The organism is Corallococcus sp. CA054B (genome assembly GCF_003611625.1).
GTDB lineage: Bacteria > Myxococcota > Myxococcia > Myxococcales > Myxococcaceae > Corallococcus > Corallococcus coralloides.
The window spans coordinates 1-52,384 of the sequence record NZ_RAVY01000042.1; the positions used below are offsets into that span (position 1 = coordinate 1).

A 52,384-nucleotide genomic window follows, 5' to 3' on the forward strand; every position below is an offset into this window, starting at 1 on the left:
GCCGGCGGGGCTCGGTGGGCGGAGGCGAGGCCTCCGGGGGCACGGCCTTCGCGGGCGCGGGGACCTCGTCGGATGGCGGGGACTGCTGCGCGGACGCGGGCACGCCAGCCGCCAGCGCGAACAGCAGCAGCCACCAGGGCGCGGGCCTCACGGGTTGCGCCGCCTTTCGCGCAGCCGCTCGCGTGCCTCCTGTCGCTCCTCCGGAGACATCCGCCGCCAGCGGCGCATGTTCTCCAGCATCTGCTCGCGGCGCTCCGGGTGTTCCTTGAGGTAGGCGCGCACCCGTTCGCGCAGCTCCGCGCGGCGCTCCGGGGGGAGGCCGCGCAACTCGCGCACCTGCTCACGCACCGCCTGCCGCTCCTGGGGCGACAGCTTCCGGAAGTCGCGCAGGTTGTTCCTCAGCCGCTCGCGCTCCTCTGGAGGCAGCTGCCGCCAGCGCTGGAGGTTCGCGCGCACGCGGGCCTGCTCCTCGGGGGACATGGCCTTGAACTCGCGCAGCCTCGCGCGCAGGGCCTCCTTCTGCTCCGGCGGGAGCTTCTCGAAGCGCTCCGCGGCGGTGGGCGCGGGGGCGTTGGCCGCGGAGGCGGACATGCCGATGAGCAGCGCCGCCGCCAGCACGCCGACGGTCATCCTTCCCAGCATCACGGCACCCCCAGCTCGTGGAGGTTCTCGACGACCTCCAGGTCTTCGGAGCTGTCCAGCCCCAGCACTTCGTAGTCCTCGACGAACTCCAGGTTCGCCGCCACCTCCAGCGCGCCCGGGTCCCACTCCTCCAGCGCGGGCGCCTCCACGCGCGTGCGCCCGGCCACGAGCAGCGTCAGCACCACCGCGGCGGCCAGGCCCGCGGAGGGTACGAGCACGCCGGGCCTCAAGAGGTGCGCGAACCGTTCGCGCCAGGTGGGCGGCAGCGCGTCCACCCTCGCCAGCAATTCGCGCCGGGCGGAAGGGGAGGGCGTGAAGGCGGGCAGCTCCGCCATCCGCGCCACCGTGAGGCGCAGGAGCCTTTCCGTCGCCTGGCACTCCGCGCAGGTGCCCAGGTGGGCCTCCACTCTCGCGCGGTGCGGGGGCGGCAGCTGCCCGTCCACCCAGGCCGTCAGGTCCTCTTCGAACGCACAGCTCATGCCCGACTCCTCGCGGGCACGGTGCCCGCCTGCAACGCTTCAATCCTGCGCGCCACCGCCAGGGTGGCCCGGTGGATGAGGCTCTTCACGGCGGCCTCGCTCGCCTCCAGCGCCTCGGCGATGTCCCGGTACGCCATGCCCTCGAAGCGGCACATGGTGAACGCGGCCCGCTCGCGGTCGCTCAAGTCCTTCAGGGCCAGGCCCACCGCCGCCTCCAGCTCCCGGCCGCTCAGCGCCTGGTCGGGCCGGTCTCCGTCGGGCCCTGGCATCCGCATCGCGCCCACGTCTTCCTCCGCCGGGGCCTCCGCCGTGAGGCGCGCCACGCGGTACTCGCCGCGCCGCAGCTCGTTGAGGCAGTGGTTCGTCGCCACCCGGAAGAGGAACGTCTTGAACTTCGCCGTGGGCTTGTAGGCGCGCGCGTGGCGGTAGAGCTTCACGAAGATGTCCTGCGTGAGCTCCTCCGCCCGCGCCGCGTCCCCCACGAAGCGGAACGCGAAGCGCGCCACGCTCGCGTGGTGCCGGTCGAAGAGCCAGGCGAAGGCCTGCCTGTCGCCCGCCGCCACCTTCAGCATCGCCTGCGTGTCCGGGTCCCAATCCATCCGTGAGGCCCCAAACCCCGTTGCCCGCTGGAAGTTGCGGGCCCGCCCACTTTGAACCCCACGGGGCGCCCCGGTTACAGTTTCGCCACCGTGTCCGATGCTTTCCGCCCACGTTCGCGCACACCGGCTCCCCACCCGGCAGGGGAGGCGGAGCCCACGTCGGACCTGGCGGCCTGGGAGGCCGCGTCGGAGCCTCAGGCGCAGGGCGGCACGCCCACCCCACCCACGGACTCGCCGCTGCCCATGTACCTGCTGGCGCAGCAGGCCCGGCGGGCGCAGGGGGACGAACAGAAGCGCCTGGCCTGGAACCTCAACCAGCTCCTGGAGGAGCTGGGGGCGCAGGGCGGAGGCCGGACGGAGGCGGACGCCTTCCACCGGCTGCTGGAGGGGGGCAACCTGGACGGGCTGGTGGACTCGGACGGGCGCTCCTGCCGGGCCACGGCGGTGGAGTCCCTGCTGTCCCTGGGCTTCCCCTACGCGCTGGAGGTGCGCCCGGAGGACCTGGAGCACCTCACCCACGCCCCCGTCCCGGGCGCGCGGCTGACGCCTCCCAGGGGAGGGCCCTTCCCGGCCCTGGCCATGGGGCTGGGGGCGCTGGCGCTCCAGGTGGTGCTGGGGCTCACAGGCGTCGTCGTGCCCGGCGGGCTGCTCATCCTGCAGGGGCTCTTGACCCTGCTGTCCCTGACCGTGCTGACGGTTGCCTCCGTTGGCTCTCCCCTGTATCGCGGAGCCCTGGCGCTGCTGACGGTGGTGTCCGGGGTCGGGTTGGGGATGGTGCTGGTGCCAGAGGTTCCGGCGGGTTGGGCGGCCGGATTGGGCGGGCTGGTGGCCGCCTTCCTGGCTGCCCTGCGCAAGAGCTGACCGCCAGGACCCGAAACGGATGTCAGAGGGGTGGACTAGGGTCTACCCATCGCGTACTAAAAGCGCGTTCAGGTGGACCGGGGTGGTCCACTCTTCCAAGGAGCGACGAGAAATGGCCGTGAATCAGGAGAAGGAAAAGGCGATCGAGCTGGCGCTGGCGGCGGTGGAGCGTCAGTTCGGCAAGGGGTCCATCATGCGGCTCGGCAACGACGAGCCCATGATGAAGGACGTCCAGGCCATTTCGACGGGGTCCACTTCGCTCGACATCGCCCTGGGCGTGGGCGGCGTGCCGCGCGGACGCATCATCGAAATCTTCGGGCCGGAGTCGTCCGGCAAGACGACGCTGTGTCTCCACATCGTCGCGGAAGCGCAGAAGAAGGGCGGCGTGTGCGGCTACATCGACGCGGAGCACGCGATGGACGTGGGCTACGCGCGCAAGCTGGGCGTGCGCACCGACGACCTGCTCCTGTCCCAGCCGGACACCGGTGAGCAGGGCCTCGAAATCGCGGAGATGCTCGTGCGCTCCGGCGCCATCGACGTGCTGGTGGTGGACTCGGTGGCCGCGCTCGTGCCGAAGGCGGAACTCGAGGGCGAGATGGGCGACGCGCACATGGGCGTGCAGGCCCGCCTCATGAGCCAGGCGCTGCGCAAGCTCACGGGCACCATCTCCAAGAGCCAGACGTGCGTCATCTTCATCAACCAGATCCGCATGAAGATTGGCGTGATGTTCGGCAACCCTGAGACGACCACGGGCGGCAACGCGCTGAAGTTCTACGCGTCCCAGCGCATGGACATCCGCCGCGTGGGCGCCATCAAGAACGGCGAGAACGTGGTGGGCAGCCGCACCCGCGTGAAGGTCGTGAAGAACAAGGTGGCGCCGCCGTTCAAGGAAGTCGAGTTCGACATCATGTACGGCGCGGGCATCTCGAAGGAGGGTGACCTCATCGACCTGGCCTCCAACGAGAACATCATCGAGAAGAGCGGCAGCTGGTTCTCCTTCAAGGGAGAGCGCATCGGCCAGGGCCGGGAGAACGCGAAGGAGTACCTGCGCGAGCACCCGGAGACCTACAAGGAGGTCGAGAGCCTGGTGCTGGAGAAGTACGGCATTGGCAAGACGGCCGGTGCGGCGGCCCCCGCGGCGGAGCCCAGCGAGCCGGCCGAAGGCGAGAAGCGCCCGCGCGTGAAGGCCGTGAAGTAGCCCGCGAAGCGTTTCGTGGAATGGACCGCCGCGCACCTCCGGGGGGAGCGGCACGGCGGGTGAAGCGAGAAGAGGGGCCGGTCTCCAGCGATGGGGCCGGCCCCTTTTTCTTCACCGTGAGAGGGATTGGGTCCGTGACGCGCGCCGTCATCACCGGCCTGTCGCCGGGATGTTTCGTGTGGAGGGAGGAGCGACTCTAGACTTCGCGGACCGGGAGCCCCTTCACCCCTGCTTCCCGCGGGAGTCCATCGCCTTGTTCAACCCCTTCAAACGCCGCACGTTCCTGCAAGCCGTGGTTGCTGTCGCGGCGACGACGACCTTTGGATGCTCCGACGACGACTCGACGGACGCTTCGGATGGCTCGCCCTACTTCCCGCAGTCGCTGGCGTCGGGGGATCCGCGTCCGGACAGCGTGGTGTTGTGGGTGCGCGTGGAGGACAAGGACCGCGCCGGGGACAACCTGCCCTTGCGGCTGGAGGTCTCCCCGACGGAGGACTTCAAGACGCTGGTGCTGGACAAGAAGGACCTGTCGGCGCTGGCGGAGCATGACCACGCGGTGAAGGTGAAGGTCACCGGGCTGTCCGCGCGCACGACGTACTACTACCGCTTCTCCTACGAGAAGGACGGCCAGAAGCACACCACGCGCACCGGGCGCACGCGCACCGCGCCCGCGGCGGGGGATGACGTGCCGGTGAAGTTCGTCTTCGCCAGCTGCCAGGACTTCATTGGCCGCTACTACAACGCCTGGCAGCGGCTGTTGCAGCTGGACGCGGACCTGGACTTCGTCGTGTTCCTGGGCGACTACGTCTACGAGACGACGGGCGACACGTCCTTCCAGTCCGGCGACGGCGGCCGGGCCATGCGCTTCAGCGCGCCGGAGGAGGCGCTGCCGCAGGGCACGGGCCTCACCGCGTTCCTGGCGGCGAACTCGCTGTCCAACTACCGCGACCTCTACAAGACGACCCGCACGGACCGGCAGCTGCAGGGCGTGCACGAGCGCTACCCGTTCATCATCGTCTGGGACGACCACGAGTTCTCCGACGACTGCTGGCAGGACGTGGCCACGTACGAGGACGGCAAGCGGGACGAGACGCAGCTCACCCGCAAGCTGAACGCGGAGCAGGCCTTCCTGGAGTACATCCCGCTGGACACGGCGCAGTCCGGCGCGGGCGCCATCGACGTGGGCAGCGAGCCGCGCTTCCCCAACTCGCGCATCTACCGTGACTTCGAGTACGGCAAGCACCTGAAGCTGCTGGTGACGGACTACCGCAGCTACCGGCCGGACCACCTCATCCCGGAGGACGCGTATCCGGGCGGCGTGGTGCTGGACGCGACGCTGCTGGGCGCGGCGCTCCAGGACCAGCCGGACGCGGTGAAGCAGACGTTCCAGACGGACACGTTCGCGTACGTGAACATCGACGACGCGGCGTACGCGAACCAGAAGCAGGTGCTCCAGGGCGTGTACCTGAGCCAGGCGAAGGCGGCGGGCCTGACGGACGCGGAGGCCGCGCAGAAGGCCGGCCAGTGGGTGACCGGTCCGGTGGCGCTCTACTACGTGAACCAGGTGCTGGCGGCGGTGAACAAGGGCCTGGTGATTCCGCCCGGGGACAAGCCCCGGGGCCTGGCGTACGCGCACATGGGCAAGGCGGCGCTCTTCAACATCCAGGGCTCGCGCTACGTGGTGGTGAAGGACACCTTCGACCTGTTCGCGGCGGTGAAGTTCAAGATGACCGCCGGCAAGAGCGAGGATGTGTTCGGCCCGGCCCAGGAGGAGTGGTTCCAGCAGACCCTCACCACGGCGCAGAACACCTGGAAGATGGTGGTGAGCTCCACGTCGTTGTCGGCGCTCATCTGGGACTTCCGGCAGCAGGCGGACATCAGCGACCCGACGCTGCGCCAGCGCTTCTACTTCAGCGTGGACCAGTGGGACGGCTTCCCCACGAAGAAGAAGGTGATGCTCAACGCGCTCAAGGCGGGCGTGACGAACACGCTGTTCCTCTCCGGAGACATCCACGCGTCGTTCGCGTCGGTGGAGGAGGGCGTGCCCACGCTGACGGCGCCGGCCATCACCTCCGGCTCCATCAAGAGCCTGGCCAGCCTGGCGCTGATTGGCGCGGGCTACGCCGCGGGCGCGCCGGTGTACCAGCACGCCGTCGTGGAGATGGAGAAGACGCTCCAGGCGTCCAACCCGGGCCTGCGCTTCGCGGACGCGGACTCGCACGGCTTCGTGCTGGTGGAGGTGAAGGCGGACGAGACGCTCGCCACCTTCCACCTCATCCCCGCCGGAGAGGTGGCCAAGGACTACTCCAAGCGCGCGGACAGTGAGCTGGAGGCGAAGTTCACCGCGAAGACCTTCCGCGTGAAGAACAGCGACATCCAGCCGGCCTGAGCGGGACGGTCCTGAAGTGAAGCGAAGGGCCGCGTGGGGGCACTCCCCGCGCGGCCCTTTTTCATGCGGTGCCCGTGGGCTTCTTCAGCGCGGGGCGACCCGCAGGATGAGGTTGGCCGGGGGCAACCGGTTGGGGTTCACGTCCCCGCCCCACCACGTGAGGGTTCCGTCCTGGAGCAGCGCGACGCCGTTGAAGGGCCCCATGGGCATCGCGTCCACGACGCCCGTCAGCGTCTCGGGCGGGCTCGCCTGCCCGTAGTCATTGCGTCCCCAGGCGCGCAGGGTGCCGTCCTTCCGGAGGGCCACGAGGACATCGTAACCGCCGCGCAGGTCGATGAAGCCGACCGGATCCGTGACGCTCTCGTAGCCGTTGTGGCTGGCGCCGAAGTCCCAGCCCCGGAGGTTGCCATCCGAGAGGATCGCGGCGCTGCCGAAGGCGTTGCCCCCGATGGCCGTCACGCCGGACAGGTCCTGCGGAGGAGTGCTGACCTGCCCGTACTCATTGCGTCCCCAGGTGACGACGGTGCCGTCCGCCTTGAGCGCCAGCGAGAAGTACATGGACACGGAGAGGGCCACCACGTCCTGGAGGCCCTGGGGGACCTTCGTCCGGTCGTACTCGAGGCCGCCCCAGGCCACGACCGTCCCGTCCCGCAGCAGCGCCGCCGCGATGTTCGAGGCCGCCGCGATGGCGACGACGTTGGAGAGGCCCTCGGGCACCGGCGTCCGGGGGCTGTAGTACTCGCCCCATTCGATGACGGTGCCGTCGGCCTTGAGGCCCAGTCCGAAGTACTCCCCCATCGCGACGCTCACGATGTCGCCCGTGGTCGGGAGCTGCCCGCCCAGGGGCGCCGAAGGCCCCCATCCGGTGAGGGTGTTCTCAGGCGTGACGCCCAGGTTCCAGTCGCGGCTCGAGGTCGCCAGGGTCTGCTGCCGCACGACGCGGAGGGACACCGTGGCGGCGGGCCGCCAGGACGGGCCGGGCTTCAGGACGACGTCGCGCACACCCGGGCTGACGTTCGCGGGGACGCGCACCATCACCCGGGTGTCGGACCAGAAGAAGTAGTCGGAAACTTCAACGCCGCCCACGGACACGTGGGACTCGCCGCGCTGCGCTCCGAAGCCGGAGCCGGTCAGCTCCAGGTGCCCGCGCTGGACCGCCAGCTTGGGCAGGACGAGGGTGGGCGCCCCCGCCCGGGTGAGGGTGAGCTCGACCGTCGCCGGCTCGTCCAGGCGGACCTCCACGGGAACCTCCGGGCTGACGTAGTGGTCCTTGAAGGCGGAGACCGTATAGGCCCCGGTGAGCAGCCCGGGCATGGAGAAGCGGCCCTCCGCGTCCGTCGTCGTGCCCATCCGCTCCGGGCCGTCGGCGATGACCGTGAGGTTCGCGGCGCTCTCGCCGTCCTCCAGTACGACGCGTCCGGTGACGTCGCCGCGCTCCCGGTAGAGGAGCCCGGAGACGGACGTCTGCGCGTTCGCGCGCACCTCCACCTGCTGTTCATACGGGAGATAGGTGTCGCGCCGCGCGCGCAGGGTGTACGTGCCCGTGGGGATGCCCGTGAGGGCGAAGGCGCCCTGGTCGTTCGTCTGGGTGGTGAAGTCCGTGTCCACGAGCGCGACTTCGATGTTCGCGACGCCGACGCCACCCTCCAGGAGGACGGTGCCCGCCACGGTGCCGCGCTCGCGGGTCAGCGTCTGGGAGACGGAGGACTGCGCGTTCGCGCGGACCTCCACCTGTTGCTCGTACTGGGCGTAACCGTCGCGCGAGGCGCGCAGGGGATACGTGCCCGTAATGACCCCGGTGAGCGTGAAGCGGCCCTCCGCGTCCGTGACCGTGGCGTGCTCCGTGCCGACGAGTTGCACCGCGATGTCCGCGGCGCTCCCTCCGCCTTCCAGCTGGAACAGCCCGACCACGGTGCCGCGCTCGCGGGTCAGCGTCTGGGAGATGGACGTCTGCGCGTTCGCGCGCACCTCCACTGTCTGCTGATACGGATCGTAGCCATCGCGCCGCACGCGCAGGGTGTACATGCCCGTGAGGACTTCGGTGAACGTGAAGTGGCCCTCCGAGTCCGTGAGCGCGGAGTGGTCCGTGCCGACGAGTTGAACCGCGATGTCCCTGGCGTCCGCGCCTCCTTCCAGGAGCAAGGTGCCCGCCACGCTGCCGCGCTCGCGTGACAGCGTCTGGGTGACGGAGGTCTGCGCGCCCGCGCGGATCTCCACCTGCTGCTCGTACGGGACGTAGGCGTTGAGCTGTGCGCGCAGGGTGTACGTGCCCGTAGGGACGCCCGTGAGGCTGAACTGTCCCTGGGCATTCGTCTGGGTGCTGAAGCTCGTGTCCACGAGCAGCACCGCGATGTTTCCGGCGCTCGCGACTCCTTCCAGTTGGAAGGTGCCCGCCACGGAGCCGCGCTCGCGTGACAGCGTCTGGGTGACAGAGGCTTCCGTCGCCGTCTTCACCTCGACCTGCTGCTCGTGCTGGACGTAGCCAGCGTGCTGGGCGCGCAGCGTGTACGTGCCCGTGGGGACCCCGGTGAACGTGAAGTGGCCCTCCGCGTCCGTGACGGTGCTGAAGTCCGTGCCGACGAGCAGCACCGCGATGCCCCCAGCGCTCCCTCCGCCCTCCAGTTGCAGGGTCCCGGCCACCGTCCCGCGCTCGCGCTGGAGGGACAGGGTGACGGAGGCCTGGGCATCCACTGCCACCTCCACCGTCTCCTGGACCGGCGCATACGTCTCCTTCAGCACCTCCACGGTGTATGAGCCCGTGGGCAGCGCCGTGAAGACGAAGTGGCCCTGCGCGTCCGTCTGGGTCTGGTGCGAGGTGCCCGTCAGCGCGACGGTGAGGCCCTCCGCGCTGGCGCCTCCTTCCAACTGCACGGTGCCCGTGAGGCCGCCTCGCTCGCGCTGGAGCGTGAGCGTCGCGGACGTGGTCTCACGCGCCTTCACCGCCACGGCTTCACTTGCTTCACGGTAGAGGGGCTTGCGCACGATCAGGGTATGGGCGCCCGGCGTGACGTCCACCAGCGTGAAGCGGCCCTCCGTGTCGGTCGTCGCCTCAAGCTCGGTGCCCTGCACCGTGACCGTGATTCCCTCCGGTGGGGCCGCGTCGTCGAGCACGACCTGCCCGGAGACCCGGCCCACGAATGGGCCTGCGTCGGGCGGCGGCAGGGGGGATTCGCCGGGGCCGTTGCAGGCCGCGGTCAGGACAAGAAGGAGGCAGAGCCAGGAAGAGCGTGCGAGGCGCATGAAGAGCAATGACAGGCGGTGAGGCGTTGGCGGGGGAAAGCGGATTCTGACCCGGGCGCTCATGGAGAGCCACCCCCCAATCCTGGCAGGGACGGGTATTTTGATTTTTCCTTGTTTATTTTGATTTCCTTGAGCACGTCTCCCCATGAGGGGAGTCCGGACCCGACACCGGGGAGGAGCACAACGTGGGCGCGCGCAAGGGATGGCAGGGACTGCTGGGAGCAGGGCTGAGCGTGGCCGTGGGAGTGGCGGAAGCGGCGCCCTGGCGCAGCGTGCTGTATCCGTCGACGTGGACGCCGGGGTACTCGCAGCCGGGCAACCCGTCGCGGTTCCTGCATGACTTCTCCTACGCGGGCTACCAGATGCGGCAGGCGGAGCCGCCGTTGCGGACGGACCGGGTGCTGGACGTGACGCAGGCGCCGTACTTCGCGGACAACACGGGGGCGTCGGACGTGACGGCGGTGTTGCAGCAGGCGCTCGACGACGCGGGGGCGGTGGCGGGCGGCGGGGCGGTGTACCTGCCTCGGGGCACGTACCGGGTGGCGCCGCCCGTGGGCAAGCCGTACGCGCTGCTCATCCGGTACAGCAACGTGGTGCTGCGCGGACAGGGGGCCACGTCCACGTTCCTCTACAACTCCGCCACGGACATGCGCAGCAAGCGCGTGGTGCAGGTGGGGCCGCGCGACACGACGGTGTCGTGGACGTCGGCTTCGACGGCGTCGGTGGCGCTGACGCAGGACGCGCCCAACCAGGCGACTCGTGTCCAGGTGGCGAGCGTGTCCGGCTACACCGTGGGCACCTGGGTGGTGGTGCGAGCGGACCTGACGGCGACGCGCAGCGCGGAGCTGAACATGGGCACGGAGTGGACGTCGCTGCCCGGCCCGTCCTTCTACCGGCGGGTGGTGGCGGTGGACGCGGCCACGCGGATGCTGACGCTGGACATCCCGCTGCGACAGGGGCTGCTGATGCGCGACAACGCGCGGGTGTACCGCGTGCCCGCGCACCTGTCGGAGGTGGGCGTGGAGCACCTGGCCATCGGCATGCGGGAGAACCCCACGCCGGGCCTGGCCGAGGAGGACTACACGGTGCAGGGCACCGGCGCGTACCAGGTGCACGAGTCCACGGCGCTCTTGATGAACCACGTGGTGGATGGCTGGGTGCGCGGCGTCAATTCCTACCGGCCGCCGTCCAACACGCAGGACGTGCATGTGCTGTCCAACGGCATCGACCTGAACTACGCGCGCAACGTCACGGTGGAGGGGTGTGAAATCGACAAGCCCCAGTACAAGGGCGGTGGCGGAAACGGGTACCTGTATTCCATCCGGAGCAGCGACAGCCTGGTGAAGGACAGCGTGGCGTACGGCGGGCGGCACAACTTCGACTTCCGCTCCATGCACACCACCGGCAACGTGCTGTTCAACAACCGCGTGTCCAACGGCGAGAAGGTGTCCGACTTCCACATGCACCTGAGCGCGGCGAACCTGGTGGACAACACCACGCTGTACCTGGAGCGCTTCGAGGCGGCGGACCGCTCGCCCTACGGCACCACGAGCCACGGCGTCACCACGACGGAGAGCGTGTTCTGGAACACCAACGGGGCGAAGCCGCCGCCGTACGGGGGGAACAGCGTGGTGCGCTCGCAGCAGTACGGGCAGGGGTATGTAATTGGGATGCGCGGCAGCGCGACGGAGGTGAACGCGGCGGTGACGACGAAGACGGCCCCCGCGGACCTGGTGGAGGTGGCGCAGTCCGGGAACGAGCTGGTGCCGCAGTCGCTCTACGTGGACCAGGTGCAGAAGCGGCTGGGGCGCGCGGTGGAGCATGACGCGCGGGTGCTGGTGTACCAGGCGGAGAACCTGAAGCCGACGAGCACCCCGGACCCGTCGTCCACCGGCGTTGAGGCGGGGCCGGAGCTGGGCGGGGTGCGCTACCACAACACGAACGCGGTGGGCGCGAAGGTGACGTACACGCTCTATCCGCGCACGGTGGGCACGTTCGCGGTGCGGGTGCGGACCAAGCGCAACAACGGGCGGGGGCAGTACCGGCTGGATGTGAACGGGGTGGCGGTGGGCGGGACGCGGGACGAGTATTCCGCCACCACGCAGTTCGTGGAGGTGGAGCTGGGGACGGTGACGTTCACGGACCTGGAGCCCCAGGCGTTCACGTTCACGACTGTTGGGAAGAACGCGGCGAGCACGGGCTACAACGTGGCCTTGGATGTCATCCGTCTGGTGCGGCAGTAGGGCAGCGGCGCGTCTCTGGGAGGCGCGGGCGGACCGGGGTATAGACGGGCGCCATGCACGTCTATGCCGCCGCGTTGGCCCAGGAGCTGGGCATCAAGCCGGAGCAGGTGGACCGGACCCTCGCACTGCACGAAGAGGGAGGCACGGTCCCCTTCATCGCGCGCTACCGCAAGGAGGCCACGGGGGGACTGGATGAGGTTCAGATCCAGTCCATCCTGGACAAGGCCACGGAGCGCGCGGAGCTGGACGGGCGGCGCGACACCATCCTGCGCAGCATCGAGGAGCAGGGGAAGCTGACGCCGGAGCTGAAGAAGGCGCTCCAGGCGGCGCGCACGCGCGCGGAGCTGGAGGACCTGTACCTGCCGTACAAGCCCAAGCGCCGCACGCGCGCGGCCATCGCCCGGGAGAAGGGGCTGGAGCCGCTGGCGGACCTGGTGTGGAAGCAGGAGGGCCAGCGCGGGGAGAACCTGGACGCGCGGGTGAAGCCCTACGTGAGCGCGGACAAGGGCGTGGCGGACGTGGCGCAGGCGCTGGCGGGCGCGCGGGACATCTGCGCGGAGCGGGTGGCGGAGGACGCGAAGCTGCGCCGCGAGGCCCGCGACCTGTGCACGCGGCGGGGCACGCTGCGCTCGGACGTGGTGCCCGCGAAGAAGGGCGAGACGACCAAGTTCGAGAACTACTACGGCCACGAGGAGCCGCTGTCCCAGGCCCCGTCCCACCGCGTGCTGGCGCTGTTGCGCGGCGAGGAGGAGGGCGTGCTGAAGGTGAAGCTGGGCCTGCCGGACGACGAGGTGAAGGGGCTCTTCACCGGACGGGTGGTGACCCGGCCGCAGTCGCTGTTCGCGGGCGAGCTGCGCGCGGCGGTGGAGGATGGGTGGGACCGGCTGATGGGGCCGTCGCTGGAGTCGGAGCTGCGCGCGGAGCTGAAGGAGCGCGCGGACAAGGGCGCCATCGGGGTGTTCGGGGAGAACCTGCGGCATCTGCTGCTGGCGGCGCCGGCCGGGGCTCGGGCGGTGCTGGCGTTGGACCCGGGGCTGCGCACGGGCATCAAGCTGGTGATGCTGGACGCGACGGGGACGGTGGTGGAGACGACGACGCTCTATTCGGAGCGGAGCGCGGACGAGCGGGCGCGCGCGGCGAAGCTGCTGGAGGCGGTGGTGCGCAAGCACAAGCCGGAGCTCATCGCCGTGGGCAACGGCACGGGCAGCCGGGAGGCGGAGGTCTTCACGCGGGACACGCTGAAGGCGATGGGTGTGCAGGTCCCCGTGGTGTCGGTGAGCGAGCAGGGCGCGTCCATCTACTCCGCGTCGGAGGTGGCGCGTGAGGAGTTCCCGGAGCTGGACGTGTCGCTGCGCGGGGCGGTGTCGATTGGCCGGCGCTTGCAGGATCCGCTGGCGGAGCTGGTGAAGATCGACCCGAAGAGCATCGGGGTGGGGCAGTACCAGCACGACGTGGACCAGGGCCTCTTGAAGAAGAAGCTGGGCGAGGTGGTGGACTCGTGCGTGAACGCGGTGGGCGTGGACGTGAACACGGCGTCACCGCAGTTGCTGGAGCATGTGTCCGGAGTGGGGCCGTCGCTGGCGAAGAAGCTGGTGGCGCACCGGGCGGCGAAGGGGCGCTTCACCACGCGGCGGGAGCTGCTCAAGGTGAGCGGCCTGGGGCCGAAGACGTTCGAGCAGGCGGCGGGCTTCCTGCGGGTGCGAGGGCCGGAGCCGCTGGATTCGAGCGCGGTGCACCCGGAGCGCTACACGGTCGTGGAGCGGATGGCGAAGGACCTGGGCGTGGACGTGGCGTCGCTGGTGGGGAACGCGGCGCTGGTGCGCCAGATTGAAGCGAAGCGCTACCTGGGACCGGAGCTGGGCGAGCTGACGCTGAAGGACATCCTGGCGGAGCTGGAGAAGCCGAGCCGCGACCCGCGTGGTGACTTCACGGCGCACGCGACGCGGGACGACCTGCGCACGCTGGAGGACGTGAAGGAGGGGATGGTGTTGCAGGGCGTGGTGACGAACGTGACGGCGTTCGGCGCGTTCGTGGACGTGGGCGTGCATCAGGACGGCCTGGTGCACGTGTCGCAGCTGGCGGCGCGCTTCATCAAGGATCCGTCAGAGGTGGCCAAGGTGGGCGACCGGCTGACGGTGAAGGTCCTGTCCGTGGACCTGGCGCGCAAGCGTCTGGCCTTGTCCGTGCGGGCGGTGCTGGAGGGTGGGGCGCCGCAGCCGTCGGGACGGCCGGCGCAGGCGAAGCCTGTCAGTTCACCGGCTCCGCAGCGTCCGGCGCAGAAGCCGGCGAATCAGGCTCCGCCGCAGAAGAAGCCGGAGCCGTTCAACAATCCGTTCTCGAAGTTGAAGCGCTGATCACATGTCAGATTGGGTTCGCGACCTGGCCGGAGTTCTTCAAGGGCTTTTGGAAAGGCCAGGCGCCCCGGTTTTGGATATCGAGTGGTTGCGTGCCCGGTGTGCAGACACCTTGCAATCCCAAGAGCCACTGCGCGACGCGTCTGTCCAGCAGCTCGTCAAGGATGTTCAAGCCTTCGAAGCCGAGTTCCCTGGCTTGCTTCCCCAGTGGCTGCTGGGTGGGCATGCCAGCTAGGTACGAGTCTTACAGGGATCCGCCGTGATCCCCGTTCGCCCAATACGTCTCCAACGCTTGGGACCAGGACTGCTTGGAGACAGGCGAAGTGGATGCGTCCCTCATGTGGATGAGGAACATCCGGATGGCGCTCCTTTGGGGCGGGCTCAATCGGTCAAACCTGCGAAGGAAGAAGGCGCGTAGGTCTGGCTGTGCTTCATCAGAGATGGTCAATGAGGACAGGAGAAAGTCGCGCACATCAAGATCCACGAGCGCCGCGCTGAGATAGGCCGGAAGGTAGTAGGCGAGTGCCTCCGGGCTGAACAGCGAGAGATGCGCCGCATGGTCGCGCACCTTCTCTATTGGGACGTCCTTCCAATCGCGCCCCCCGAAGTCTCGAACGAGTTTTGGCGTCTCCCATGCACCGCGTGCATAGGCGACACGTTTCTTCTCGGGGCGGGGAACACCTGAGAAGGCGTGCTCTATGAGGCGTCGCAGGTCGTCATCGCTCATTGGCATTTCTCATTGGGACTGCATCGGACGCGAATGAACTCCGTGCAGCGAGCTTGCCCTCTCTCATAGCCTTCAAGGACGCTCCGATGCTCCGCATCGCCGCCGCGAAAGCATCGATTCATCAAGGTCCTACGGGCTTGGATTCAGTTCTCAAAACGGTTCCATTGAACCGTCAAGTCCACGCAGGACATTGTTGCGTTGCAGCTCATGCTCTGGGTCTTGCATGCCGTGCCAACCGCTTTGCTCAATTCGCGCCAGACGTCTTTGGTGCAGTCTCCTGGAGGAGGTAGCTCTGCTTCTTCAGCCCGGCCTTGGGGCGCGAGCAGGAGGAGCCAGATGATGGAGGCAGTCGTCCAGCTTGAGCCCTTCATGCTGCTGCACTCCCTTCAATCCAACGGGAACAACCGCGCTTCCTTCGCCAGCACCTCATTGCGCGCCAGCAGTCCCGTGAACCGCTTCGTCCCGTTCCGCGCATCGAACCGTGCCGCGATGTCGCGCGCCTGCGACTCCAGCCAGTCCTTCAGCGCCCGCGTCCCGTAGCCTCCGTCCACCGCGTGCAGCGGGAACGCGCGCGGCAATCTCAGGCTCACTTCGTCGCGGCCGTCCGCCACCACCTGTCCCACCAGGAACGACGCCGCCGTGTAGAAGCTGAACCGGTCCCGGTAGCTGGAGTGCTCCAGCGCCCAGCCCAGGTGCTTCTCCAGCAGCGTGAGCCCTCGTGACAGGTTGCCCGTCAGCGCCAGGAACTCCAGGTGCTCTCCCACCGTGGCGAGGAACTCGCGGTTCTTCGCCACCATCGCGTAGCCGCGCATGTGGCAGTCCCGCGCTTCCTTCATCCGCTCCAGCTTGAAGAACGGATACAGCAACGTGCCCAGCGTCAGGTGCGGAATCTCCGCGCAGGACTGGCGCCCGTCCAGGATGGGCTTCGCCTTCTGGATGGCCTGCTCCCACTCGCCCTTGTCCACGTGGTGGTCCAACTCGTCGTCCAATTCGCAGACGCGGCAGTCCGTCAGGTGGTCCCTGGGCGCGACGAGCCACGCCTCCCACAGGCGCTCCGCGTCCTCCGTGTCCCCCATGTCCCGAGCCATCTGGTAGCGCAGCTTCAGCGCCGCCCGCTTGCCCGCGTCCAGCTTCGCGAAGCTCTGGTCCACGTCATCCAGCGCGTCGGAGATCTGCTTGCGGCTGATGTGCGGGAACTCGTCCAGCCGGCCCACCACCCACTTCTGCTTCCAGAGCATGTCCTCCGGGTCGAACCGCTGCGGGTCCTTCTTCTGCTGCCCCCGGCACCACGCGAACGCCACCAGCGCCTTGTCCGGATAGCCCCCGAACGTCGCCGCGTCGATGAGCGCGTCCCGCAGCTCGTACCCCAGCGGCACGTCGCCGTGCGCGTCCGTCAGCCGCACCGCCTCCTCCAGCGCGCGCACCTTCGCGTCGCCTTCCGGCAGCTCTTCCGCCTGCCCGCGCAGGGCCTCCACCTGCTGGCGCCAGTCCGCCATCAGTGCATCCCCCGCGAGCCCGGGCCCGACGACCCACCCCCACCGCCGCCACTGTCATCCAGCCGCGCCGAGATGAGCCCCAGCAGCCCGTGGTTCAAGAGCGCCATCTCCTGCGCGTTCAGCGGGTGCTGACCCAACAGCAGCGCCTGCACGTAGAGCATCTCCACCGACAGCTTCAGCAGCTCCCGCCCCTCCACCGCCGCCAGCCGGCGCACCACCGGGTTGTGCAGGTTGAGGCAGAGCAACGCGCGCTCCTGTCCGCCCGTGCCCGCCATCACCCCGTCCAGCACGCCCGCGTACAGGTCGTCCGACTCCTCCCGCGCCCGCTCCGCGTCCCGCTTGAACGCGCCTTCCGCGTCCGAGCTGTAGAGCGTGGGCACCTCGGCCGGGAAGAACTTCTTCACCTCCACGCCGCAGCGGAACGGCGCCAGCACCCGCTCCGCCAGGCGCAGCAGCGGGTAGACGGCCTCGCGTTCGTCCAGCGTCAGCTCCTCGAAGCTCTGCGGCAGGTCCGCCGACGAGAACGGCGCCACCTGCGCCTCCGGCACCACGTGCGGCAGCTTCTCCAGCAGCGCCGTGTCGTGCGTGTACGCCGCATTCAAGACGCACAGCCCCTGCGCCGCCGCCACCCGTGCCACCTGCCGGAACCCGTCCAGCGTCGGCGTGTAGCGCACCACCGGCCACGACTTCCGGTAGTCCGCCAGCGTCATCACCCCGAGCGATGTTTCAAAAGGCAGCCAGTGGATGACCAGCCGGTAGAAGTCGTCGTCGTCCAGCGCCAGCCCCTTCACCGACAACCCGTGCAGCGCAATCAACCGCTGCAACGCCCGGGGCTCCTCGTGCGCCAGGTCCATCAGATACTTGCGCAGGGACTGCCCCAGGGCCTCGCGCGCCTTCGCCAGCACCGAGTCCTCGTAGAAGGACTCGCGGCTCGCGGTGGGCCTCAGGCCGTTCGCGTTCACCACGCACTTCACGAAGAACGCCCACTCCGGCAGCAGGTTCTCCGCGCTCTCCGACAGCAGCATCTGCTTCAGGTACACGCGGTGCTTCTGCTTCGCGTTGAAGTGCGGCGACGCCGGCAACACATACGCCACGCCGTCCACGTCCCCTGCCTCCGAGCGCAGCGGAATCACATCCAGGAAGTCCGTGCCGAACACCTCGCGCCCGTACGCGAGCAGCGCCTGCCGCCGGTCTCCTGGCGTCTCGTAGAAGCGGCGCCAGGGCGGGCCGTCCGGGTTGAGCGTCTCCGTCTGCCCATCCACCGTGAGCCGCACGGGGAAGGGCAGCAGGCCGCCATAGTGCTTCGCCAGCTGACGCACCCGCTCCGGCGTGAACCACTCCGCCATGTCCGGGCGGGCCACCAGGTAGACGTGCGTGCCGGGGGCGTCCAGCGGGTGCTCGGAGACGCGCACGTCGTACGTGCCGTCGTGCCGTCCCCGCCACTCCAGTGTCCGCCCGTCCCCCTTCGCCGAGCGCGTCACCACCAGCAGCTCGTCGCACACCATGAAGCACGACAAGAGGCCGATGCCGAACTGCCCGATGAAGTCGTTGCGGCGGGCTTCCAGTTGCTCGCGCTTGGAGGACTCGCCGATGGTGGCCAGGAAGCGGTGGATCTCCTCCTCCGTCAGCCCCACGCCTTCATCGGTGAAGAGCAGGGTGGGGGGCCCGCCGTCCTGCTTCTCCCTCAGCTCCAGCCCCACGGCTCCTGTCGCCTGGGGCTCCAACTGCTGGCGGGCGCGGGTGGCGTCCGTGGCGTTCTGGAGCAGCTCCCGCACGTAGACCCCGGGCGAGCTGTACAGGTGGTGGGACAGGAGGTCGATGACCCCACGGAGGCTGACTTGGAATCGATGGTCCACGCGGCCGTCGAGCGTAGCGCGCTGCATCCTCCCCGGGGCCACAATCCCCCGCCGTGGGTGGATGAAGGCATGTGTCCTTCCCAAGGCAACCGGACGCGCCAGCCCCCTTCCGCCTCCCTGGCGGGGTGGTATGTCGCGCCCCTGCCGTGTGGCGCCCCCGGGCGGCACGGCGACATGTCGTCTCTTTCCTTCCTCCTGGAGCGGACAACGATGGGCAACAAGCTGAAGGCAGTGGTGGTGGGCGCGGTGCTGGGCGTCGCGGGCGCGGCCTTCGCGCAGGGCACGCCGACGACGCCGGCGGGCAAGGCCGACGCGAAGGCGCCGGCCAAGGCGGCGGCGGGCAAGGCCGCGGCCACGGCGGGCAAGACGGAGGTGACGTGGTGGGGCCACGCCGCCTTCGTGGTGAAGACGCCGGGCGGCGCGACCATCGCCATCGACCCGTGGTTCACCAACCCCAAGGCGCCGCAGGGCGCCACCTGGCCGGAGGCGGTGGACGCCATCCTCGTGTCCCACGGCCACTTCGACCATGTGGGTGAGACGAAGGCCCTGGCCCAGAAGACGAGCGCCAAGGTGTACGGCTCCTTCGAGCTGGTGAACCTCCTGGGCCTGCCGGAGGCGCAGAGCGTGGGCGCCAACGCGGGCGGGACGTTCACGGTGAAGGACGCCACCATCCACCTGGTGGAGGCGGTCCACTCCAGCAGCTACCAGGCGGACCCCAAGGCCCCGTCGCAGTACGCGGGCGCGCCCCTGGGCTTCGTCATCGAAATCGCCAACGGCCCCACGCTGTACCACGCGGGCGACACCGGGGCCTTCCAGTCCATGGCCCTCATCGCGGAGCAGTTCAAGCCCACCGTGGCCTTGCTGCCCATCGGCGGCCACTTCGTCATGGACCCGCCGCAGGCCGCCGTCGCCGCGAAGCTGCTGAAGGTGAAGACCGTGGTGCCCATGCACTACGGCACCTTCCCCGCCCTGGCCGGCACCCCGGACGCGCTCACCACCGAGCTGAAGAAGACCCGGGCCGCCACGAAGGTGCTCGCCCTGGAGCCGGGCAAGGCCACCGCGCTGTAGGCCTTCCGGGTTCTCTTCGCGCGCCCGTCCGCCCTGGGTGGACGGGCGCGCTGTTTTTTCCACCAGGCATCAGCATCCGTTGACGGACGACGCCGTGGGCCTGGGGTCGAGTGGCATCCCGGATGCGGCTGGGTTATTCCCCGCCTCAGCGCGCCCGAGGGGGAAGCTCCGGCCGCGCGCTTTCGAGGGGTGTACCGGTGTCGGTGCTGGTTTTTGGAAGGGGGACCTGGCTGGCCACGCTCTTGACGGACGTGGTCGCCGCGCATGCGCGCTCCCCCGCGCCCGTCCCGCCCCCTCCGCTTCCGGACGGCGCCTCCGGCCGGGCCCGGGGCCGCGCCTTCCTGCGCCGCACGCTGCGCGCCTCGGGGCTCGTCTACGGCACGCCCGTGCCGCTGCCCTCGCCGGTGGATGGCGGTGAGCCCTTCGACGTCCCGGCGCGCGCCGTGGAGGACGAGCTGTTCCACGCCGTGGTGCGCACGCTGGCGCGCATGGCGCTGGACCTGGCGCGGGTGATGGACGCGCCGGAGGGCCCTCGGGTGGAGCAGCTGCTGGTGCTCTTCGCGGTGCTGGCGGGCGAGCTGGACCTGGCCATGGCGCTGGACGCACGGCTCGCGGCGGGGCTGCCGGTGCCCCGGCGGATGGTGGGCCGGGTGGAGGACGCGCTCGACAAGCGGGCGCCGTCGCTGGCCGGGGACCCGGTGTACGGGCTGGTGCTGCACAACGGCGCGCAGTACGCGGACGCGCAGCTGTTCTGCCGGCAGGCCATTGATTTGTTCGCCAGCGGGCGGCTGTCTCGCGCGGTGGCGGAGCGGCGGCGGGACTTCGCGGCGCGGCAGAAGGCGCTGCTGGTGGACGTGCTCACGGCGCTCGCGTGCGTGGACCGCGAACCCAGCGCGCCCGCGCGCCGCGCCATCCTCCGGCAGGTGGAGGGACTGCGGCTGCCGCACGCGCTGGAGGGCGAGGTGAAGGCCGCGGTGCGCCAGTCCTTCGAGCGCAAGCGCGACGTGCGGGACGTGGTGCGCCGCGTGCGCAGCGTGGACATGCGGCACCTGCTGCTGGAGCAGGCGCTGCTGGCGGCGCTGGTGGACGGCCGGCGGACGCGGCGGGAGCGGGCCTTCATCGACAAACTGGCGGGCGCGCTGCACGTGCCCCACGCGGAGCTGCGCCGTCTGGAGTTGGAGATGGCGGAGTTCTACGCGCGGCACCGCTCGCTGGTGGATGTCTTCACCGTGTCGGACGCGGCGGGCGCCATGGGCGAGGAGCTCATGGGCGGCATGCAGGAGACGCTGGAGAAGAACTACCACCGGCTCATGCAGGAGGCGCGCGAGACGGGCGACCTGGCGGTGCTGCTCACCAAGGCGGCGCGGCGCCAGACGCTCACCGCCGACGAGCGTCAGCGCATGCGCGCGCAGCTCATCGACGTGGCGAAGGCCATCCCCGCGCTGGCCATCTTCGCCGCGCCGGGAGGCATCCTGCTGTTGGCTGCGCTGGCGAAGGTGCTGCCCTTCAGCCTGCTGCCCAGCGCCTTCCAGGACGGGCCCGCGGTGGACTCCGACGACGAGGACACCCTGGAGCGCGAGGCCGTCTGAAGTCCCGCGTGAAGCGCAGGTGCTGGGACAGGGGCGTGCCGTAGCGCGACGCGCGCCCACGGCGGGCTCCTCGTCCAGCTTCGTGCCCGCGTCCCACGGGTGAGCCGCGGGCGGACAGCGTCAGGCGGCCGAGCGCTGCGCGGGCAGGAGCGGGGTGAGGAACGCAGTCAGCGCCGCGAGGTCGCCGGGCCAGGCCGCGTGTCCCACGTAGCCATCCGGGCGGACCAGGATGAGTGCATCCCTTCCCGGGACCACGTCGTAGGCGCGGTGGGCGTGGCCGTCCACGTCGAGCAGGGCCTCGGGGATGGGGGCCGCGCTCTTTCCGAGGATGCGGACGACGCGCACGGAGTCACCAGCCCACGCGACGGCATCCGCGTGCGTGGTCCCAAAGACGAGCAGCGTCCAGTGGGGGCCGCGAAACCTGTCCGACAGTCGGACAGGTTTTCCGTGGGCATCCAGGCAGGGGGCATCCGGAGCGCGGTCTCCGGCCTGCACCCGCGCCGTGTCGCCTGAGACCTCCGGTGCCAGCGGACCGCCGCGATAGCTCAAGCCCAGCTGCAGCAGCTCTTCGCCGCGGTTCAGGGCCTTCATGCGCCCCTGCCGCATGCCGTCGAACAGCTTCGAGGACAGCCCGAGCACCCGCGCCGCGACGGGCAACCGCTCCGCCTCGTAGGTGTCGAGCAGGGCCGGGTCCGCGCCCTGGAGCACGTGGCCCAGCTTCCAGCCCAGGTTGTAGGCGTCCTGCACGCCGGTGTTGAGCCCCTGGCCTCCGGTGGGCGGGTGCACGTGCGCGGCATCGCCCGCGATGAACACGCGGCCCACGCGGTAGCGGTCCGCCATGCGCACGTTGGGGCGGTACACGGACAGCCAGCTCGCGTCATGCAGGCGCACGGCCTGACCCGGGCGAGCGGTCTCCTGGATGCGCTGGTTGAGCGCGGCCTCGGTGAGCTCCGGCACAAGGCCACCGGGCTTCACCTGGAGGGCGAGCTGGAAGCGGCCTACGCCGGGCAGCGGGCACAGCGCCACCGTGCCTCCCTTCGCGAAGGGCCACACGTGCCAGTGCGTGTGCTCCAGGCCGTCCACGCGCACGTCACCCACGACCATGCGCTCCTCCTCATGGGTGACGCCGTGGAAGGTCAGGCCCAGGTCCTTGCGCACGCGGCTGTGTCCGCCGTCCGCGCCCACCAGGTACTCCGCGCGGACGGTCTCCTCCGCGCCGTCGCGTGTGAGCGTGGCGGTGATGCCGGTGCCGTCCTGGGTGAATCCAGTGAGCGCGGTGCCGAACTCCACCGAGACCCCCAGCGACGCCAGCCGGTCGCGCAGGATGCCCTCGGTGCGGGCCTGGGGCACGAGCCAGGGATTGGGGTGGGGCACGTCCGGGGTGGCGGCACGGCGGGGCATCATGGTCCAGCGCCCCACGACGAAGCGCCGCCAATGGAGGCGGAGATGGGGATAGGCATTGCCCGCGGCGAGCACGGCGTCGAGCACGCCCAGGTCGTCCAGCACCTCCAGCGTGCGAGGCGAAAGCCCCTTGCCGCGAGACCCGACGAAGGGACGCGGCGCCGCGTCCACGATGCGCACGCGAATGCCACGGCGAGCGAGGTCACACGCGAGCGTCAGGCCCGTGGGCCCTGCGCCGATGACGAGCACTGGCAGGATGTCATGGGACATGGAAGGTCTCCTGTCGCGGGTCAGCGGCGACGGAGACAAGAATGTAAGGGACTGCTTATGTTGTCAGCTTGCGTTCCCGCCCCAGGAGCCCGGCATGCCGCGCGCGAAGCTTTCCCCTCGGAAGACACCCACTCAGGAGCGCTCGCGAGCGACGGTGGACGCATTGGTGCAGGCGACTGCTGACATTCTGGTGCGCGACGGCTACGCGAAGCTGACGACGAACCGCATCGCGGAGCGGGCAGGCGTCAACGTGGCATCGCTGTACCAGTTCTTCCCCGGCAAGGAGGCCCTGGTGGCGGAGGTGTTACGCCGTCACGTGAAGGAGCAGCGCGCCGCCGCGAGGGAGGTGCTGGCGACGCGGAGCTTCAACACGCTGGAGGACCTCATCCGGACGCTGGTGGTGCTGGGCTTCGCGGCGCACGCGGTGAATCCGAAGCTGCACCACGCGCTGACGGAGGAGCTGCCAGCGCGTCCGGCAAGGAAGTGGGACCCGGACGACGCGCCCATGCTGGAAGCCCTGAGCAGGTTCAAGACGGACGTGCCGGACCCGGAGCTGGCCCTGTGGCTCATCGACACGGTGGCCCACGCGGTCATCCACCGCGCGGTGGTGGAGCGCCCCGAGTCCCTGTCCCAGGGACTGCTCCAGGAGGAGCTGGTGACGCTCCTCCTGCGCTACCTGAAGCGGAAGTAGGGGCCCGGGCTTCAGCGCCCCGACGCCTGCGCGTCCACGGCGGCCAGCTCATCCTTGCCGAGCTTCACCTCCGCGCCGGCCAGGTTCTCCTCCAGGTGCTTCACGGAGGACGTGCCCGGGATGGGCAGCATCACCGGCGAGCGCGCCAGCAGCCAGGAGAGGGCAATCTGCGCGGGCGTCGCGTTGTGCTTCTTCGCCACGGAGTCGAGCGTGCTCCCCGGCTTCGCCAGACCGCCCGTCGCCAGCGGGAACCACGGGATGAAACCCAGGTTCTCCTTCTCGCAGTAGTCCAGCACCTTCTCGTGCACGCGGTCGGTCAGGTTGTACCGGTTCTGCACCGACACGACGTCCACCACCTTGCGCGCCCGCTCAATCTCCTCCACCGACACCTCCGACAGGCCGATGTGGCGGATCTTCCCTTCCTTCTGCAGCGCCTTCAGCTCGCCCAGCGACTCCTCCACCGGGACCTTCGGGTCGATGCGGTGCAGCTGGTACAGGTCGATGCGCTCCAGCTTCAGCCGGCGCAGTGACAGCTCCAGCTGCTGGCGCAGGTACTTGGGCGCGCCCACCGGGTGCCACTCGTTGGGCCCCGTGCGCACCAGCCCCGCCTTCGTCGCCACGACCACGCCCTTGGCGTAGGGGTGCAGGGCCTCCGCGATGATCTCCTCGCTGAAGTAGGGGCCGTAGGAGTCCGCCGTGTCGATGAAGTCCACGCCCAGCTCCAGCGCGCGGCGCAACACGCGCACCGCCTCCGCTCGGTCCTTGGGCGGACCCCAGATGCCAGGGCCGGTGAGCTGCATGGCGCCGTAGCCCAGCCGGTGGACGGGCAAATCTCCGCCCAGCTTGAAGGTGCCGCTCTTCTCCGCGGGTCGCGTCGAGGTTCCGCTCATGAGTGCTTCCTCCGTGCAGATGAACGCCCAGATAGATGCATGTGCAGCAAGTGCGTTTCAGGCCGTCCGGTACCGCCCGGCCAGGGCGTGGGTCGCCCCACGCAGCAGCCCGGCCTCCGCCTTCTCCAGGGCCACGAGGGCCTCAGCGGCCTCCAGTCCTGGGACGCAGACCGTCTCACCGCGCTCCAGTGCGACGAGCGACGCGGTGACCACGTCCTCCGGCGACATGGTGCCGGGATAGCCGCCGTTGAACTCCGTGAAGGTCATGCCCGGGCAGACGACCTGCGCCACCACGGGTGTGCCGCGCAGCTCGCCCGCGAGCGTGCGGGTGAAGTGGACGAGGAACGCCTTCGCGCCCGCGTAGGTGGCCCGGTGGGGCAGGGGGCCCGGCGGCATCGCGCCGGAGAAGGCGAGCAGGGAGGCGACGTTGATGACCGCGCCCTTGCCCCGCGCCAGCATGCCGGGCAGCGCCGCGCGCGTGGCCAGCATCGGCGCCATCATGTGCAGGTTCGCCAGGCCCTCCAGCGCCGCGGGCTCCACCTGCGCGAAGGGGCCATAGCCGCCCACGCCCGCGTTGTTGATGAGCAGGGTGAGGTCCTCGCCCGCCGCGCGCGCGGCCACCCGCTGGAGGTCCGCGTGCACCGTGAGGTCCGCCCGCAGCACCTCCGCGCGGATGCCATGCGCCGCCGTCAGCTCCGCCGCCAGCGCCTTCAGACGGTCCTCCCGCCGAGCGACGAGGACCAGGTCATACCCAAGCGCCGCCAGCCTCCGGGCATACACCGCGCCAATTCCCGCCGACGTGCCCGTCACCAACGCTGTCCCTCGACTGCCTGCCATGCCTGCTCCCTGAAGGGGGTGGAGAGGGGGCGTCCGACTCCGACGCAATGAATGCTGGAGATGGGGACTGCCGCCGCGAAGCGCATGCCGCTTGGGCCGCACCCTCGGCCGCTGGGGTAACGAAGGGCGGTCAGCCGTGCAAGCGGGATGCAGGCCCAGAGGGCGTCAAAATGACGGAGGCGGTCCAGCGCGCAACGGTCGATCACCGTGGGTGCACGTTTCCGCCCGAAGCAGGGGCGAAGTCCCCGCCGCGACGCACCGAAAAACCTGTCTGACAGTCGGACAGGTTTTGGAGCGCCGTGGCCAAGGGGGCTCCGCACCGCCCGGGGACGCGCGAACTTGTCCGACAGTCGGACAGGTTTTGGAGCTTCGTGGCCAGGGGGCCGGCGCTCCGCCGGGCCTCGTGACCCTGTCCGACAGCTGGACAAGTTTTGGAGCGCTTTGCCCAGAGGGCCTCTGCTCCGCCCGGGGCCGCGCGAACCTGTCCGACAGTCGGACAGGTTTTGGGGAACCCCGGCCGGTGGCGCGCCTTCAGCCCAGTGCCTTGACCGTCGGCTCTGGCGTGTCGCGGAACTGCTGGTGGTACAGCTCCGCGTAGAGCCCGCCCTTCGCAAGCAGCTCCTCGTGGTTGCCGCGCTCCACCACGGTGCCGTGCTCCAACACCAGGATGAGGTCCGCGTGGCGGATGGTGTTGAGCCGGTGCGCGATGACGATGCTCGTGCGGCCGGACAACAGCTGCCCCAGCGCCAGCTGGATGAGCGCCTCCGTGCGCGTGTCGATGTTCGCCGTCGCCTCATCCAGGATGAGCACCCGCGGATTGGCGATGACCGCGCGAGCGAACGCGAGCAGCTGCCGCTGGCCCTGACTGAGCGTCGCGCCGCCCTCGCCCAGCACGGTGTCGTAGCCCTGCGGCAGCCGGGTGATGAAGTCGTGCGCGTGCACCGCCTTCGCCGCCGCTTCCACGTCCTCGCGGGTGGCGTCCTGCTTCCCGTAGGCGATGTTGTCCGCCACCTTGCCGCTGAAGAGGAACGGCTCCTGCAACACCATGGCCATCTGCCGGCGCAGGCTGCCTCGCTTCACCTGGCGCACGTCGTGCCCGTCCACGCACACCGTGCCTCCCGTCACGTCGTAGAATCGCGGCACCAGGCTGGCCACCGTCGTCTTGCCCGCGCCCGTGCGCCCCACCAGCGCCAGCGTCTGGCCGGGCTCCAGGTGGAAGGACACGTCGCGCAGCACCGGCCTCGCCGCGTCGTACCCGAAGGACACGCCCTCGAACACCACCTGCCCCTTCAGCGGCCCCAGCTCCACCGCGCCCGCCACGTCTGGCGGCTCCGTCGTCTCATCGAGGATGGAGAAGATGCGCTCCGCCCCCGCCAGCGCGGACTGCATCAGCGCGGCCACGGAGGCGGCCAGCTGCACCGGCCGGAAGAACTGCTGCACGTAGATGAGGAACGCCGCCACGCCGCCCACCGTGAGCTGCCCGCTCAGCGCCAGCGCGCCGCCGTAGCCAATCACGAGCGCCGTGGACAGCGTGGAGAGCAGGTCGATGGCCGGCGAGAACGCGGACGTGATGCCCACCGCCGCGACGTTCGCGTCGCGGTTGGCCGCGTTGCGGTCGCGGAAGCGCTCGATGTTCTTCTCCGTGCGGTTGAACGCCTGCGCCTGCCGCACGCCCCCAATCTCCTCCTGGAGGTTCGCCGTCACGTCGCCCACCGTCTGCCGCGTCTTGCGGTAGGCATTGCGCGCCCGCGACGCGAAGAACCACGTGGTGAGCACGATGGCGGGGATGAGGGAGAAGCACGCCAGCGCCAGGCGCCAGTTGAGCGCGAACATCGCGACGAGCACGCCCACCAGCCCCAGCAGCGACCCCAACAGCTGCGTCAGTCCCTGCGCGAAGAGCTGGTTGAGCGTGTCCACATCGCTGAGCAGCCGGCTCATCAGGTCGCCCAGCGGACGGCGGTCGAACCACGACAGCGGCAGCTGCTGGAGCCGCTCGAAGAGGCGCTGGCGCAGGTCCGACAGGACGTGCTGCCCCGTGTGGCCCACCCGCCGCGTCTGCGCCTGCTGTGTCAGCACGCCCACGACGAAGACGACGAACAGCACCCCCAGCGTCCGCAACAGCCCCCAGCCGTCTCCCGAGCCGATGTCGCGGTCGATGGCCCGGCTCATCAGGTACGGCCCCAGCGCCTGGCACGCCGCGCCCACCAGGATGAAGACCAGCGCCACGGTGAGCGTGCCCGCGTGCGGACGCAGCTCGCCCAGGAGCCGGCGCAGCACCTTCCCGCGGTGCTGTGCCCGGCCCGCCTCCAGCTCCGCCATCGCCTCGATGCTTCCGGGCCGCCTCATGCCACCTCCTCCTGGCGCGGCGGCAGCAGCTGCGACCCGAGGATGTCGTTGTACAGCTCGCTGGTGGCCTTCAGCTCTTCATGGCGCCCCTTCGCGGCGATGCGCCCCTCGTCCAGGACCAGGATGAGGTCCGCGTCCCGCACGGTGCTGATGCGCTGGGCGATGACGATGGCCGTCCTGCGCTTGTCCCGCATCAGCGCGTCCAGCGCGCCCTGGATGGCGGTCTCCGTGCGCGCGTCCACCGCGGACGTGCTGTCGTCCAGGATGAGCAGGCGCGGGTCCGTGAGCAGCGCCCGCGCGATGGCCAACCGCTGCCGCTGCCCGCCGGAGAGCCCCACGCCGCGCTCGCCCACCACCGTGTCGTAGCCCTGGGGCAGCTCGCGGATGAACTCCGCCGCCTGGGCCGCCTCCGCCGCGGCCTCCACCTGGGCCTGCGTCGCCTCCGGGCGCCCGTAGGCGATGTTCTCCCGCACCGTGCCGGAGAACAGCAGCGCGTCCTGGAGCACCACGCCCAGCTGCGAGCGCAGGCTCGCGAGCGTCACGTCCCGCACGTCGTGCCCGTCCAGCAACACCGCGCCCCCGGTGACGTCGTAGAAGCGGGGCAGCAGGTTGATGAGCGTGCTCTTGCCGGAGCCGGTGGTGCCCAGCACCGCCACCAGCTGCCCGGGCTCCAGCGTCACGCTCACGCCGCGCAGGATTTCGCGGTCGCTGCCCGCGTAGCGGAAGCGCACGTCGCGCAGCTCGATGCGGCCCTGCAACGGAGGCAGCGGCACCGCGCCCGGACGGTCCGCCACCTCCACCGCCGTGTCGAGCAGCTCGAAGACGCGCTGCGCGGACGCGCTCGCTCGCGACATGCTGGCCGCGAAGAAGCCCAGCGTCATCAGGGGCATCAGCAGGAAGGCCAGGTAGCTGTTGAAGGCCACCAGCTCTCCCAGCGTCAGCTTCTGATGGAAGATGCGCCAGCCGCCCACGCCCACCACCATCAACGTGCCCAGGTTGGCGAAGAACGTGACGTAGGGGAAGTTGGCCGCCAGCGAGTCCACCACCCGCAGGTTCTTCTCCTTCAGCTCCGCGTTGGTCTTCCCATAGCGCGCGAGCTCCCGCGCCTCGCCGGAGAAGGCGCGCACCACGCGCAGCCCGCGCAGGTCCTCCTGCAGCGTGGTGTTGAGCGAGCCCAGCAGCGCCTGCAGCTGGCCGAACAGCGGCCGCATCCGCCGCATGAACCGGCGCAGCACCCACAGGATGGGCGGAACGGTGCTCAGCGCCGCCAGCGCCAGCACCGGATCCAGGTACAACAGCAGCCCCGCGCAGCCCACCAGCATCGCCGCCGCCGCGGCGAACTGCACCACGCCGCTGCCCACGAAGGTGCGCACCGCCTCCACGTCGCTCGTCAGCCGCGTGAGCAGTTGCCCCGTCTGCGCCTGGTCGTAGTAGCTGAAGGACAGCCGCTGGATGCGCGCGAAGAGCGCGTCGCGCAGGTCGAAGGCCACGCCCTGTGACGCGCGCTCCGCCAGGTAGCCCTGCAGGAAGTTGAACAGGCCTCGTCCCAGCGCGATGGCGACCAGGCCTCCCACCGCCAGCCACACGGGCTGGATCTCCCCGCGCGCCAGCCCGTGGTCGATGGCGATGCGGATCATCTGCGGCGCGCCCAGGTTCGCCACGGAGACGAGCAGCAGCGACAGCAGCGCCCCCAGCGCCTCCAGGCGGTAGCGGCGCAGATAGCCCAGCGCCCGCAGGATGGGTGGACGGCCGGATGCGGGTGGCGCGGACGTGCTCACGTGAGACCTGGACCCCTTCCTCCCCGCCCGGGAAGGCGCGCGCATGATGGGCGTCCCCACGCGCCGCTTCAAGCACCACGCATGGCACGAAACGACGGTTGCGCGCCGCGCCACGGCCCGTTACGTGGGCGGCCTTTCCTCCGCTTCGTCACGAGGTGAACGTCATGGAATACCGGCAGCTGGGTGGTTCTGGTTTCAAGGTCCCCGTCCTCAGCCTGGGCACGGGCACGTTCGGTGGCGCTGGTGACTTCTTCAAGGGCTTCGGCTCCAGCGACGTGAAGGAGGCCACGCGGCTCGTGGACATCGCGCTGGACGCGGGCGTGACCATGTTCGACTCCGCGGACGGCTACTCCGCGGGGCTCGCGGAGGAGATCCTGGGCAAGGCGCTGGAGGGCCGGCGCGACAAGGCCATCATCTCCACCAAGGCCACCTTCCGCGCGGGCACGGGGCCCAACGACGTGGGCTCCTCGCGCTTCCACCTCACGCGCGCCGTGGAGGCCGCGCTGCGCCGGCTGAAGACGGACTACATCGACCTGTTCCAGCTCCACGCCTTCGACGCGGTGACGCCCGTGGAGGAGGTCCTCAACACGCTGGACGGCTTCGTGCGCGCGGGGAAGATCCGCTACATCGGCTGCTCCAACTTCTCCGGCTGGCACCTGATGAAGTCGCTGGCCGTGTCGGAGCGCTACAACCTGGCGCGCTACGTGGCCCACCAGGCCTACTACTCGCTCGTGGGCCGGGACTACGAGTGGGAGCTGATGCCGCTCGCGCAGGACCAGAAGGTGGGCGCGGTGGTGTGGAGCCCGCTGGGCTGGGGCCGGCTCACCGGCAAGCTGCGCCGGGGCGCGCCGAAGCCGGAGACAAGCCGCCTCAACAACCCCGTCACCGCGGCCGGCGGCCCGCAGGTGCCGGAGGAGTACCTCTTCAAGGTCGTGGACGCGCTCGACGCCGTGGCCCAGGAGACGGGCAAGACGGTGCCGCAGGTGGCGCTCAACTGGCTGCTCCAGCGGCCCACCGTGTCCAACGTCATCATCGGCGCGCGCACGGAGGAGCAGCTGCGCCAGAACCTGGGCGCCATCGGCTGGAACCTCACGCCCGCGCAGGTGGCCACGCTGGACGCCGCCAGCACCACGCCCTGGCCGTACCCGTACTTCCACCAGCGCCAGTTCCACGAGCGCAACCCGTTCCCCGTGACGTGAGCGGGGCGTGAAGCAGGAGGCGGCCAGGGCCTGGGGCCGGCCGCCTCCGTCCCGGGGGCAGATTCGCTGCCTCCCGGGGCGATGCACCTCACGCTCATGTCCCTCAAAGAATACAAGCCCGGCAGCCCCTTCCCCGGCGTCATCGGCCGCACCTGGGAGCAGTCGTCTCCCGCGTGGCCGGCGCCCCTGCGCTCGAAGCCCGGCGCGCCCAACGTCCTGTTCATCATCCTGGATGACACGGGCTTCGGGCACCTGGGTTGCTATGGCTCGCCCATCCGCACGCCGAACCTGGACCGGCTGGCGAAGGGTGGGTTGCTCTACAACAACATGCACACCACCGCGCTGTGCTCGCCCACGCGCGCGTGCATCCTCACCGGCCGCAACCACCACTCCAACGGGATGGGCACCATCACCGAAACGTCGCTGGGCTACCCCGGCTACAACGGCACCATCCCCTTCGAGAACGGCTTCCTCTCCGAGATGCTGATAGAGGCCGGCTACAACACGTATGCCATTGGCAAGTGGCACGTGACCCCCGCGGAGCAGACGAGCGCCGCCGGGCCGTACTCGCGCTGGCCGCTGGGCCGCGGCTTCGAGCGCTTCTATGGCTTCCTGGGCGGGGACACGCACCAGTACTACCCGGACCTCATCCACGACAACCACGCCATCCGCCCGCCCGGCACGCCAGAAGAGGGCTACCACCTCACGCCGGACCTGGTGGACCGGGCCATCGACTGCATCGCGGACACCAAGCAGGTCGCGCCCGACAAGCCCTTCTTCCTCTACTTCGCCCCGGGCGCCATGCACGCCCCCCACCACGTCCCGCGCGAGTGGGCGGACGCCTACGCGGGCCGGTTCGACGACGGCTGGGACGCCTACCGCCAGAAGGTGTTCCAGAAGCAGCTGGAGCTGGGCGTGCTCCCCCGGGGCACGCAGCTGTCCCGGCACGACCCGGACGTGCAGGAGTGGGACTCGCTGCCCCCGGAAGAGAAGCGGCTCTACGCGCGGATGATGGAGGTGTTCGCGGGCTTCCTGGAGCACACGGACCACCACATCGGCCGGCTGTTGAAGTTCCTGGAGGACACGGGCCAGCTGGACAACACGCTCATCATGGTGCTGTCCGACAACGGGGCCAGCGCGGAGGGTGGACCGCACGGCTCCGTGAACGAGCTGAAGTTCTTCAACAACGTGCCGGAGTCGCTGGCGCAGAACCTGGCGGCCATGGAGGAGCTGGGCGGCCCGAAGCACTTCAACCACTACCCGTGGGGCTGGGCCTGGGCGGGGGACACGCCGTTCCGCCGCTGGAAGCGTGAGACGTACCGCGGCGGCACCACCGACCCGTTCCTCGTCCACTGGCCGCGGGGCATCCAGGCCCGGGGCGAGGTGCGCACGCAGTACGCGCACGCCATCGACATGGTGCCCACCGTGCTGGACTGCCTGGGCCTGGAGCCGCTCGCGGAAGTCCGCGGCGTCACCCAGTCACCCCTGGAGGGCGTCAGCTTCAAGCACACGTTCAACGACGGGAACGCGCCGAGCCGCCACCGCACGCAGTACTTCGAGATGTTCAGCTCGCGAGCCATCTACCACGACGGCTGGCGCGCGGTGTGCCCGTTCCCCGGCCCGTCGTTCGCGGAGGCCGGAGAGGCGTTCGGCCAGTCGCTGCTCGACGAAAGCCGGCTGCGCGAGCTGGATGCGCACGGCTGGGAGCTGTACCACGTGGCGGAGGACTGCTCCGAGACGAAGAATGTCGCGGAGGAGAACCGGGGCAAGCTCATCGAGATGATCGCCCTCTGGTACGCCGAGGCCGGGCGCTACCAGGTGTTCCCGCTCGCGTCGCCCACGCTCTCCGTGTTCGCCCTGGAGCGCCCGCAGCTCACGAAGGACCGCACGCGCTACGTGTACCGCCCGCACACGTCACCCGCGCCGGAGAACGCCGCGGTGCACGTGCTCAACCGGCCCCACACCATCACCGCCGACGCGGAGGTGACGCGTGACACGCAAGGCGTGCTGCTCAGCCATGGCGGCCTCACCGGCGGCTACACGTTCTTCATCCAGGACCGGAAGCTGCACTACGCCTACAACTACGTCGGCGAGCGGGAGTTCCACATCGAGTCGGCGGTGGAGGTGCCGGAGGGGCGCTCGGAGCTGCGGTTCGAGTTCGAGCCCACCAGCAAGGCGGAACCGGCCGTGGGGAGGGGCACCCCCGGACGCGGCCGGCTCTACATCAACGGGGACCTGGTGGCGCAGAGCACCATCGACGCGACCATGCCGATGGCCATCAGCCTGGGGGAGGGGCTCACCTGCGGCCGGGACGCGCAGTCGTCCGTGAGCAAGCGCTACGCCGCGCCCTTCGAGTTCACCGGCACCCTCCACCAGGTGACGGTGGACGTCGTCGGGGAGCACGTCCGGGACACGAAGGCGGAACAGAAGGCCGCCATGGCGAAGCAGTGAAAAACAAAAGGCCCGGACGGGAGCGGAAGGGCTCCCATCCGGGCCTGGAGACTTCAGGGGATTACTTCGTCACGCCGACGGCGGTCCAGGCCTCGGCGACCTTCTTCGCCTCGGTGGAGTCCTTGCCGTACAGGTCCGTGGCGGCCTTGATGGTGGCGGCGCGGGCCTCGGAGAAGTTCGTCTGCGGCGTCATGTACGTGGTGAGCGCGCGGCCGAAGATCTTGAGGCTCTTGTCCATGCCGATGCCGTCCTTCACCTCGATGCCGGACGTCTTGTTCTTGCCGCCCTCGGTGACCAGGTAGAAGGCGTTGTTGGCGATGCCGCTGGAGCCGTGCACCTCCGTCATCTTCGGGTAGTTCTTGTAGTTGTCGATGGAGTAGCCGTCCGCCGTCGGGTCGTTCATGTAGCGGAGGGCGTCCGTGTTGTCGCCGTTCTTGGGCGTCCACGCGTCCTCGCCCACGGCGTAGTCGAACTTCACCGCGCTGTTCTTCTGGCTGGCGTACCACTCCACGCCGGTGCCGATGATGTCGCTGAAGGACTCGTTGAGGCCACCGGACTCGCCCTCGTACTCCAGGCCGGCGGTGCGCTCGGTGAGGCCGTGCGCGATTTCGTGGCCGGCGATGTCCAGCGTGGTGAGCGGGCCGGAGTCCACGCCGTCGCCGTCGCCGTACTGCATCTTCTCGCCGTCCCAGAACGCGTTCACCAGGTTGTTGTCGGTGTGCACGTAGCTGACGAGCTTCTCACCCTTGCCGTCGATGGAGTCACGGCCCAGGACGTCCTTCATGAAGTCGTACGTCATGGCCGCGCCGTAGTGCGCGTCCACGCCCGCCTGGGCGCGCGTCGGGTCGCCCTTCTCGCCCCAGACGTCGTTCTTGTCGGTGATGGCCGTGGTGCCGGACGCCTCCGGGCGGTTCTTCGCGTCGTACGTCACGATGCCCTTGCCGCGCGTCTTGTCCTCCAGCGAGTACGTGCCGTCCTTGTTCTTCGTCGTCTGGAGGTCGACCTTGCCGCTGTACATCGTCTGGTCGTCCGCCGCGCGGGCCGCGCCGCTGCCCGTCGTCGGGGCCGGCGTCGCCGGGGTGGAGGGCGCCTGCGTGGACGCGCCCGGCTTCGGGGTGGAGGCCTTGGCGCCCTCGCGGTTCCAGTGGCTGATGGTGTTGTACTGCTTGATGGACGCGCCGGTGTTCGCGTCGATGAAGTAGTTCATCGAGCGCGGCTCCTTGCCGTTGGCCGCGGACGTGTCGGTGAGCGTCACGTGGTAGGCGGCGCGGTACTGGCCGTCCTTGCCCTTGACGATGACCTTCTCCGACGTGGGGGCCTTGGACGTCTCGCCGTTGAAGTCCTTCTGCGCCACGGCCAGCGCGTCCTTCGCGGTCAGCTTCGTGGGCGCCTTGCCGATGCCCGCCGGGATGTCGGACACGTTGCCCGTCAGGCTGTCGAACTGGCCCTTCGCGTCCAGGTGGCCGATGACCTGCTCACCGGAGACCTTCACGCCCTCGTGCATGCGGTCCATGCGCACGTGCGTCATGCCCAGCTGGTCGCGCTCCACGGTGCGCGGCGAAAACGACGCGCCGCCCGTGACGCCGGACAGCTGCGGGTTCTTCTGGTTCACGTACGTCACCGTCTGCTGGATGGCCTGCTGAGCCTGGGGGCTGGAGAGGTCCACCGGGCCCGGCGTCAGCTTCTGACCCACGCCGTTCAGCGCCACCGTGGCCTTCGCCTTGGCGGGCGCGCCCGCGCTGAAGCTGGACTGCGAGCTCATGCCCACCGGGCCCTGCGGCTTCACGGTGTTCACCGGCTTCGTGTCGGTGCGGTTCTGGGTGGCGACAACGGGCTTCGACAGGTCGGTGCGCAGGGCCATGGGGGAGTGCTTTCGGGGGACAGTGAAGCGGACAAATTGATTCTCGTGTCAGCCGCCCCATTGTTGCGTGTGGGTGGCTGCTTACACGGTCGTGAGCGGGTCCAAGCTCATGAATTCACAGGTGAAGTCTTCGTCCTACATCCGTTCCCGAATCACATTCCGACCGGTAGGTAGGCAGGTGCGCGGGTTGTATTTCCGTTCATTTTCACCCTGCCTGTGCACGCCCGTCCACCCACACCCCGTGTCTGGATACCCGGACAAGGATCCGGTGCTGCGCCGGCCGTATCCGCCGGGCCAGCACGGAGCGACTGCTGGAGAGCCGGCTGGACGCGCTGTGGTGCTGCGCGCGGGGCTGGCCACGAGCATCCGGCTCAAGCCTTCGTGCGGCTGCCCGAGCGTGAGGAGATCCCCGTGGACGTGAACGAGCCGTTCATCGTCGAGTACTCCGCGCAGCGCAGCTGACCGCCTGGCCGCCTTCCGCCCGTCCGCCGTGCATGCGGGCGGGCAGGGGAGGAATCCGGCGCTCGCGCACCCCATCTTCTTCCTCCAGGGACGTTCAACCGGGGAAGGAGCGGGGATGCGCGGGGACGGAGGCGAGACGGTGGCGGAAGGCTGGGTGGCGCCCCGGGGGCGTGCGGCCCGAGGACACCTGCCCCGTCACGTCGCGGGCCTCTTCCGCTTCCAGCCGGGACGTCCCGCGGTGGCGTCGGGGTTGCGCACGGGGCTGGCGCTGGGAGTGCCGCTGCTGGTCTCCGTGATTCTTCAAATGCCGGCGGCGTCGTGGGCGGGCATGGCCGGGCTCTTCGTCGCGCTGGTGGACAAGGGCGGGCCGTACCGCACGCGCGCTCGGGCCATGGGGGCGATGACGGTGCTGGGCGCGGGGGTGGGGCTCGTCATCGCGCTGCCGAGTCCCTTCTGGGTGGACGTGGCGCTGACGCTCTTCTGGGTGACGGCGTGCGGCTTCGCGCGCAGCTTCGGGGACACGCCGGGCATCGTCGGCATGTTGCTGGCGAACCTGTTCGTGGTGTCGCTGGCCCTGCCGCAGCGGGGGCCGGAGGCCGTGCTGTTGCAGGCGGCGTACTTCGTCGCGGGCGGCCTGTGGTCCATGTTCCTGGCGCTGGTGCTGTGGCCGCTCAGGCCGTACCGCCCCGCGCGGCTGGCCATCGCGGCCTGTTACGAGGAGCTGGCGGACGCCGCGGACGCGGTCGCGGGCTGGCCCATGGAGGGGCCCTCGCGGGTGGGGACGTGGGAAGCGGTGCAGCGGGCCGCGCGCATGCGGCGGTCGCTGGAGACGGCGCGCGCGACGCTGGGGGCCACGCGCCAGGGGCGGCAGGAGGAGAGCGGCCGGGGGGAGCACCTGCTGGTGCTGCTGGAGGACGCGGACGCGCTGTCGCTCCTGCTCACGGCGATGTCGGAGGCGCTGGACGAGGCGCCGCGCCAGGGGGCGTGCCGCATGGCCCGCATCGAAGCGCAGCACGCGCTGGGCGCGTTGGCGGTGGACCTGCGGGGTGTGGTGGGTTCGTTGGTGCGGGGCACGGTGCCGGCGCCGTCATCGTGGGACGCGGAGCGGGTGACGCGGGTGCTCCAGGCGGACGGGGGACTGCCGGAGCCGGCGCGCTCGCAGTACTCGCACGTGGCGGGGCTCTTGGGACGGCTGCGGGAGTACAGCGCGGTGGCGCTGGACGTGGCGTCCCGGCTGGAGAGCAGCGAGCCGCTGCCGGAGCGGGACACGAAGCCGCTGGGCCTGGAGCCGGGGCGCAGGCGTTCGTGGTGGAAGATGCTGCGCGAGCACCTGACGCCGGAGTCGGTGGTCTTCCGGCACGCGCTGCGGCTGGGGCTCACCGCGACGGTGGCGACGGCGCTGGCGGAGGGGATGGGGCTCAATCACTGGTACTGGGTGACCATCACGGTGATTGTGGTGTTGCAGCCGTACTCGGGGGTCACCACGGAGAAGGGGCTTCAGCGTGTGGCGGGCACGTTCGTGGGCAGCGTGCTGGCCATGGGGCTGGTGCACGTGCTGCCCGCGCAGTGGCTGATGCTCGCGGCCATCGTGCTGCTGGTCTGCGTGTCGGTGAGCGTGAGGCCGCTGAACTTCACGGTGTACCAGGTGCTGCTGGCACCGGCGCTGGTGCTGCTCGCGGAGATTCAGACGGGGGATTGGGGGCTCGCGGGGGTGCGCATCCTCAACACGCTGATGGGGGGCGCGCTGGCGCTGGTGGGCATCCGGCTGCTCTGGCCGAGTCCCGAGCACGCGCGCTTCGCCGAGCAGGTGGCCTGTGTGCTGAAGGCGGACCAGCACTACCTGCGAGAGGTGGCGCGCACGCCGGTGCCCACGGAGGCGTCGCTGCGAGAGGCCCGGCGCAAGGTGGGCGTGGCGCTGCTGTCCGCGGAGGCGTCGTTCCAGCGTTTGCTGAGTGAGTGGAAGGGACCGGCGAAGGAGCTGGAGCCGGGGATGGCGTTGATTACGTACGCGCGGCGCTTCACCGCGGCCGTGACGGCGCTGGCGGCGAGCCGCACGTGGCATCAGGACTCGGACCTGGGACCGGTGGTGCGCTACGCGTCGGACGCGCTGGAGGAGCTGTCCGCTGCGCTGGTGGCGCGCCGCGTGCCGTCAGCGCTCAAGCGCGAGGCGCCGGGCCTGGAGGGCACGGACGCGCTGGCGCGCACGCAGCTGTCCAGGTTGGTGCGTCAGCTGGGCGTGCTCCACCATGCGGTAGAGCGAATGCCACCCGCGCTGCGCGCCTCGGAGGACGGCGCCACGCCTGTTCCCGCATGACACGTGGCATGCGCGGTGGCTGCCAGCTGCGTGCTTCGCCACGCGGTGGAGCATCTGCTGCCGCGCTGCGCGCCTCGGAGGACGGCGCTACTCCCGTCCCCGCGTGACACGTGGCATACGCGGAGGCTGCCCGCGCGGGGGCACATGCGCGTGCCCTCCGCGCACTTCCTGGATGTGCGCTACGCCCGCTCCAGCTTGACCATCAGCCGGCGCAGGTCCTCGTTCACGCGCACGAAGTTGGAGTTGCCCTTCTCGTCCTCCAGTTGCTTCTTCAGTGCGGGCAGGGACGCCTCGCGCAGCTTCTTCGCCGCGCCGGGCGCGTCCGCCAGCCAGTCCACCGCCTGGATGACCGTGGCGCGCGCCTCGGTGTCGCGCTCGGTGAGCCGGGACGCCAGCGTGGGGCCCTGGTCCGCCGCCCCGGAACGCCCCAACTCCAGCGCCGCGCGCTGCAACAGCACCGCGTCCGCCTTGGGCAGCCGCTGCGACCAGCAGCCCGCGTTGCCACTGCACGCCTGCGCCGCCTCCAGCACCGCCCCATATCCCTGGAGCTGATCCGCGCGCTTCTTGCCCAGCGCCGCGGCGTCCTGGCACCCGTCCTCGCCCGTCTCCTGGCAGTCCGCCGCCGTGCGCGCGGGCTCCGCCGCCGCCAGCTTCGCGAGCACCGGCTGCTCCCGCGCATCCCCCAGGAGCGCGATGCCCTTCACGGCGATCTCCCGCGAATACCAGTCGCCAGTGCCCGCCGCCTTCTCCAGCGCGGGGAGCGCGTCCCGGCTGCCCAGCAGCGCCAGCGCCCGCACGTACGCGTCGCGCACCGTCGGGTCCGGCTCGCCTACCAGCCCCGCCAGCGGCTTCACCGCCTCCTGCGCACGCATCCTCCCGAGCGCATCCGCCGCCTGCATCCGCACCAGCGCCTGGATCTGCGGATCCGAATGCGTGAACGACAGCTGCTTCAACAGCGTGGGCACCGCGCGCTTCTCCCGGAGGTCGCCCAGCACCTGCGCGGCCTTCATCGGATAGCTGGCGGGATTCACCCCCTGCGCCTTCGCCCAGGTGAGCAGCTCCGCGTCCTTGCCCTCCAGCACCGGCAACAGCGCGTCCGCCGCGGGCGCGCCCAGCTGGAACAGCGCGAAGCTGCTCTCCACGTAGAAGGACACACCCCGGCGCTCCTTCGTCAGCGTGCGCATCAGCGCCGGCACCGCGCGCGGATCCCCAATCTGCCCCAGCGCCTCGATGGCCTTCTTGTTGAGGAACGGCTCCGCGGCCTCGTCCGTCGCCAGCTGGATGAGCGGCTCCACCGCCGGCTTCGCCTTCAGCGCGCCCAGCACCTGGATGGCCTCGATGCGCGTGTAGTTGTCCTTGCTGCGCAGCAAGGGCACCAGCGACGGCACCGCGCGCGCATCCCCGATCCGCCCCAGCGCGCCGACCACCGCCTTGTTCACCTGCTGCGCCGGCACGTCCGCCGCCCCGGGATCCAGCGCCGCCGTCAGCGGCTCCAGCGACGTCGGGTGGTGCAAGTCCCCCAGCGTCCGGGCCACCGCCGCCTTCACCTCCGGCCGGCGCTCCGAGGACAGCCGCGCGTGCAGGAAGGGCAGGAACTGTTCGTTCACGTTGCCCGACGTGCGCAGCGACTCAATCACTCGCACCTTGTCGTCTGGGCGCTTCGCCCCCTCCAGACTGGACTGCCAGTACTCCGGCGTCTTGGGGTCCTCCTTCTTGCAACCTCCCAGGGCAAGGCAGGAAACGGCCAGGGACAGGGCGACGAATGAGCGGGACATGGGGCTCCTTTACGTCCGAACGTCTGCGCTTTCGTCGGGTGTAGACCTGTCCACACGAAGGACGCAAACCTCCCCCACCTCCTGGGGTACGCTGGTCAACGACATGCCCCATGCCGAAGACAGTCGTAACGCGTCGCGTCCGACCATCATCCGCCGGACGTACCTGCTCGACCGAGAATTCCAGCTCAAATACATCCTTCTGCTCACCGGCATCGGCGCCGGGAGCATGTTGCTGTTCGGCGTGCTCGCCCATCAGGTGCAGCGGATGTCCGCCGAAGGGGGCCTGTCCGGCGAGGAGACGCTCTGGTGGCTCACCGGCGTGGCCACCGTGGGCCTGGGCATCGCGCTCGGGTTGTTCGGGCTGCTCTTCACGCACCGTGTGGCGGGCCCCGTCCACGTGATGAGCCTCTATGTCGCGGCGCTCGCGGCGGGCCGCTATCCGCGCCTGCGTCCCCTGCGGCGCAAGGACGAGCTGCGCGCCTTCTTCGCGCGCTTCAGCGAAGCGGTGGACCGCATCCGCCAGCGCGAGGCGGACGAAGCGCTGGCGCTGGAGAAGGCCCTGGACGCGCTCAAGGATGTGGCCACCACCCCGGAAGCGCGCGAGGCCCTGTCCACGCTGGAAGCGCTGCGCGCGCGCAAGCGCCAGGCGGTGGACACGTCCGCGCCGCCCGCCGCCTTCAAGTCCGTGGCCTGACCCCATTCCCTTTCCCACACGAGACTTCCCTCACATGAGCAGCCGACCCCGCATCGTCTTCATGGGTACGCCCGAGTTCGCCGTGGCCTCGCTGGAGGCCTGCTTCGACGTGGGCGACGTCGTGGCCGTCGTCACCCAGCCGGACAAGCCCAAGGGCCGGGGCAACGCCGTCACCGCGCCGCCCGTGAAGGAGCGCGCGCTGGAGAAGGGCATCCCCGTGCTCCAGCCGCAGAAGCTGCGCACGCCGCCGTTCTCAGAGGAACTGCGCCAGTACGCCCCCGACGTCTGCGTGGTGACGGCCTACGGGAAGATCCTCCCCAAGGACCTGCTGGCGCTTCCGGTGAAGGGCTGCGTGAACGTGCACGCGTCGCTGCTGCCGCGCTTCCGGGGCGCCGCGCCCATCCAGTGGGCCATCGAACACGGCGACAGCGAGACGGGCGTGTCCCTGATGGTGATGGATGAAGGCCTGGACACCGGCCCCGTGCTGGCGATGAAGCGGCTGCCCATCGCCCCGGACGAGACGAGCGCCACGCTGCACGCGAAGCTGTCCGCGCTGGGCGGCGACATCCTGCGCGAGTCCCTGCCGCGCTACCTGAACGGTGAGCTGACGCCCCAGCCCCAGCCCTCCGAGGGCATGGTGCTGGCGCCCATCATCGACAAGGAGAACGGCAAGCTGGATTTCTCGAAGCCGGCGGTGGAGCTGGACCGCCGCCTGCGCGCCTTCACGCCGTGGCCCGGTGCGTACACGCTGCTGGGTGGCAAGGTCTTCAAGGTGCACCGGATGCGGCCCGCGGAAGGGAAGGGCGCGCCCGGCACGGTGCTGTCCGCGGGGCCGGAGGGCATCGAGGTCGCTTGCGGCGAGGGCTCGGTCGTCTTCCTGGAGGTCCAGCCAGAGGGCAAGCGGGTGATGCGCGCGGCGGACTTCCTCTCCGGAAACAGATTGCAGCCGGGCAGTCAGCCGTTCACGTCTTAGCGCGCCATCGAGCGCCATGTGGAATCCTTGCGTGATGGAGTCTCACGGATGGGCATGAAGCTGCTGGTGTTGCACGGGCCGAACCTCAACCTCCTCGGGGAGCGCGAGGACATCGCGGGGGGCCGTTTGACGGACCTCGACGCGGCCCTGCGCGCGAAGGCGAAGGAGCTGGGACTGACGCTGACCATCGTCCAGTCCAACCACGAGGGCGTCCTCATCGACACGCTCCACGCCGAGCGCAAGAACGTGGAGGGCATCCTCATCAACCCCGCGGGGTACTTCACGTCCTACGCGCTGAAGGAGGCGCTGGAGGCGGTGGGGCTGCCCGCCATCGAGGTGCTGCTCAAGCCGCCCGCCCGCGAGTCCGTGGTGGCGGAGGCGTGCGCCATGCAGGTGCTGGGGCTGCACGGCTTCGACCCGTACATCCAGGCGCTGGAGACCTTCGCGAGCGGCATCTTCCACCCCGCCATCCCCGGGCCGGTGAAGTCGCTGGGCCGCCGCAAGAAGGGCGCCGGATCCGAGGACGACGATTCCCGTCCGAAGCCCAAGCTGGTGGGCCGCGTGCACCCGCTCAAGAAGGACGACGCGCCGGAGCCCACGCCGCTGGTGACCGCGCCCGCGCGCTCGCTGCGGCGCACGGCGGAGGCCGGGGGCCCGCTGAAGACGCTGGGCCGCAAGTCCGTGCCCACCGTCGTGAAGACGGACGGCAAGCCGGGCAAGACGCTGGGCCGCGCGGCGAAGGGCGGCTCCACGCCCGCGTCGGACCTGCTCACCCGGGCGCTCGTGCGCCAGAAGATCGCGGACCGGCTGGCCGGACGGCTCAGTGAAGCGGAGCTGGCCACCTGGGCCCGCGCGAAGTATCAGCAGGTCCAGCGTGGTGAACCGGCGGAGAGCGGCCACCGCGAGCTGCTGGAGGACAGCCTCCAGAGCCTCACTTTGTCCCATCTGCCCGCGACGCGGATGTCGGACGAGCAACTGGTGGACCTGATGACCCGGCTGGAAGAAGGATGAACGCCCGTATCCTCGCCATCAACATCCTCGCGCGCGTGCGCGCCACGGATGCCTACCTCAACGTGGTACTGGACACGGTCCTGTCGGAGACGCCGCCGAAGGACCCTCGCGACGCGGCGCTCGTCACCGAGCTGACCTACGGCGCCACCCGCCGGCAGCTCGCGCTGGACTACGCCATCACCCGCTTCGCGGACCGCAAGCTGGACGCGCTGGAGGACAAGGTCCTGGCCGCCCTGCGCGTGGGCGCCTACCAGCTCTTCCACACCCGCGTGCCCGCGCGCGCCGCCGTGGCGGAGACGGTCCAGGCCCTCAAGGACGTGGGGCTCGCGCGCGCGGCGGGCTTCGTCAACGCCATCCTGCGCAAGCTGTCCGAGCTGCCCTCTCCGCCGCTGCCTTCCCAGAAGGACCCGGTGGAGTACCTGTCCGTGCGCGAGAGCCACCCGCGCTGGCTGGTGGAGCGGTGGATCCGCCAGTTCGGCCGCGAGCGCGCGGAGGCGATGCTCGTCGCCAACAACCTGCCGCCCGCCGTCGTCATCCGCGCCAACAGCGCCAAGGTGACGCGCGACGCGCTGCTCGCGCAGCTCAAGGACGTGGGCGTGGAGGCGCGCGCCACGGAGTCCTCGCCCGTGGGCATCATCCTGCCGCCCGTGGGCCGCGTGGAGGACGTGTACGGCTACTCGGAAGGGCTGTGGCAGGTGCAGGACGAGGCCGCGCAGCTGGTGGGCGTCTACGGCGCCATCCCGGAGTCAGCGCGTGTGCTGGACGCCTGCGCGGCGCCGGGCGGCAAGGCCTGCCATCAAGCGGAGACGCACGACGTCGTCGCGGTGGACCTGCACGCCAACAAGCTGCGGAAGATTGAAGCCGAGGCCCACCGCCTGGGGCTGTCCGGCCGCCTGAAGGCCTATGCGCACGACGCGTCCGAGCCGTTCCCCGAAAGCTGGGGCGAGTTCCACGCGCTGGTGGTGGACGCGCCGTGCTCCGGACTGGGCACGCTGCGCCGGCACCCGGAGCTGCGATACCGCCGCAAGGAGGAGGACGTGGCCCGGCTGGCGACGCTCCAGCGGCGCATCCTGGAGAACTGCCAGGAGGCGGTGCCGGCGGGCGGCCTGCTCGTCTATGCCGTCTGCACGCCGGAGCCGCAGGAGGGGCAGGACCAGGTGGACATGTTCCTGCGCAGCCACCCGGAGTGGACGGCCGAGCCGCCCGTGCTGCCCGGCCTCAAGCTGCCGCTCGCGCAGGCCTGGCTGCGCACGCTGCCCGGGCCGGAGGGCTACGACGGCTTCTTCGCGGCCCGGCTGCGCAAGCTCTACTGAAGCGCCGCTGGGGTCTTCAGTCGTCCTGGGGAATCAGGGCGGCCTGCTTGAAGGCCTCCAGCACCGCGGCGGACGCGCGGTCCAGGTACTTGCCCTTGCGGATGAGCAGGCCAATGGGGCGCGACACCGGCCCCTCCGCGAAGGGCTTCGCCACCAGCGTGCTGTTCTTGATTTCGGCGTGGGCCGTGGCCATCGGGAGGATGGCCACGCCCAGGCCCATCTCCACCGCGCGCTTGATGGTCTCCACGTTGTCCATCTCCATCACCGGATTGATGTCGATGTTCTTCTCGCGGAACAGGCGATCCAGCGCCTTGCGCGTGGGGGCTTCCCGGTCGAAGGCGATGAAGGGCACGCCCGACAGCGCGGTGAGGCTCACCTTCGCCTTGCTGGCGAACGAGTGGTTGGGCGCGCAGACCACCGCCAGCCTGTCGTCGCGGAACGGCAGGATGTCCACGCCCGCGCGCGGCTGCGGATAGGCCACGATGCCAATCTCCGCCGCGCCCAGGATCACGTCGTCGTAGACCTGATCATTGCGCCGGTAGTTCAGGCGCATGTTGACCTTGGGGTGCGTCTTCAAGAGCTGCTTCTGCACCACGTTCAGCTCGTGCAGACCCACCGAGTAGATGGTGGACACGGTGGTCGCGCCCTGGACCTCCGTGGCCTGCTCGCGGATCTCCTGCTCCACCTCCGCGAAGCGCGCCAATATCTCCTTGCAGCCCCGGAACAGGCGCTCGCCTGCCGGCGTGGGCGTCACCTGCCGCGCGCTGCGAGAGAGCAGCTTCTGCTCGTAGCGGTTCTCCAGCGCGCGAATCTGCTGGCTCACCGCGGACTGGGTCACGTGATTGAGCTGCGCCGCGCGCGAGAAAGAGCCCGTCTCGACCACGTCACAGAACATCTTCAACGATTCGAGCTGCATGGGCCGTCTCCTACCCTCAAACCTAATGGCCGGGCCAGTAGTAATTAGTTGACCTACCCCGCGCGCGAAAATGAGCTACAGGCACAAAGTGCCTGGCTGCTTGCGCGGCGCGGCGAAATCTCGGGCTCTCAAACGCTGGGGTCATGGCCGTCCTCGGGGGGACGCGGGCGGGTGAGGGCGAAGAGGGCGGCGCTCAGGGCGACGAGCGCCCCGCCGGAGAGCGTCTGCACGCGGCCCAGGTCGCGGTCCGTCTCCTGGAGGAGCTGGCACTCCTGGGGGGACAGCTTCGCGCAGTCCTCGGGGGCGAAGAGGGCCCGCACGCCCAGCCCGAGCAGCCCCACGCCGCCCAGCATGAGGCCGGCAATGCCCCCGAACACCGCGGCGCGGAGGACGGAGGCACCCCGGGGCGAGGGCTGGGAGGTCATGGCCGGGAGGCGTAGCACCGTCCCGGGCCGGAAGGGACAGGGGAGGGTGTCCCGGGCGTATGCTTCCGGACCATGCGAATCCTGTATGGGGTCGTCGGCGAAGGGATGGGCCACGCCACGCGCTCGCGCGTGCTGCTGGAGGCGCTGACGAAGGAACACGAGGTCCACATCGTGGTGTCCGGTCGGGCGCAGCACTACCTGGCCCAGCGCTTCCAGAACGTGCACGGCATCTGGGGGCTCACCATCGCCTACGAAGGCAACTCGGTGAAGAAGTGGCAGACGGTGCTGCAGAACCTGCAGGGCGCCGTCGCGGGCTGGCCGCAGAACGTGCGCCAGTACTTCGACCTGGTGGAGGGCTTCAAGCCGGACGTGGTGGTGAGCGACTTCGAGACGTTCAGCTACCTGTTCGCGAAGCGCCACATGTTGCCCGTCATCAGCGTGGACAACATGCAGATCATCAACCGCTGCACGCACGACCCGGCGCTGCTCGCGGGCCACGAAGAGAGCTTCGAGGCCTCGCGCGCCATCGTGAAGGCGAAGCTGCCCGGGGCCTTCCACTACCTCACCACGACGTTCTTCTACCCGCCCGTGCGCAAGCGCCGCACCACGCTGGCGCCGTCCATCCTCCGGCCCGAAATCCTGGCGGCGAAGCCGGAGGCCGGTGAGCACCTGCTCGTGTACCAGACGGCGACGACGAACACGCAGCTGCCCGAAATCCTCAAGCAGTCCGGCGTGCCGTGCCGCGTGTATGGCCTGCGCCGCGACCTGAAGGAGGACGTGGTGGACGGCAACCTCACGTACCGGCCCTTCAGCGAGGCGGGCTTCATCGACGACCTGCGCACCGCGCGCGCGGTGGTGGCGGGCGGCGGCTACACGCTGATGAGTGAAGCGGTGTACCTGCACAAGCCGCTGCTCAGCATCCCCGTGGGAGGCCAGTTCGAGCAGGTGCTCAATGCCCTCTATCTGGAGCGGCTGGGGTACGGGATGTATGTGAAGGAATTGAGCCTGGACGCGCTGAAGACGTTCCTCTCACGCGTGCCCGCCTGCGCGGAGTCCCTCAAGGGCTACGAGCAGGACGGGAACGTGAAGATGCTCACAGCGCTCAACGACCAGCTGGCGCAGGCCTACGAGCACCGCGGCCACTGGCGCATGGAGATGGCGGAGATGGACGGCAAGGCCTGAGCGGCCTTCGCGGTCAGTGCAGGGACACCTCGTTCTCGTTGTTGCGCTCCGCCGCGCGGCGGCTCATCTCCGTGAGCCAGGAGCGGGTGAGGGGCGTCTCGCTCTCGCTGCCCTTGTAGCGCTCCGGGGTGCTGTCCTGGGGCAGCATCCGGTTGACGGCGTCCAGCACGCGCGCGGTGAGGTTGGGCGCCAGGGCCCGGCCCACCGCGCCCAGCTTCGCGGGCATGCCCACCAGCGCCTCCGCGTCACCCCGGCGGCACGCCTCGATGACTTTTCGCGCCACGCGCTCGGCGCTCATGGACACGACCATCATCGAGTTGCTCACGTGGAACCACGCGTACTCCTTCTCGTGGTCGCCCTTGAAGGTCGCGTTGCGCGGGCTGCCCGTGCGGATGAGGGACGGGCACGCCGTCGTCACGCGGATGCCGTCCTGGGCCAGCTCCGTGCGCAGCCCGTCCGACAGGCCCACCAGCGCGAACTTGCTCGCGGAGTACGGCACCAGGTGCGGGATGCTCACCTTGCCGCCCATGGAGGACACGTTGACGATGCGGCCCTCGCCCTTCGCCTTCATGTCCGGCACCACCGCGAGCGTCGTGTACAGCGGCCCCCACAGGTGGACGTCCACCGCCTCCTCGAAGTCCTCCAGCGTCATGGACTCCAGCGGGCCCACCATGATGACGCCCGCGTTGTTGATGAGCACGTCCACCGCGCCCCAGTGCTCGTGGACGGCGCCCACCATGGCGTCCACCTGCACCTGGTCGCGCACGTCGCAGCGCAGGGTGAGCACCTCGCCGCCAATGCGCTCCAGGTCCGCGTGGGCGCGCTTGAGCGACTCGACGTCGCGTCCGCAGATGGCCACGCGCGCGCCCTCCTTCAGGAGCATGCGCGCCATCACCAGCCCCAGCCCCCGGGAGCCTCCGGTGATGACGACCGTCTTGCCCTGGAAGCTGTAGCGCGGACGCAGCACGCGCTTCAACCCCACGACGGCCCCCACCCCGGCGGCCAGCGCGCCCAGGGAGAAGCCCTTTCGCTCGGTGTGTCGTCGGTCAGCCATGGTGCGACTCTCCAGGGGAGGGAAGGGTGGGGAAGCGGGACGCTCAGGGATTGGAGGCCGCGACCTGGTCTTCCTGTTCGCGGGACACCTCGCCGTGGAGCGCGGGCGGCTCCTGGCCGGGCAGGTCCTTGAGCAGCGCGCGCACGCGGCGCACGGCGTCCTTCCCGCCAATGCGGTTCTTCAGCCGCCCATCCGTGCCGAAGAGGAGGAAGGCGGGGTGCTTGTCCACGCCGTAGGCCTTGGCCATGGAGCCGTCGTCCATGGCGATGGGATGGCGCAGGCCGTGCTCGCGCGCGAAGCCCTCCACCTTGTTGGTGTCCCGGAGCTCCGTCTCGTTGTGGGTGACGTCCACGCCAATGACCTTCAGGCCCTTGGGCCCGTAGTCCACCACCCACTGGTTCACGGCCTCGAACTGCTTCGCGCAGTCCTCACAGTCCATGGTCCAGAAGTGGAGGAGGACGGGCAGTCCATCGAGCTCCGAGACGTGGACGGGGGCATTCACCCACCCGCCATCCGGGTCCAGCAGCGTGAGCGGGATTTTCGTCGAGGCCATACGGGCTCCCTATGGGAAGTGGAAAGCGCTTCAACGGGACGTGACTCAAGCTATGCATGCGCTACCGGTTGCTCCCGGCTGCGCGCCCGTCCGCTCGCCTGTCCGGCAAGGGTTGTTGGCCCGCTCCGCCCTCCGGTGGGCAGGCGGGCATGGAGGACGTGATGCGCATCCCCGACTTCGAACTGGAACGGTACTTCGCGCGCTGGGAGTTCGCCGCGCCCTACCTCCTGTGCTCCTCCGACATCCAGGGCTGGCGCATGGCGGACCTGCTGGCGCTCGCGTCGCCGGAGGACCGTCAGCGCTGGGACGGGCTGACGCTCGGCTACACGGAGACACCCGGCCTGCCCGCGCTGCGCGAGGCCATCGCAGGGATGTATCCGGGCCTCATCTCCGAGGACGTCCTCACCTTCGCGGGCGCGCAGGAGGCGCTGTTCGTCGCGATGAACGTCCAGCTGGGGCCCGGCACGCACGCCGTCGTCACCTGGCCGGGCTATCAGTCGCTCTACGAGGTCGCGCGCTCCGTGGGCGCGGACGTGACGCTGCTGCCCCTGCGCGAGGAGGACGGCTGGGCCCTGGACCTGGACGCGCTCACGGCGGCGCTGCGCCCGGACACGCGCATGGTCGTGGTGAACTTCCCGCACAACCCCACGGGCTCGCTGCCGGACCGCGCGACGTTCCAGAAGCTGTGCGCGCTGTGCGAAGCGCGCGGCATCCACCTCTTCTCCGACGAGGTGTACCGCCTGCTGGAGTACGACGCGAACGACACGCTGCCGCCCGCGGCGTCATGCTTCACGAAGGGCGTGAGCCTGGGCGTGATGTCCAAGGCGTTCGGCCTCGCGGGCCTGCGCGTGGGCTGGCTCGCCACCCGGGACGCGGAGCTGCTCGCGCGCTGCCGCGCCTTCAAGGACTACACCTCGCTCTGCAACAGCGCCCCCAGCGAGCTCTTGTCCCTCATCGCGCTGCGCGCCCGCGAGCGCGTGCTGGAGCGCAGCCGCGGCCTGCTCACCGCGAACCTCGCGCGGCTGGATGACTTCTTCGCGCGCCACGCGGACACCTTCCGCTGGGTGCGCCCGCGCGCCGGCAGCGTGGCCTTCCCCCGTCTGCTGCGAAACATCCCGGTGGCTCGTTTCACCGAGTCATTGATTACCCGTGAGGGCGTGTTGCTGTTGCCAGGCAACGTGTATGGCTTTCCGGGCAATCACTTCCGGTTGGGGTTGGGCCGCGCCAACCTGCCGGAAGCACTGGAGCGGCTGGAACGCTTCGTACGGGACGGTGGATTGGACGCGCTGGAGTGACACCGGGAGCCGGCGCAATGCGTCAGGCTTTTCACTGACAGCTGGACTTTCGGCTTATCGCCTTCATCTGAAACAACCCCTAGAGTGGTTGTCCCCTCGCCCGGCCTGGGGCCGTGCGGAAGCCCTCTCATCCCCCCGAGAGGCCAGGAGACACACCTCGATGAAGATGCTGATTGGCGCGGCCGTGACCGCCGCGACGCTGTTGGTGGGTACCGAAGCCGCCGCGACGAACTACACGCTGTGGATCCACGGCCGCAACGGCGGCAAGACGCAGCCGGGCAACTACAACGACTTCAGCTACTGGGGGCCGTCCACCACCGCGGCGGGCGTGAACAAGAAGGCCGTCAACTGGAACGGCACGCAGCGCGTGGGCGCGGAGAACTACCGCATCCGCGACGCGCTGGACTGCTTCTGCACGGGCAGCAACTCCTGTTACATCGCCGTGCACAGCGCCGGTGACCTGCAGATCGGCTATGCCCTGTCGCTGTACGGCACCAGCACGCGGGCGGTGAAGAACGCCACGCCCAACGCCAGCGGCGTCTGCGGCAATGTGGGCACCTCCACGCAGAAGGGCTGGAACATCAAGTGGGTGGCCGTGGCGTCCGGCGCGGGCGGCGGCAGCGAGCTGGCGGACCACGGCGACTGGGCGATGAGCGAGCCCCTGGTGAGCGACCTGGTCACCACCACGGCGCGCTCCATGTACAACCACAACGCCACGGCCAACGTGGAGTTCCTCATGTTCGCCGGCTCCAAGGGGACGCTGTACTCCGGCATCCTCCCGGGCCAGGACGACGAGGCGGTGGCCTACCACTCCACGGGCGGAGTCTCCGGCAGCAGCGGCGGCTCCTACTGCAACCCGGGCGACTGGTTCTGCGGCGGCACGCTCAACCTGCTCAAGAACGCGTGCAGCGACGGCCGGGCGAAGTGGAGCTTCCACTCCGTGTACCTCCGCGACGATGGTGAGTCGTACAACCACTACGCCAACGGCAACTGGGGCGGCATCGTCTCCAAGGTGCGCGAGTACATGGTCCAGTACGCGTACTAGAATGAAGGCTTCCCCCGCCCCCTCCGGCGAAGCCCGCTCATGACACGCGACGACGGCCCCATCTCCTCCGCCTCCCGGCTGCGCCACGGCCGGTGGTTGCTCGCCCTCGTTCCCCTGGTGCTCGTGGGCGGGGCGTTCTTCTGGTGGCAGGGAAGCGAAGGGGCTGAAGTGCCGGAGGGCGCACCGGAGCCCGCCTCCGCCCCGGTGCCCGGTGCCCGCGAGGTGGCGCGGGCACCGGCGGAGCGTTCCAGCGCGGACATGGCGGCCGAGTCCGCCGCACCGTCGCTGCTCAGCCCGGAGGCCCGCGAGCGCGAGGCCCGCCGCGAGCTGTGGCAGAAGCGGCTGGAGCGCGCGAAGCGTTCGTTGGAATCCTACGTGGCGGCCACGCGCTACCCGCCCGAGTCGCGGCCCAGCCGCGAGCACCCGGATCAGCTGGAGCTGGCGGAGCCGGAGCGCACCCGGCCGCTGAGCCCCAAGGCCGCGGAGGACGGCACCTCCGACGTGCAGCTGCGGCTCAAGCAGGACAAGGTGTTCGTCGTCGGTGAGGAAGCGGTGCTCTTCACCGTGGCGTGCGAGGACTCACGCCGCGCGCCGCGGCCATGCGAGGTGGTGTCCGCGCAGGCGCACGAGGCGGACCACCTGGCGGACGCGGGCGGCGTGCCGGGCGTGCCGGTGACGTTCGTGGACTCGGGCCAGGGCGGCGACGCGGTGGCGGGCGACGGGATGCTCACCGGGCGCTTCCAGCCGTCGAAGCAGGGCTTCGCGATGTTCTCCGGCACGCTGCGCGTGACCCTTCGCGTGCGCTCGGGGTCGCTGGAGGACTCGGCGTTCTTCGACGTGCTCTACACGCCCGCGCCGCCGGCCACGTTCACCGGCAGGGTGCGCGAGGTGTTTGAGGGCGGGTCGCTGGACCTGTACCTGTCCGTCCAGGTCCGCAAGGCGGGTCGGTACGTGGTGTCCGGCCGGCTGGATGACGAAGGCGGCGTGCCGTTCGCGGTGCTGTCCTTCAACGAGGAGCTGCAGGAGGGCGCGCAGGAGGTGAAGCTCAACGTCTTCGGCAAGGTCGTCCGGGACGACAAGCCCACCTTCCCGCTGACCCTGCGCGACGTGGAGGGCTTCCTGCTCAAGGAGCGGGGCGACCCGGACCGCGAGCTGATGGTCACGCTGCGCGGGCCCGTGCACACCACGCGCGAGTACTCGCTCGAGCAGTTCTCGGATGCCGAGTGGAGGAGCCCCGAGCGCGACCTCTACACCCGCGAGCTGGAGAAGGACGTCATGGAGGCGCAGAAGCAGCTCGACGCCGCGCTCTCCGACACCCCTGAGCCCTGAAGCGTCAGGGCCCTCTTCAGGGGGCTCCGGTGAGGCTCAGGATTCGAGCGGAGGCGGCGGAGGCGTATGGGCCGCGTCGACCTCCACGAGGTCGGCGTCCTGCACGTCCTCGATGTCCGCCGTCGAGTCAGCGGACTCCGGGGCCACCACGACACTGGGCTCCGGTTCGGAAACAGGCGCCTCGCGCCGCGTGGGTGGGAGCGCCGTGCCCGTCGAGAGGGCCTCCGCGTAGGCCGCGGCGTAGGCGGCCTCGGCCTGGACGGCCTCCATCGTGAAGTCGTCCGCGTCCGCGAGGAAGTCATTCGACGACGGGGCGCTCGGCGGCGCATCCGCTGACAGCGCCTCCTGCCCGCCGTCCTCCAGCGTGGCCAGGAACCCGCCCGGCGCCTCCGGTGCGCCGGACGTCTCCAGGTCGTCCGCGTCGTCCGCCGCATCCGGCGCCGCGTCGTCCACGCCCAGGTCGTCGCTCAGCGCGGCCAGCTCCTCGTCGCTCAGGCCGGACAGGTCCCCGGACTCCAGGAGGAAGAGCAGGTCCTCCGCCTCCTGCGCGGAGACGGTGCTCGGCATGGTGTCCAGGTTCTGCAGCTCCCACGCGGCCGCGTCGGGGGACAGGATGTCGGAGGGGTCCAGCGACGGATCCTCCGGCGAGGCCTCCGCGTGGCGCTCCGCCTGCTGGAAGTGGCGCGCCTGAATGAGCGGCGTGGACGACTGGGGCATGCCCAGTCGCTGCGCGTACGCAGGGGCGGCGGCCTCGAAGGTGCTCTCCCCCGCGAAGGTGCGCAGGTGGGGGTTCTCCAGCAGCGCGGCCCGGGCCTCCGGGGCCTCCAGGCCCGACGCGCGCCCCCCGGCCTCCGCGCCCGGGTCCGACGTCAGCCCCAGGTCCGCGAGCAGGGCGCCGGCCAGGTCGCCGTCGGCGTCCGCCTGGAAGTCGCTGTCGTCGGAGAAGCCCCGCCGCACCGGCTCCACCGGCGTCATGGGCTCCTGCTTCACCGGGGCGGTGACCTCCAATTCGTTGGAGATGGACCAGGCCCGGGACGTCGAGATGCCAGAACCCACGCGGCGGATGGAGGACATGGTTCTCCTCGGGTGATGGCCCGCAGGTCGGGCGGCTCATGCATTGTCCGCCGGGGCCGGCAGGAGTTGCTAGGGGGACGCGAGCGATGCCCATTCGCCACGATGCCCGGTATCCTACCGGCGCCCATGAGTCCCACCCTGGCCGCACACGTGGACGCCGGTCCCGCGTCCCTCCATGAAGTCCTCCCTGGCCTTCGGGGTGTCACGCCCGTTGAAAAATCGCGGCGGGACGGGGTGGAGACGACCGCAACGTCGGTCCTCGGACAGGGGAGTACGGGGGCGCGGAGGGAACGCGCACCCGGGCGTTCTCCAGAGGCGAGAACCCCATGGGGGAAGCCCGGGCATGAAGCGACCGGGCCGTTGGCCTCCCGTTTGCTGTCCGGGAGCCCAGCCAGGAGGCAGTGGTGATGAGATTCGAGTGCGCGGGGCAGACCCACATCGGTCGGCGTCCGCACAATGAAGATGCGTACTGCGTGCTGCCCGAGCTGTCTCTGATACACATCT

At 70.1% G+C, this 52,384-nt stretch carries 40 protein-coding genes and 1 pseudogene; 20 read left to right on the forward strand and 21 right to left on the reverse strand.

What is annotated here, in order from left to right:
- Positions 1-147: 147 nt before the first annotated feature.
- From D7V80_RS13355 to D7V80_RS13365, 3 genes are read right to left on the reverse strand one after another with little or no spacing between them, the layout of a single operon-like run.
- A complete protein-coding gene (locus D7V80_RS13355; RefSeq protein WP_120588521.1) occupies positions 148-642 on the reverse strand; it encodes a DUF3106 domain-containing protein in 495 nt (164 codons plus the stop codon).
- The gene (locus tag D7V80_RS13360) at positions 642-1,121 is read right to left on the reverse strand and encodes an anti-sigma factor (RefSeq protein WP_120588522.1); all 480 of its coding nucleotides are present in this window, start codon (positions 1,119-1,121) and stop codon (positions 642-644) included. The genes D7V80_RS13355 and D7V80_RS13360 overlap by 1 nt, the downstream gene beginning before the upstream one ends.
- Positions 1,118-1,720 (reverse strand): RNA polymerase sigma factor, encoded by a 603-nt coding sequence (locus tag D7V80_RS13365; RefSeq protein ID WP_120588523.1) that lies wholly within the window; start codon positions 1,718-1,720, stop codon positions 1,118-1,120. The genes D7V80_RS13360 and D7V80_RS13365 overlap by 4 nt, the downstream gene beginning before the upstream one ends.
- Before the next feature lie 90 nt (positions 1,721-1,810).
- On the opposite strand from D7V80_RS13365, the gene D7V80_RS13370 reads away from it, so the two are divergent.
- From D7V80_RS13370 to D7V80_RS13380, 3 genes are all read left to right on the forward strand, one after another.
- Positions 1,811-2,581, forward strand: a complete 771-nt coding sequence (locus tag D7V80_RS13370; protein WP_120588524.1) for a hypothetical protein — start codon at positions 1,811-1,813, stop codon at positions 2,579-2,581.
- A gap of 112 nt (positions 2,582-2,693) precedes the next feature.
- Positions 2,694-3,779 (forward strand): recombinase RecA, encoded by a 1,086-nt coding sequence (gene recA / locus D7V80_RS13375; protein ID WP_014394129.1) that lies wholly within the window; start codon positions 2,694-2,696, stop codon positions 3,777-3,779.
- A gap of 169 nt (positions 3,780-3,948) precedes the next feature.
- Complete coding sequence (locus D7V80_RS13380; RefSeq protein ID WP_120588525.1) at positions 3,949-6,168, forward strand: alkaline phosphatase; 2,220 nt, start codon at positions 3,949-3,951, stop codon at positions 6,166-6,168.
- Positions 6,169-6,252: 84 nt separating this feature from the next.
- Here the strand turns inward: D7V80_RS13380 and D7V80_RS13385 are convergent, their stop codons facing one another.
- Positions 6,253-9,303, reverse strand: a complete 3,051-nt coding sequence (locus tag D7V80_RS13385; RefSeq protein WP_158616624.1) for a beta-sandwich domain-containing protein — start codon at positions 9,301-9,303, stop codon at positions 6,253-6,255.
- 290 nt (positions 9,304-9,593) lie between these two features.
- Here D7V80_RS13385 and D7V80_RS13390 point away from each other — a divergent pair, with 290 nt between their 5' ends.
- The gene (locus D7V80_RS13390) at positions 9,594-11,651 is read left to right on the forward strand and encodes a right-handed parallel beta-helix repeat-containing protein (RefSeq protein ID WP_120588527.1); all 2,058 of its coding nucleotides are present in this window, start codon (positions 9,594-9,596) and stop codon (positions 11,649-11,651) included.
- A 53-nt stretch (positions 11,652-11,704) separates the two neighbouring features.
- Positions 11,705-14,005 carry a Tex family protein gene (locus D7V80_RS13395; protein ID WP_120588528.1) on the forward strand — a complete coding sequence of 767 codons (2,301 nt, stop codon included), beginning with the start codon at positions 11,705-11,707 and terminating at the stop codon, positions 14,003-14,005.
- Positions 14,006-14,012: 7 nt separating this feature from the next.
- On the opposite strand, the gene D7V80_RS41415 is transcribed toward D7V80_RS13395, so the two are convergent.
- The 5 genes from D7V80_RS41415 to D7V80_RS13415 all read right to left on the reverse strand — a co-directional run bounded on the left by D7V80_RS41415 (position 14,013) and on the right by D7V80_RS13415 (position 18,084).
- On the reverse strand, positions 14,013-14,231 hold the full coding sequence (locus D7V80_RS41415; RefSeq protein WP_147447095.1) for a hypothetical protein: 219 nt from the start codon (positions 14,229-14,231) through the stop codon (positions 14,013-14,015).
- Positions 14,232-14,249: 18 nt separating this feature from the next.
- Positions 14,250-14,732, reverse strand: a complete 483-nt coding sequence (locus tag D7V80_RS13400) for a DUF6714 family protein (RefSeq protein WP_147447096.1) — start codon at positions 14,730-14,732, stop codon at positions 14,250-14,252.
- A complete protein-coding gene (locus D7V80_RS43915) occupies positions 14,729-14,875 on the reverse strand; it encodes a hypothetical protein (protein ID WP_370452489.1) in 147 nt (48 codons plus the stop codon). Before D7V80_RS43915 ends, D7V80_RS13400 begins: the two co-directional genes overlap by 4 nt.
- Before the next feature lie 243 nt (positions 14,876-15,118).
- A complete protein-coding gene (locus tag D7V80_RS13410; protein WP_085960249.1) occupies positions 15,119-16,231 on the reverse strand; it encodes a hypothetical protein in 1,113 nt (370 codons plus the stop codon).
- Entirely contained in the window at positions 16,228-18,084 is a 1,857-nt protein-coding gene (locus D7V80_RS13415; RefSeq protein ID WP_120588552.1) for an HSP90 family protein, read from the reverse strand. The genes D7V80_RS13410 and D7V80_RS13415 overlap by 4 nt, the downstream gene beginning before the upstream one ends.
- Before the next feature lie 210 nt (positions 18,085-18,294).
- Here D7V80_RS13415 and D7V80_RS13420 point away from each other — a divergent pair, with 210 nt between their 5' ends.
- Both D7V80_RS13420 and D7V80_RS13425 read left to right on the forward strand, forming a co-directional pair.
- Positions 18,295-19,152 (forward strand): metal-dependent hydrolase, encoded by an 858-nt coding sequence (locus D7V80_RS13420; RefSeq protein ID WP_120588531.1) that lies wholly within the window; start codon positions 18,295-18,297, stop codon positions 19,150-19,152.
- Between the two features lie 197 nt (positions 19,153-19,349).
- Positions 19,350-20,741 carry a TerB family tellurite resistance protein gene (locus tag D7V80_RS13425; RefSeq protein WP_233585313.1) on the forward strand — a complete coding sequence of 464 codons (1,392 nt, stop codon included), beginning with the start codon at positions 19,350-19,352 and terminating at the stop codon, positions 20,739-20,741.
- A 120-nt stretch (positions 20,742-20,861) separates the two neighbouring features.
- Here the strand turns inward: D7V80_RS13425 and D7V80_RS13430 are convergent, their stop codons facing one another.
- The gene (locus tag D7V80_RS13430) at positions 20,862-22,412 is read right to left on the reverse strand and encodes an FAD-dependent oxidoreductase (RefSeq protein ID WP_120588532.1); all 1,551 of its coding nucleotides are present in this window, start codon (positions 22,410-22,412) and stop codon (positions 20,862-20,864) included.
- Between the two features lie 94 nt (positions 22,413-22,506).
- Here D7V80_RS13430 and D7V80_RS13435 point away from each other — a divergent pair, with 94 nt between their 5' ends.
- Positions 22,507-23,103, forward strand: coding sequence for a TetR/AcrR family transcriptional regulator (locus D7V80_RS13435; protein ID WP_158616625.1), 597 nt, complete (start codon positions 22,507-22,509; stop codon positions 23,101-23,103).
- Between the two features lie 11 nt (positions 23,104-23,114).
- Here the strand turns inward: D7V80_RS13435 and D7V80_RS13440 are convergent, their stop codons facing one another.
- The 4 genes from D7V80_RS13440 to D7V80_RS13455 form a co-directional block, all read right to left on the reverse strand.
- Entirely contained in the window at positions 23,115-23,993 is an 879-nt protein-coding gene (locus D7V80_RS13440; RefSeq protein WP_120588533.1) for an aldo/keto reductase, read from the reverse strand.
- 57 nt (positions 23,994-24,050) lie between these two features.
- Complete coding sequence (locus tag D7V80_RS13445; RefSeq protein WP_120588534.1) at positions 24,051-24,830, reverse strand: SDR family oxidoreductase; 780 nt, start codon at positions 24,828-24,830, stop codon at positions 24,051-24,053.
- 531 nt (positions 24,831-25,361) lie between these two features.
- A complete protein-coding gene (locus D7V80_RS13450) occupies positions 25,362-27,176 on the reverse strand; it encodes an ABC transporter ATP-binding protein (RefSeq protein WP_120588535.1) in 1,815 nt (604 codons plus the stop codon).
- Positions 27,173-28,954 (reverse strand): ABC transporter ATP-binding protein, encoded by a 1,782-nt coding sequence (locus tag D7V80_RS13455; RefSeq protein ID WP_120588536.1) that lies wholly within the window; start codon positions 28,952-28,954, stop codon positions 27,173-27,175. Before D7V80_RS13455 ends, D7V80_RS13450 begins: the two co-directional genes overlap by 4 nt.
- Positions 28,955-29,118: 164 nt before the next feature.
- Here D7V80_RS13455 and D7V80_RS13460 point away from each other — a divergent pair, with 164 nt between their 5' ends.
- Positions 29,119-30,153, forward strand: coding sequence for an aldo/keto reductase (locus D7V80_RS13460; protein WP_120588537.1), 1,035 nt, complete (start codon positions 29,119-29,121; stop codon positions 30,151-30,153).
- A gap of 96 nt (positions 30,154-30,249) precedes the next feature.
- Positions 30,250-32,604, forward strand: coding sequence for an arylsulfatase (locus tag D7V80_RS13465; protein ID WP_120588555.1), 2,355 nt, complete (start codon positions 30,250-30,252; stop codon positions 32,602-32,604).
- A 61-nt stretch (positions 32,605-32,665) separates the two neighbouring features.
- On the opposite strand, the gene D7V80_RS13470 is transcribed toward D7V80_RS13465, so the two are convergent.
- Entirely contained in the window at positions 32,666-34,465 is a 1,800-nt protein-coding gene (locus D7V80_RS13470) for a M4 family metallopeptidase (RefSeq protein WP_120588538.1), read from the reverse strand.
- Between the two features lie 214 nt (positions 34,466-34,679).
- Between D7V80_RS13470 and D7V80_RS13475 the strand changes: the two are divergent.
- Positions 34,680-34,927 (forward strand): annotated as a pseudogene (locus D7V80_RS13475) (hypothetical protein).
- 115 nt (positions 34,928-35,042) lie between these two features.
- Positions 35,043-37,241 carry an FUSC family protein gene (locus tag D7V80_RS13480; protein WP_120588539.1) on the forward strand — a complete coding sequence of 733 codons (2,199 nt, stop codon included), beginning with the start codon at positions 35,043-35,045 and terminating at the stop codon, positions 37,239-37,241.
- 179 nt (positions 37,242-37,420) lie between these two features.
- Here D7V80_RS13480 and D7V80_RS13485 read toward each other — a convergent pair whose 3' ends face one another.
- Positions 37,421-39,016: a HEAT repeat domain-containing protein gene (locus tag D7V80_RS13485; RefSeq protein WP_120588540.1), complete on the reverse strand. Its 1,596-nt coding sequence runs from the start codon at positions 39,014-39,016 to the stop codon at positions 37,421-37,423.
- Between the two features lie 103 nt (positions 39,017-39,119).
- Between D7V80_RS13485 and D7V80_RS13490 the strand changes: the two genes are divergently transcribed.
- From D7V80_RS13490 to rsmB, 4 genes are read left to right on the forward strand one after another with little or no spacing between them, the layout of a single operon-like run.
- On the forward strand, positions 39,120-39,710 hold the full coding sequence (locus tag D7V80_RS13490; RefSeq protein WP_120588541.1) for a signal protein: 591 nt from the start codon (positions 39,120-39,122) through the stop codon (positions 39,708-39,710).
- Between the two features lie 34 nt (positions 39,711-39,744).
- Positions 39,745-40,683: a methionyl-tRNA formyltransferase gene (gene fmt, locus D7V80_RS13495; RefSeq protein ID WP_120588542.1), complete on the forward strand. Its 939-nt coding sequence runs from the start codon at positions 39,745-39,747 to the stop codon at positions 40,681-40,683.
- Between the two features lie 48 nt (positions 40,684-40,731).
- Positions 40,732-41,694, forward strand: coding sequence for a type II 3-dehydroquinate dehydratase (locus D7V80_RS13500; protein ID WP_199738592.1), 963 nt, complete (start codon positions 40,732-40,734; stop codon positions 41,692-41,694).
- Positions 41,691-43,007, forward strand: a complete 1,317-nt coding sequence (rsmB, locus tag D7V80_RS13505; protein ID WP_120588543.1) for a 16S rRNA (cytosine(967)-C(5))-methyltransferase RsmB — start codon at positions 41,691-41,693, stop codon at positions 43,005-43,007. The genes D7V80_RS13500 and rsmB overlap by 4 nt, the downstream gene beginning before the upstream one ends.
- Before the next feature lie 16 nt (positions 43,008-43,023).
- Here rsmB and D7V80_RS13510 read toward each other — a convergent pair whose 3' ends face one another.
- The gene (locus D7V80_RS13510; protein WP_120588544.1) at positions 43,024-43,923 is read right to left on the reverse strand and encodes a LysR family transcriptional regulator; all 900 of its coding nucleotides are present in this window, start codon (positions 43,921-43,923) and stop codon (positions 43,024-43,026) included.
- A gap of 128 nt (positions 43,924-44,051) precedes the next feature.
- Positions 44,052-44,348 carry a hypothetical protein gene (locus D7V80_RS13515; protein WP_120588545.1) on the reverse strand — a complete coding sequence of 99 codons (297 nt, stop codon included), beginning with the start codon at positions 44,346-44,348 and terminating at the stop codon, positions 44,052-44,054.
- Positions 44,349-44,420: 72 nt separating this feature from the next.
- On the opposite strand from D7V80_RS13515, the gene D7V80_RS13520 reads away from it, so the two are divergent.
- Complete coding sequence (locus D7V80_RS13520) at positions 44,421-45,530, forward strand: MJ1255/VC2487 family glycosyltransferase (RefSeq protein ID WP_120588546.1); 1,110 nt, start codon at positions 44,421-44,423, stop codon at positions 45,528-45,530.
- Positions 45,531-45,543: 13 nt separating this feature from the next.
- Here the strand turns inward: D7V80_RS13520 and D7V80_RS13525 are convergent, their stop codons facing one another.
- Together D7V80_RS13525 and D7V80_RS13530 are read right to left on the reverse strand one after the other, a co-directional pair.
- Positions 45,544-46,584: an SDR family oxidoreductase gene (locus tag D7V80_RS13525; RefSeq protein ID WP_120588547.1), complete on the reverse strand. Its 1,041-nt coding sequence runs from the start codon at positions 46,582-46,584 to the stop codon at positions 45,544-45,546.
- Between the two features lie 43 nt (positions 46,585-46,627).
- Positions 46,628-47,137 carry a peroxiredoxin gene (locus D7V80_RS13530; RefSeq protein WP_120588548.1) on the reverse strand — a complete coding sequence of 170 codons (510 nt, stop codon included), beginning with the start codon at positions 47,135-47,137 and terminating at the stop codon, positions 46,628-46,630.
- A 161-nt stretch (positions 47,138-47,298) separates the two neighbouring features.
- On the opposite strand from D7V80_RS13530, the gene D7V80_RS13535 reads away from it, so the two are divergent.
- The 3 genes from D7V80_RS13535 to D7V80_RS13545 all read left to right on the forward strand — a co-directional run bounded on the left by D7V80_RS13535 (position 47,299) and on the right by D7V80_RS13545 (position 50,806).
- Positions 47,299-48,432, forward strand: a complete 1,134-nt coding sequence (locus D7V80_RS13535; RefSeq protein WP_120588557.1) for an aminotransferase class I/II-fold pyridoxal phosphate-dependent enzyme — start codon at positions 47,299-47,301, stop codon at positions 48,430-48,432.
- A 160-nt stretch (positions 48,433-48,592) separates the two neighbouring features.
- Positions 48,593-49,477, forward strand: a complete 885-nt coding sequence (locus D7V80_RS13540; RefSeq protein WP_120588549.1) for a hypothetical protein — start codon at positions 48,593-48,595, stop codon at positions 49,475-49,477.
- 39 nt (positions 49,478-49,516) lie between these two features.
- Positions 49,517-50,806 carry a hypothetical protein gene (locus tag D7V80_RS13545; RefSeq protein ID WP_120588550.1) on the forward strand — a complete coding sequence of 430 codons (1,290 nt, stop codon included), beginning with the start codon at positions 49,517-49,519 and terminating at the stop codon, positions 50,804-50,806.
- Positions 50,807-50,842: 36 nt separating this feature from the next.
- On the opposite strand, the gene D7V80_RS13550 is transcribed toward D7V80_RS13545, so the two are convergent.
- Entirely contained in the window at positions 50,843-51,880 is a 1,038-nt protein-coding gene (locus D7V80_RS13550) for a hypothetical protein (protein WP_120588551.1), read from the reverse strand.
- Positions 51,881-52,384: the final 504 nt, after the last annotated feature.

Coding starts and splice junctions, on each gene's coding strand:
- D7V80_RS13445 (WP_120588534.1), bottom strand. CDS start 24,830: ATGGCAGGCAGTCGAGGGACAGCGTTGGTGACGGGCACGTCGGCGGGA.
- rsmB (WP_120588543.1), top strand. CDS start 41,691: ATGAACGCCCGTATCCTCGCCATCAACATCCTCGCGCGCGTGCGCGCC.
- D7V80_RS13485 (WP_120588540.1), bottom strand. CDS start 39,016: ATGTCCCGCTCATTCGTCGCCCTGTCCCTGGCCGTTTCCTGCCTTGCC.
- D7V80_RS13440 (WP_120588533.1), bottom strand. CDS start 23,993: ATGAGCGGAACCTCGACGCGACCCGCGGAGAAGAGCGGCACCTTCAAG.
- recA (WP_014394129.1), top strand. CDS start 2,694: ATGGCCGTGAATCAGGAGAAGGAAAAGGCGATCGAGCTGGCGCTGGCG.
- D7V80_RS13380 (WP_120588525.1), top strand. CDS start 3,949: ATGTTTCGTGTGGAGGGAGGAGCGACTCTAGACTTCGCGGACCGGGAG.
- D7V80_RS13540 (WP_120588549.1), top strand. CDS start 48,593: ATGAAGATGCTGATTGGCGCGGCCGTGACCGCCGCGACGCTGTTGGTG.
- D7V80_RS13490 (WP_120588541.1), top strand. CDS start 39,120: ATGCCCCATGCCGAAGACAGTCGTAACGCGTCGCGTCCGACCATCATC.
- D7V80_RS13400 (WP_147447096.1), bottom strand. CDS start 14,732: ATGAGCGATGACGACCTGCGACGCCTCATAGAGCACGCCTTCTCAGGT.
- D7V80_RS13395 (WP_120588528.1), top strand. CDS start 11,705: ATGCACGTCTATGCCGCCGCGTTGGCCCAGGAGCTGGGCATCAAGCCG.
- D7V80_RS13470 (WP_120588538.1), bottom strand. CDS start 34,465: ATGGCCCTGCGCACCGACCTGTCGAAGCCCGTTGTCGCCACCCAGAAC.
- D7V80_RS13420 (WP_120588531.1), top strand. CDS start 18,295: ATGGGCAACAAGCTGAAGGCAGTGGTGGTGGGCGCGGTGCTGGGCGTC.
- D7V80_RS13510 (WP_120588544.1), bottom strand. CDS start 43,923: ATGCAGCTCGAATCGTTGAAGATGTTCTGTGACGTGGTCGAGACGGGC.
- fmt (WP_120588542.1), top strand. CDS start 39,745: ATGAGCAGCCGACCCCGCATCGTCTTCATGGGTACGCCCGAGTTCGCC.
- D7V80_RS13355 (WP_120588521.1), bottom strand. CDS start 642: ATGCTGGGAAGGATGACCGTCGGCGTGCTGGCGGCGGCGCTGCTCATC.
- D7V80_RS13360 (WP_120588522.1), bottom strand. CDS start 1,121: ATGAGCTGTGCGTTCGAAGAGGACCTGACGGCCTGGGTGGACGGGCAG.
- D7V80_RS13500 (WP_199738592.1), top strand. CDS start 40,732: ATGGGCATGAAGCTGCTGGTGTTGCACGGGCCGAACCTCAACCTCCTC.
- D7V80_RS13430 (WP_120588532.1), bottom strand. CDS start 22,412: ATGTCCCATGACATCCTGCCAGTGCTCGTCATCGGCGCAGGGCCCACG.
- D7V80_RS13480 (WP_120588539.1), top strand. CDS start 35,043: ATGCGCGGGGACGGAGGCGAGACGGTGGCGGAAGGCTGGGTGGCGCCC.
- D7V80_RS13520 (WP_120588546.1), top strand. CDS start 44,421: ATGCGAATCCTGTATGGGGTCGTCGGCGAAGGGATGGGCCACGCCACG.
- D7V80_RS13535 (WP_120588557.1), top strand. CDS start 47,299: ATGCGCATCCCCGACTTCGAACTGGAACGGTACTTCGCGCGCTGGGAG.
- D7V80_RS13530 (WP_120588548.1), bottom strand. CDS start 47,137: ATGGCCTCGACGAAAATCCCGCTCACGCTGCTGGACCCGGATGGCGGG.
- D7V80_RS13435 (WP_158616625.1), top strand. CDS start 22,507: ATGCCGCGCGCGAAGCTTTCCCCTCGGAAGACACCCACTCAGGAGCGC.
- D7V80_RS13460 (WP_120588537.1), top strand. CDS start 29,119: ATGGAATACCGGCAGCTGGGTGGTTCTGGTTTCAAGGTCCCCGTCCTC.
- D7V80_RS41415 (WP_147447095.1), bottom strand. CDS start 14,231: ATGCCCACCCAGCAGCCACTGGGGAAGCAAGCCAGGGAACTCGGCTTC.
- D7V80_RS13550 (WP_120588551.1), bottom strand. CDS start 51,880: ATGTCCTCCATCCGCCGCGTGGGTTCTGGCATCTCGACGTCCCGGGCC.
- D7V80_RS13365 (WP_120588523.1), bottom strand. CDS start 1,720: ATGGATTGGGACCCGGACACGCAGGCGATGCTGAAGGTGGCGGCGGGC.
- D7V80_RS13525 (WP_120588547.1), bottom strand. CDS start 46,584: ATGGCTGACCGACGACACACCGAGCGAAAGGGCTTCTCCCTGGGCGCG.
- D7V80_RS13515 (WP_120588545.1), bottom strand. CDS start 44,348: ATGACCTCCCAGCCCTCGCCCCGGGGTGCCTCCGTCCTCCGCGCCGCG.
- D7V80_RS13465 (WP_120588555.1), top strand. CDS start 30,250: ATGTCCCTCAAAGAATACAAGCCCGGCAGCCCCTTCCCCGGCGTCATC.
- D7V80_RS13545 (WP_120588550.1), top strand. CDS start 49,517: ATGACACGCGACGACGGCCCCATCTCCTCCGCCTCCCGGCTGCGCCAC.
- D7V80_RS13450 (WP_120588535.1), bottom strand. CDS start 27,176: ATGAGGCGGCCCGGAAGCATCGAGGCGATGGCGGAGCTGGAGGCGGGC.